We start from the raw sequence: 43,531 nt of genomic DNA on the forward strand, positions 1-43,531 counted from the left end.
CCCGCCCCCCCCCCCCCCCCCCCCCCCCCCCCCCCCCCCAAACCCCCCCCCCAAAACCCCCCCCCCCCCACCCCCCCCCCCCCCCCCCCCCCCCCCCCCGGCCCCCCCCGGGGGGGGCCCCCCCCCCGCGCGCCCCCCCACCCCCCGCTGCGCCGGGTCAGCGGATGGCCTGCTGGACCGCGACGTTGAGGGTCGTCACGTTCACCACGCGCACGCTCGTCACACCGCCCGAGGTGTTCTCGGCGATCAGGCGGTTGACCTCGTCCACCGGCAGACCGGTGACGCGCGCTACCCGCGCGGCCTGCAACGCCGCGTAGGCCGGGCTGATGTTCGGGTCGACGCCGCTGGCCGAGGCGGTGACCGCGTCGGTCGGCACCTGCTCCGGGGCCACGCCCTCGCGGGCCGCGATCGCGGTGCGGCGCTCCTGCACCGCCGCGAGCAGGTCCTCGTTGGCGCCGCCGTAGTTGGAACCGCCACTGGTGGCCGGGTCACCCGGCCCCAGGTTGCCCTCGGCGGAGGCCGACGGGCGGGTGTGGAAGTACGGGTCGTGCGCCGGATCGGTCGGCACCGGGTCGATGCCGATCAGCGACGAGCCGACCACCCGGCCGTCCACCACGATCTGCGATCCCTCGGCGTTGGCCTGCAGACCGGGAATCCGGCTGATGCCCCAGATCGCCAACGGGTAGGCCACGCCGAGCACGACTGTCGCCACCAGCAACAGCCGCAACCCCGCCAGGGTCTGGCGCAGCAGTGTCTTCTTCATCGGTACCTCTCTTGTGTGGACCGCAGTCGGGTCGTGAGTGGCAATGGCTGCTTGAGCGACCACTGCCACTCACGACCGCCTCAGCCGACTCCCGGGATGAAGCGGATCAACAGGTCGATCAGCCAGATGCCGACGAACGGCGTGACGATGCCGCCCAGGCCGTAGATCAGCAGGTTGCGCCGCAGCAGCGCGCTGGCCGTGCTCGGCCGGTAGCGAACCCCGCGCAGGGCCAGCGGGATCAGCGCCACGATGATCAGCGCGTTGAAGATCACCGCGGACAGGATCGCCGACGTCGGGGTGGCCAGCCGCATGATGTTCAGCGCGTCCAACTGCGGGTAGATCGCCACGAACATCGCTGGCAGGATCGCGAAGTACTTGGCCAGGTCGTTGGCGATGCTGAAGGTCGTCAACGCGCCGCGGGTGATCAGCAACTGCTTGCCGATCTCCACGATCTCGATCAGCTTGGTCGGGTCGGAGTCGAGGTCGACCATGTTCCCGGCCTCTTTGGCCGCCGCGGTGCCGGTGTTCATCGCGACACCGACATCGGCCTGCGCGAGCGCGGGCGCGTCGTTGGTGCCGTCACCGGTCATCGCGACCAGCCGACCACCTTCCTGCTCGGCCTTGATCAACGCCATCTTGTCCTCGGGCTTGGCCTCGGAGAGGTAGTCGTCGACGCCAGCCTCCGCGGCGATGGCCTTGGCGGTGAGCTCGTTGTCACCGGTGATCATCACAGTGCGGATGCCCATCGCGCGCAGCTCGGCGAACCGCTCCTTCATGCCGGGCTTGACCACGTCGGACAGCCGGATCACACCGACCACGCGGGTCACCCCGCCGCTGCGCTCGGCGACCACCAGGGGGGTGCCGCCCTGCGCCGCGATGTTGTCGGTCAGCTCCACGACCTCGGGCGAAATGCCTCCGGCCCAGGTGCGCACCGCGCTGGTGGCGCCCTTGCGGATCTCGCGGCCGTCGATGTCGATGCCGCTCATCCGGGTCTGCGCGGTGAAGGGCACCTCCTCGGCGTTGAGCTCGGCCGCCTGCGGCTGCGTCGGCAGGCCGAACTGCTCGCCGCAGAACGCCACGATGCTGGTGCCCTCGGGGGTCTTGTCGGCGAGGCTGGACAGCCGCGCGACCTGCGCCAATTCGCCGAGGGTCGCACCGCCGACCGGCAGCAGCTCGGTGCACCGCCGGTTGCCGAAGGTGATCGTGCCGGTCTTGTCCAGCAGCAGCGTGTCCACGTCCCCGGCGGCCTCCACGGCACGGCCGGATTTGGCGAGCACGTTGCGCTGCACCAACCGGTCCATGCCCGCGATGCCGATCGCGGACAGCAGCGCCCCGATCGTGGTCGGGATCAGGCACACCAGCAGCGCCGTCAGCGTGATCACCGATAGCAGCGAACCGGAGTAACCGGCCATCGGCTGCAGGGCGACCACCGCGAGCAGGAAGATGATCGTCAGCGTGGAGAGCAGGATCGTCAGCGCGATCTCGTTCGGCGTCTTCTGCCGCTGCGCGCCTTCCACCAGCGCGATCATCCGGTCGACGAAGGTCTCACCGGGTTTGGTGGTGATCTCCACGACGATCCGGTCGGACAGCACCGTGGTGCCCGCCGTGACCGCGGAGCGGTCGCCGCCGGACTCCCGGATCACCGGCGCGGATTCACCGGTGATCGCCGATTCGTCGACGGTGGCGATGCCTTCCACCACGTCCCCGTCACCGGGGATGACCTCACCGGCCTCGACCACGACCCGGTCGCCGATGCGCAGCGCGGTGCCCGGCACCCGCTCCTCGACGCCGTCGACCAGCCGCCGCGCGACCGCCTCGGTCTTGGTGCGCCGCAACGATTCCGCCTGCGCCCGGCCGCGACCTTCGGCGACCGCTTCGGCGAGGTTGGCGAACAGCACGGTGAACCACAGCCAGGCGGCCACCGAGATGCTGAAGACGTCCGGATCCGTCACCGCGAGCACGGTGGTCAGCACCGAACCGACCCAGACCACGAACATGACCGGGTTGGCCAGCTGGTGCTTCGGGTTCAGCTTCCGCAGGGCCTCGGGTAACGAGGTCCACAGCTGGCGCGGGCTGAACGCGCCCGCGGACAGCTTCCGCGGGCCGGTTTCCTCCCGCGTCTGCTTGGGTTTCTCCAAAGTCGTGGTCATGCGAGGGCCTCCGCGATCGGGCCGAGGGCGAGCGCTGGCAAGAAGGTCAGCGCCGCGACGAGGATGACGGTGCCGCCGAGCAGCCCGGCGAACAGCGGGCCGGTGGTGGGCAACGTGCCCGCGGTGGCCGGAACCCGCTGCTGCTGGGCGACCGCACCGGCCAGCATCAGCACCGCGAGGATCGGTATGAACCGCCCGAAGAGCATCGCGAGCCCCAGCGTGGCCTGGAAGAAGTCACTGGTCACAGTGATCCCCGCGAAGGCGCTGCCGTTGTTGTTGCCCGCCGAGGCGAAGGCGTACAGCACCTCCGAAAGGCCGTGCGCACCGGTGTTGTTCAGTGCGTCCCCTGTGGACGGTAAGGCGATGGCGACACCGGCTCCCAGCAGAACCATGGTGGGCATCGCCAGGATCGAGACGGCCGCCGCGGTGACTTCCCGCCGACCCAGCTTCTTGCCGAGGTATTCCGGCGTGCGCCCGACCATCAGACCGGCCAGGAACACCGCGATGATCGCGAGCATGAGGATGCCGTACAGCCCGGCACCGACACCGCCGGGTGCGACCTCGCCGAGCAGCATGTTCAGCAGTGGAACCGCACCGCCGAGTCCGGTGAAGCTGTCGTGCATCGAGTTGACCGCGCCGGTGGAGGTCCCGGTGGTGGCCACCGCGAACAGGCCGGACAGGTACAGGCCGAAGCGGGCTTCCTTGCCTTCGAGGGCACCACCGGCGGCCAGCGCCGCGGGGCCGTTCGGGTGGCTTTCGGCCCACCAGACCACCGCGGTCATCAGCGCCATGATGGTGACCATCACCGACAGCAGCACCCGGCCCTGGCGACGGTCGCCGACCATGGTGCCGAAGGTGCGGGTCAGCGCCAGCGGGATCACCAGGATCAGGAAGATCTCCAGCAGGTTGCTGATGCCGCCGGGGTTGGAGAACGGGTGCGCCGAGTTGGCGTTGAGCACCCCGCCGCCGTTGGTGCCGAGTTCCTTGATGGCCTCCTGGCTGGCGATCGGCGCGGTGGCGATGGTGTGCGCCTGCCCGTCCAGGCCGACGACGTCGATCCCAGGGGCCAGGCTCATCGTCACGCCGAGCGCGACCAGCAGGACGGCCGAGATCGCCGCGATCGGCAGCAGGATGCGGGTGCAACCGCGGGTGATGTCCACCCAGACGTTGCCGAGGCGGCCGGTACCGGCGGCGGTGAACCCGCGCACCAGTGCGATCGCAACTCCCATGCCGACCGCTGCCGACACGAAGTTCTGCACGGCCAGCCCGGCCATCTGAACGGTGTGCCCGAGGACTTCCTCCGGGATGTAGGACTGCCAGTTCGTGTTGGTCACGAAGCTGACCGCGGTGTTGAACGCCATCGCGGGCTCGACGGAGCCGCGCCCGAAGTTCAACGGCAGCAACGGCTGCAACCGCTGCAACAGGTACAACAGCACGATCGAGACGAACGAGAAGCCGAGCACACCGGTGGCGTAGGTGGTCCAACGCTGCTGGGCGTCACCGTTGATGCGCACCAGGCGGTACACCGCCTTCTCGACGCGCCAGTGCTTTTCGCTGGTGTACACGTGGGCCATGTAGTCACCGAGAGGCCGGTAGACCACTCCGATGGCCAGGATTAGGAGGCCGACCTGGACCAGGCCGACCAAGAGGGGACTCATCAGAACTTCTCCGGCCGGATTAGCGCGACGAACAGGTAACCGATCAACAGCAGCGCCAACACGCCACCGGCGACGTTGGCAAGCACAGTGCTCACAAGCGCTCCAAACCGCGGAGGGTCAAAGCGAGTACGAGGAACCCGCCGATCAGCAACACGGCGTAGGCGAGATCAGCCACCGCTGCGCACTCCTCACTAGAACCCGGTCACCGGACCTCGGTGACCGCCTCCGTAAAGCGAAAGGCCCGCCGCCAGGTCCAGTCGAGACCCATGACGGCTCCTTGACGGCCGCAAGCAGCGCTTTGACGAGTTCTTGATGCTCCTGAACGAGTGAACGAACGCCCGGTTTCGGGCGGTTTCGTTGATCCACACGGTTCGTGAGTGGGTGATTTCACTCCGTTAAGTGTTTCGCAGGTGAAACGATCTCATTAACATTGCTAAGGAATGGCGTGTTTTTGCACACCCGCCCCGAATAGGTCGAAACAGGACCAAAACGGCAGGGCACTCCATCCGCACATAACCGACTAGCAGTAAGGAGACCCAAATGTGCGGCATCTCCGGCTGGATCGATTTCCAGCGCGACCTGACCCGCGAACAGCCCGTCATCGACGAGATGTGCGCGACGATGTCCTGCCGAGGTCCGGACGCGAGTGGCACCTGGGTGCGTACGCACGCCGCCCTGGGCCACCGCCGACTGGCCATCATCGACCTGCCCGGCGGAACGCAGCCGATGGTTGCCGAGACGCCCGACGGCGAGGTCACGATCGTTTACAGCGGCGAGGCGTACAACTTCACCGAGCTGCGCGACGAACTGCGCCGCCGGGGCCACCGCTTCGACACCGACAGCGACACCGAGGTCGTGCTGCACGGCTACCTGGAATGGGGCGCGCAGGTCGCCGAGCACCTCAACGGCATGTTCGCCTTCGCCGTCTGGGACACCCGCACCGACCAGCTGCTGCTGATCCGCGACCGGATGGGCATCAAGCCGCTGTACTACTACCCGACCGAGCACGGCGTGCTGTTCGGCTCCGAGCCCAAGGCAATCCTGGCGAACCCGCTGACCGAGAAGGTCGTCGACTTGAACGGGCTGCGGGAGCTGTTCGCGATGGTCAAGACGCCTCGGGAGGCGATCTGGGCGGGCATGCGCGAAGTCGAGCCGGGCACCATCGTCACCGTGGACCGCAAGGGCCTGCGCGAGCACACCTACTGGCAGTTGCAGGCCGTCGCGCACACCGACGACCAGCAGACCTCCGTCGGGCACGTCCGCGAACTGCTGGACGACATCGTCGCGCGCCAGCTGATCTCCGACGTGCCGCGTTGCGTGCTGCTCTCCGGCGGCCTGGACTCCAGCGCGATCACCGCGCTCTCGGGGCTCGAACTCGGCCGCCACGGCGAGAAGGTGCGCAGCTTCGCGGTCGATTTCGTCGGCCAGACCGAGCACTTCGTGCCGGACGAGATGCGCGGCACGCCGGACACGCCGTACGTGCACGACGTCGCCGAGCACGTCGGGTCGCAGCACCAGGACATCGTGCTGGATCCGGACACGCTGGCCGACCCGGAGGTGCGGCGCGCGACCGTGCAGGCGCGGGACTTCCCGATGGGTCTGGGCGACATGGACCAGTCGCTGTACCTGCTGTTCAAGGCGATCCGCGGGCACTCCACCGTCGCGCTCTCGGGCGAGTCGGCGGACGAGGTCTTCGGCGGTTACAAGTGGTTCCACGACCCGCAGGTGCAGCAGGCCCCGACATTCCCGTGGCTGGCTACCGCGGTCCGCGTACCCGCGGGCGGGCGGATGGACACCCTCAACCCGGACGTGGCATCGGCGCTGGACCTGGAGTCCTACGTGGCCAGCCGCTACCGCGAGGCCATCAGCTCGGTCCCGGTGCTCGACGGGGAGAGCGCCTTCAACCGCCGGATGCGGGAGATCTGCTACCTGCACCTGACCCGGTTCGTCCGGATCCTGCTGGACCGCAAGGACCGGATGAGCATGGCCGTCGGCTTGGAGGTGCGGGTGCCGTTCTGCGACCACCGGCTGGTGGATTACGTCTTCAACACCCCGTGGGAGCTGAAGACCTTCGACGGCCGGGAGAAGAGCCTGCTGCGGCACGCCACCGCCGACGTGCTGCCGAAGTCGGTGGTGGAGCGGGTGAAGAGCCCGTATCCGTCCACACAGGATCCGAAGTACGCGGCGGTGCTGCAACGGCAGGTCGCCGACCTGGTCAGCGCCGGTGACCCGGCGTTGTCGCTGCTCAACGAGAAGTGGCTGACCGAAGCCCTGGCACAGGACCCGGCCCACATCGACACGTTGGCCCGCTTCACCTTCGAACGGGTTCTCGACCTCTCGACCTGGTTCGACATCCACAACCCAACGATCAAACTCTGACAGGCGCACCGGCGCCGCCTCGCACACCACGCGCGGCGGCGCCGGTGCCGGCTTCGCGAGAACACCCGCGGGCCCGGTGGGGTTCCGAATTTCCCTGAATTCGGGCGCCAACACGCGTTCTGCGTGTCAGCCGGGTCAGGTCAACGGGATCAGGAGTCGGAAGGCGCTGCCTCCGTTGGGGTTGGCGTGCAGCTCCACTCGGCCGTTGTGGGCTTCCGCGATCGCCGCCGTGATCGCCAGGCCCAGTCCGGTGCCGCCAGCGGCTCGGTGGCGGCCGTCGTCCACCCGGTAGAAGCGGTCGAAGATCCGGCTGGCGTGCTCCGGCGGAATGCCCGGACCGCTGTCGGTCACCGAGACCATCGCCACCGCGGTGCCCGGCGGAAGCTCCGCGCCCGCTGCGGCTAGCGCATAGCCCCCGACCGAGCCGTGCGAGACCTCGACGGTGATCGGCGATCGCGGCGGTGTGTGCACCAATGCGTTGTTCACCAGGTTCGTCAACACCTGCCGCAGTCGGGCACCATCGCCGAGCACGCGCAGCGCGCGCTGCGGACTTCGCAAGGTGATCTCCCGCTCGGGATCACGCACCCGTCCGTCGTCCACGACGTCATGCACCAACGGCACCAGATCGAGGTCGACCAGATCGATGGTGCGTTCCCGATCCAGCCGGGCGAGCAGCAGCAGGTCCTCGACCAGCCCGCCCATCCGCACCGCCTCGGACTCGATGCGGTGCATCATCGTCCGCACGTCCTCCGGACGGTGCTGGTCACTGCGCCGGTACAGCTCCGCGAATCCCCGGATCGACGTCAGCGGCGTCCGCAGCTCGTGCGAGGCGTCCGCGATGAACCGCCGCAGGCGGTGTTCGGACTGCTCGCGCTGCTGCAACGCGTCGACCAACCGCCCGAGCATGGTGTTCAGGGCCTTGCCGAGCCGTCCGGTCTCGGTGCGCGGATCCTGATCCGGCACGCGCCGATCGAGTTGTCCGGCTGCGATGGCATCCGCGGTGTGCTCGATCCGGTTCAGCGGTCGCAGGCTCCACCGCACCGTCGCCGCAGCCCCCGCGGCCAACAAGACGAGCACGATGGCACCGACCACCAATTCGATGGTGACCAGTTGCCGCACGGTCGCTTCGACGTTCCCCAACGACAATGCGAGCACGACGTACCGCCCGTTGGGCAGCATGATCGTCCGCACCCGCCAGTCCGAGCCACCGGCGCGGTCGGGCACGGTCGTGATGTCCGGCCGGTGCGCCGCATCCCGCAGCGCGGGCCCGCCCTGATCGCCCTCGGACTGACCGAGCATCGCGCCGACCTGCCCGCCACCGGAATCGAAGATCACCACCCGGAAGTCGGTGGGCAGCTCGCCACGTCCGGGTCCGTCCTGGACATCCGGTCCCCGCAGCGGATCCGGCGGTGGATGGCGCCCTTCCTCCCACGGGCGGGACAGCTCGACCAACCGGTCGTCGGTGCGATCGACCAGCGAGCGGCTCAGCAGGGCGACACTGGTGAACCCCATCAGCACCAGACCGACCACCAGCGCCCCGACCAGCGCCAGCACCAGTTGGCCGCGCAGTGTCCGGAAGATCCTCATCGCTGCTCCGGCGGCAGGCGCAGCACGTAGCCGACCCCGCGGATGGTGTGGATCAGCGACGGCGACACCGAGTCGATCTTGCGCCGCAGGTAGCTGATGTAGGACTCGACGATGCGGCTGTCCCCGCCGAACTCGTAGTTCCACACCCGGTCCAGGATCTGCACCTTGCTGACCACCTTCTCGGCGTTGATCAGCAGGTAGCGCAGCAGCTTGAACTCGGTCGGCGAGAGGTTCACCAGCTGACCGGCCCGGCGGACCTCGTAGGTCTCCTCGTCGAGTTCCAGGTCGTGGTAACGCAGCCGGGCGTCATTGGTCTGCGCGGGCCGCACCCGGCGCAGGATCGCCCGCAGCCGCAGCACCACCTCGTCCAGGCTGAACGGTTTGGTGACGTAGTCGTCGCCACCGGCGGTGAGCCCGGCGATGCGGTCCTCGACGGCATCGCGCGCGGTCAGGAACAGCACCGGAACGGAGTTTCCGCCCGCGCGCAGCTCAGTGGCCACCGAGAACCCGTCCCGGTCCGGCAGCATCACGTCCAACACCACGATGTCCGGCCGGAACTCCTCGGCGGCGCGCAACGCCTCGGCGCCGGTTCCCGCGCCGCGCACCTCGAAACCGCTCAACCGCAGCGCCGCAGTAAGCAGCTCCAGGATGTTGGGCTCGTCGTCAACGACCAGCACCCGTGCGTTGTTGGTATCCGCCACGCCCCCAAGCATCGACCACCTCCCTGGGAAAACGCTGGACAGAACCTGGGAACCGCCCCTGACCTCCAAGAACCCGACCGAACGCGCACCAGATCCACGCCCCGAGCACAGCCGCGGGTGTCGCGACTGCCCACGACACCCGCGGCTCTCACCGGTGCTTCGGGGTGATCACTGGCACGCGTAGAGCTCCTGGGAGGTGTCGGCGGAACCGCCCCACGCCGCGGGATCGACCGGGGTGCAGTTCTGCTTCACCCACTCCTCGCGCTCGCTGCTGAGCTGCCCGCCCGGACCACCGGCGCCCCGCATTCCTTCCGGCGGCTGCATGCCCCCTGGCGACTCCACGCCGTTCGGCAGGCGCATGCCGTCCCGCTCGCGGGCTCCGCCGCCCATACCGCCGCCGAGCAGGACGAAGCCGAGTTGGCCGGACTGCTTCCACTCGGTCAGCTGGGCCACCGACGGGGCGTCGTCGCTGCCGGTGAAACCGCCCATCCCGACGACCGTGAGATCCGAGTTGATGATGTAGGCCGCCGCACCGTGCGCGCCGCCCTCCACCGCCAGCGGCACCTGGAGACCACCGGCGTTGGCCTGGACGTAGTCGAGCAACTTGCGCTGCTCGTCGCTCAGCGACTCGTCGCCCATGCCGCCGAAGATCATGACTTGCCCGGCTCCCGGCTCGTTCGAGCCATCGCCGGTGCCGGGCGGCCGCATGCCGTCGCCTCCCATGCCAGGCGGCCGCATACCGCCCGGTCCACGACCACCAGGACCGCCCATGCCCGTCGCCGGACCGGCCGTCGGGTTCGCCCCGCCCATGCCGCTCTGCCCGCTGACCGCACCGATCGCCGACCACGCGGTCGGCACCATGAGCGCCGCGACCAAGCTCAGCACCAGCCCGGTTTTCGCCAGCCCGGCCCGGCCGCGCCGACCGACCACCAAGACCACCACCGCCAGCGCACCGGCACCCACGGCCGCGTACCCGGCCCACGCGTGCCAGCTCAGGTCGCGCGCGACGACGACCATCGCCCACGCCACCGTGATCGCGAGGCCGACCGGTAGCAGCAGCCACGCCTTGCCCTGGGGTTCGCGGTACCAACGCCAGAACCGGACCACACCCGCGCCGACCACCGCACCGACCGCAGGCGCGAGCATCGTCGTGTAGTACGGGTGCATCGTGCCCTGCGCGAAGCTGAACATCAGGCCGATGACGACCAACCAGCCGCCCCAAAGCACCCAACCGGCCGCCCGTTCCCGCTCCAGCGGCCCGCCGCCGCGCCAGTGCCGAACGCCGACGACCAGCATCGCGATCAGCACCAGCGCGCACAGCGGCAGCAACCAGCTGATCTGCCCGGCGAGCTGCTCGTTGAACAACCGCAGGATCCCGGACTGACCGGAAAAACCGCCGCCTCCGCCGCTCGGACCGCCGGAACCGCCGCCCATGTTGCCGTCGCCGCCGAAGATCCGGCCGAAACCGTTGTAGCCGAACACCAGGTCCCAAGCGGAACCGTCCTCGCTACCGCCGATGTAGGGCTTCGGCGAGGGCCACAGAGTGGTCGCGACGACCCACCAGAACGAGCTGACCAGCAGCACCGCAGCAGCCACGCCGAGGTCCAGCACCCGCCGTCCCCACCCAGCCCGACTGCCGATCAGGTAAGCCGCGATGAACGCGGGCAGCACCATCCACGCCTGCAACATCTTGGTCAGGAAGCCGCAGCCGACCAAGAACGCCGCCAGCGCCAGCCATCCCGTGGCGTTGCGCGAACCGAACGTCCGCGTCATCGCGTACGCGGCCGCGACGACGAGCAGCACCAGCAGCGTGTCCGGGTTGTTGTCCCGGTTGATCACGACCGTGATCGGGGTCAGCGCCAGCACCAATGCCGCCAGCAGCGCGGCGTGCTCGCCCGCCCAGCGCCGAACCGTCCGGTGCAGCAGGAAGACCGCCGCGACCCCGGCCAACGCCTGCGGGAACAGCACGGCGAACTGGTTGAACCCGAACACCTGCACCGACAACACCTGCAACCACAGGGCCATCGGCGGCTTGTCCACGGTCACCACGCCAGCGGCGTCGAAGGAGCCGAAGAAGAAGGTCTCGAAGCTCTGCGACATCGACTTCACGGCGGCGGAGTAGTACGAGTTCGCCCACGAGCCGCCGATTCCCCAGCAGTACAGCGCCGCGGACAGCGCGCAGGTCGCCGCCAACGCCCACCGCGGCCACCGCACGCCGGAACGGTTCGGCACGCGGGTGGCGGCCGGTTGGATCTCGACCGTCGTCATCACGATTCCTTTTCGGTAGACGAGGCCGCAGGCCGGAACACCCACGACCGGAGCAGCACGAACCGCAGGGCGGTGCCGAACACCGAGGACACCACCAGCACCAGGACCTCAAGCCACCGCGAGGGATCCGGCTGCCAGGCGTGCAACCCGAGCAGCGCACCCGAGGTCACCACGTAGTACAGGGCGAACACGACGAGCCCCTGCAGGTGGACGCGACCGGAGGAGCTCGACTGGTTGAGGAACGTGAACCTGCGGTTGGCCTCGGTGTTCCACAGCGTGGTGACGGTCAACGCCACCAGATTGGCGAGCAACAGCGGCCACCACGAACGCAAGATCGCGTAGAGCAGCGAGGTGAGCGCAGTGGACACCAAGCCGATGACGCCGAAGGAGACCAGCTGCCACAGCAGGCCGTTCTCCCGCTTCGCCAACACCGCCTGGGGATGCACCGCACGCGGCGCGGGCCGTTGCGGCAGGCCGGAGACCTTCGCCGCGCCGGTGACCTTCGCGCGGGCCACTCGGACCAGGCCCGCGATGTCGTCGGTGGCGGTCTTGACCACGTTGACCCGGGTGTCCACGTCCTCGACCCAGTCCACCGGAACCTCGTGCACCCGCAGGCCGTTGTGCTCGGCCAACAGCAGCAGTTCGGTGTCGAAGAACCAGGAATCGTCCTGCACCTGCTTCAACAGCGGCTTGACGACATCCGCGCGGGCCGCCTTGAAGCCGCACTGCGCATCGGTGAACCGGGCACCGTGCGTCCAGCGGACCACCTTGTTGTAGCAGCGGGAGATCAGCTCCCGCTTGCCCCCGCGCACCGTGCGGGCGCCAGTCGCCAGCCGCGAGCCGATGGCCAGGTCGGAATGCCCGTTGACCAGCGGCGCCACCAACGGCAGCAGCGCGTCCAACCCGGTCGAGAGGTCGACGTCCATGTACACCACGACATCGGCGTCGCTGTAGCCCCAAGCGGTGCGCAGTGCCAACCCGCGGCCCTTGCGGTCCAGGTGCAGCACCCGCACGTTGTCCATCAGCCCGGCCAGTTCCCTGGCGACACCCAGCGTGCCGTCCGTGCTGGCGTTGTCGACCACCGTGATGGTCCAGGCGAACGGGAAGCCCTCGGCGAGGTACTTGCGCAGCACCTCCAGGCATCCGGGCAACGAGCGTTCCTCGTTGTGCACCGGGATCACCACATCGACCGTCGCGGTCCGGCGCGGCACGCGGCGCACGGTGTCGACACCGACCTGCGGCACGGCACTCATCTCCCACCACCTCTCTGCTGGCCTGTTCGGTAGCCATCAAGCCGGATCGAGGTGCGAACGCGGTGGGCGTCAGCTGGGAATTCCCTGGGAGCCGCCGGTTCCGCTGACGTCGACGCACCGACTTCCGCCTGGAGTCGCGGGTTCTCGCAGCGAACTCACACGGACTTCCCAGCTCGGCAGGCCAAGGTCAGGCGCGTATCCGGACGCGTGGAGGGATCGAGATGACCACCGAACGTCGGCGCCTGTTGCTCGGGCCAGCGGATGATCCGAGGTGGGCCCGGCCCGCGCTGTGGCTGGTGCTGGCCCTGGCGGCGTTCTTGTGCACCTGGTCGCTGTCGATCAACGGGTGGGCCAACACCTACTACTCGGCCGCGGTGCTGGGGATGACGCAGAGCTGGCAAGCGTTCTTCTTCGGTGCGCTGGACGCGGGTTCGTTCATCACCGTCGACAAGCCACCGCTTGCGTTGTGGATCCAGGCGCTTTCGGCGCGCGCATTCGGCTTCAACACCTGGAGCCTGCTGCTACCGCAAGCACTCGCCGCCGTGTTGACGGTCTGGATCGTGCATCACGTGGTGCGCCGCAGCTTCGGGCATGTCGGCGCGACGGTCGCCGCACTCGCGCTGGCCCTGACACCGATCGCGGTGGTGCTGGCCAGGCACAACAACCCGGACATGCTGCTGGCGTTCTTGCTGGCCGTGGCGCTGTGGGCGGCGTCCAACGCGATCCGATCCGGCAAGCTGCCGCCGCTGCTCTGGAGCGCGGTGGCGGTCGGTCTGGCGTTCAACACCAAGATGTTGCAGGCATACTTCGTGCTGCCGGTGATCGCGGTGGTGTACCTGCTGGCGGCACCGCCGCGCTGGCCGCGCAAACTGCTCAACCTCGGTGCGGCCACGGTGGTGCTCGGCGTGGTGAGCCTGTTCTGGGTGACCATTGTGGACCTGGTTCCGGCGTCGTCGCGGCCGTACGTGGGCGGCAGCACCAACAACACGGTTCGGGATTTGCTGCTGGGCTACAACGGGTTGGGCCGCGTCGGAGGCCAGGACCGGATCATGTCGCCCGGCATGATGGGTGGCGGTGGCACGCCTGGCGGTGGCGGGATGCGCCTGTTCGGTGGGATGCCCGCCGGGGGCATGCCGCCTGGCGGCGCGCGCATGGTCGGCGGCATGGACGACGCCAGTTGGACGCGACTGCTCAGCGGCGAGATCGCAACCCAGATCGGTTGGCTGTACCCGCTGGCGCTGTTCGGGGCCGTCGCCGTGATCGTCCACCTGTGGCGCCGTCCGCGACGCGACGCCCAGCGAGCGGATTTCCTGCTCTGGGCCGGAACTCTCGTCATCACGGCAGCGGTGTTCACCGCCGCTTCCGGGATCTGGCACACCTACTACACCGTCGCGCTCGCCGCCCCGCTCGCGGTGGTGGTCGGCATGGGCGTGGCCAGCATGGCGCGACTGGCCAGGGGCACCGAGTGGTGGGGTTTGCTGCTACCCGTCGCAATCGCGTCCACCGGGTGCTGGGCTGCTCACTTGCTGGGCGGCAGCGCCGATTTCGTCCCGTGGCTGGCACCGGTCATCATCGCGGTGACCGTTCTGGCGACGACTGGGATGGCAGTCCCGCTGTTGCTCCCACGCGTCCGGCGACGCCGACACCGGCGGCTGATCGCCGCGGCGACGCTGGTGGGCTTGATCGCCGCCTTGGCCGGGCCGACCGCATACGCGTTGACACCGCTGTCCACCCCGGTGGCCGCAACGTTCCCCGCAGCGGGTCCAAGCGGCGGATCGCGCGGCGGCCCAGGCGGTATGCGGATGCCGGGCCGGACGGGCGGTCCGCAGCCCGCCGGGCCGGATGGCCAAGCACCACCCGGATTCGCTGGTCAGCGCGGGCCGCAGGAAATGCGCGGAGGACGCGACGAGCAGGTCAGCGACCAGCTCATCCGCTACCTCACCGAGCACCACCAGGGCGAGACCTGGCTGGTCGGCGTAGTCGGTTCGATGGTCGCGGCGCCGATCATCCTGGCCACCGGCCAACCGGTGATGGCCATCGGCGGATACAACGGCAACGACCCGACCCCGACGGTCGACCAGCTGAAGCAGCACATCGGAGCCGGTGAGCTGCGCTACGTGTGGACCAGCGGGAGCTCCGGCGTTCAGAGCATGGGCGGCGAGGTGGACACGGAGGTGGTCGACGCATCGATGGCCTGGGTGGCGAGCCACTGCCAGCTCGTGGCGCCCGAGGAATACGGCGGCGACGCCAAAGCCACCACCCACCTCTACGACTGCCAGAACCCAACCTGAGCACCAACGGCGCGGATGCCTACCAGCCCACTGTGGTCACTGGGCGGACGCGGTCAGAGGTGGGCGTTGCGGGGTTTGGGTTGGCACACCGGGCAGGTGTACGACGAGCGGTTCATGAACGCATCGCGCCGGATCGACGCGCCGCACCGCGGGCACGGGTGCCCAGCCTGCCCGTACACCGCCAACGACCGGTCGAAGTACCCGGATTCACCGTTGACGTTGACGTACAAGGCATCGAACGAGGTGCCACCCGCGTGCAACGCCTCCTGCATGACCGCGGTGACGGCCTCGAAGAGTTCGCGGATCTTGGGGCGCGTCAGGGTCTCCGTGGGCCGCGCCCAGTGCAGCTTCGCCCGCCACAGCGCCTCGTCGGCGTAGATGTTGCCGACCCCGGACACCAGGCTCTGATCCAGCAACGCGCGCTTGATGCCGCTGCGCCGGGCCCGCAGCCGCGCCGCCACCGCGTCCACGTCGAACACGGCCTCGAGCGGATCGGGCGCGATGTGCGCGACCGGCTTCGGCAGCGCGATCCCATCCACCTCGACCAACTCGGCAAGGTGCAGCCCGCCGAACGTGCGCTGGTCGACGAAGCGCAGCTCCGGACCCCCGTCGGCGAACCGCAACCGCACCCGCAGGTGCTTCTCATCCGGCGCGTCGGCGGGCTGCACGAGCAGCTGACCGCTCATCCCCAGGTGCACCACCAGCGCTTCACCACCGGACAGCGCCGCCGACCGGGGCTCGTCGCCGAGTTCGAACCACAGGTACTTGCCGCGCCGCCGAGCCGCGCTCAGGCATCGCCCCGCGAGCCGACCGGCGAGGTCGTCCGGACCGGGCACGTGCCGACGGACCGCGCGCGGGTGCAGAACCTCAACGCTGGACAACTTCCGGCCAACCGCATGCTCGGCGACCCCGCGCCGAACGATCTCGACCTCTGGCAACTCAGGCACGAAAACATCTTCGACCACGTGTGTCCGACCACAACGCGCGGCCCCAGCGCTCAGGCGGAGGACGACTCCGCGTCGTCCGCGGGCTGCTCGGACAGCTGCCGCCAAGCCGCCTCGGCCGCCTTCTGCTCGGCTTCCTTCTTGGTGCGGCCGTCGCCGCGACCGAAGGTCCGCCCACCGACCGACACGAAGGCGCTGAACTCCTTGCGGTGGTCCGGGCCCTGCTCCTCGACGCGGTACTCCGGCACGCCGAGCCCGGTGGACGCGGTCAACTCCTGCAGGCTCGTCTTCCAGTCCAGCCCGGCCCCGCGCTGCGGCGCCTCGGCCAGCAGCGGTTCGAACAGCCGGTGGACCACATCGCGGGCGACGTCGATGCCCTTCGCCAGGTACACCGCGCCGAGCACGGCTTCCAGCCCGTCCGCGAGGATGCTCGCCTTGTCCCGGCCCCCCGTGAGCTCCTCACCCCTACCCAGCAGCAGGTATTCACCCAGGCCGCCCTCACCGAGCCCGCGAGCCACCCCGGCCAGCGCGTGCATGTTGACCACGCTGGCGCGCAGCTTCGCCAACTGCCCCTCGGGCAGGTCCGGGTGCTCGGTGTACAGGCGATCGGTGATCACCAGCCCGAGCACTGCGTCCCCCAGGAACTCCAACCGCTCGTTCGGCGGTAAGCCGCCGTTCTCGTAGGCGTACGAGCGGTGGGTCAGAGCAAGCGTGAGTAGCTCGGCGTCGAGCTCGACGCCGAGCGCTCCCAACAGCAGAGCCCGGTCGACGTTCCTGGCCCGCGACTGCTTTCCCCCCACTACGCGACCGCCGATCAGGCAGGTTCGACGACTTGGCGGCCGTCGTACTGGCCGCAGGCCGGGCAGACCACGTGCGGCAACTTCGGCTCGCGGCAGGCGCGGTTGGAGCACTGCACCAGCGTCGGAGCCGCGGCCTTCCACTGCGACCTGCGGTGACGGGTGTTGGCCCGGGACATCTTGCGCTTCGGGACGGCCACGACTACTTCTCCTCCTCGGTCCCGCGGAACCGCTCTTGCAGTGCGGCCCAGCGAGGATCAATGGTCTCATGGGTGTGATCCGGGGCGAGTTCGGCCCACTTCACGCCGCACCCGGTGCACAGCCCCGGGCAGTCCGGCGAGCACAACGGCGCCGAGGGAAGCGACAGCAACATCGCGTCCCGCACCACCGGTTCGAGATCGATCAGGTCGTCCACGACCCGCTCCACCTCGTCGTCATCGGTGCTGACATCAGTGGCGCTGTCCGGGTAGGCGAACAGCTCCCGGACCTCCACCTCGACCTCGTCGGAGATCGGGTCCAGGCACCGGACGCACTCGCCGGCCAACGTGGCCACCGCGGTACCCGACACCAGCACGCCCTCCACCACCGACTCGGCCAGCAGGTCGAGCTCCACCGGTTCGCCCTCCGGCACGTTGATCATGTCCAGCCCGAACCCGGCAGGCGCCGGAGCACGGCGGGTGTAGGCACGGCTGCTGCCCGCCCGGTGGCCGATCTCCCGGGTGTCGATCACCCAAGGGCCGACGTGCGCGGTGCGCGCTTCACGGTTCTGAGACATCACAAGTTTCGGTGGTCAATTCAAATCCGGCAGGTGGTGCGGCATCGGCGGACGACACAGCATGGACAGCGCGTCGTCCGAAGCCAGCTTTTCCAGGGTACGTGACACCTGTCCGGCTACGACACCAGGCCCTCGACGCCGCGGCGGCGGCCAACCGATCGTGCGCTCCGCGAAACCCCGGCGGCATCTCGCCGACCAGCCACGGGAGGGATCAATTGGTCCCGGCGCCGTTGGCGTTCCACTCCTCGTAGTCGAACGGGCGAGCGAGGCCCCTGCCTGTGGCGGAACGAGACTCGTGGGACAGATGTGGGACACACCGCCTAAAAGTCGCGGTCCCCCGGTCCAGCTGGATCGGGGCCCGCGGCGCTAGGCCATCCTTCAGAGATCGAAGCGACCGGCCTTGAGCCGAGGAAGGAAGGCTTCCCGCGCGGAGCGGTCGAACACCAGGGTGCCGCGGTCGAGGTTCTTGGTGTCTCGGACACCGACAGCGTGGCCCGAGGATCATCCGGCTGGTCAAGCCCGCTGCTGCGGGAAGTCACGAACGTTGGCACATCGAACTTCCGCTGCGCCTCCGCCGCCGAGACTGCCCCGGCTTCGTGGCGGGCCTTTTCGTGGCGCACGATGGCACCGAACTCCCAGAAACTGCACTCCACCCCGGTCCCCTGCGAGATTCCGCATCGGGCATTCGGGCCGATCGGCCGCACGGCAGCATATCGACACGAGCCGTACAAGACTCCGGAACGGCCTGGGTGAAAGGAGTCTCACTCGGATGGTGCAGTGAATGCCAAACCGAGCGGAAAGAGCGCGTTTGGTGACGCCGGGTGCACCTGATCCGTGGGTCGAACCTGTCCGAATCGCCACCTGGTTGCAGGCAGCACAGTTACCATGCGGCGGAAATGATCAAGCTAGCAGCAGGCAGTTGACCGAGCTGTCGACGGGCGTCGGGGGGGATGATGTGTCGAAGGACAGCAACGCACCGCCTCCGCGCAACGACGGCGATGGAGACGAGGAAGCACACAGCCAGGACGATGGACTGATCCCATTCGACCGGTTCGAGAAGGCCAAGCCCACAGGGCGTTACACCCAGCACCGGGACAAGACCCGTGCACAACGGAGACGACTGCTGCCCGGCTTCCTCAGCCGCAGCTACCTCCGCAACACCCCGGGGTGGCCAGTTCTCATCGCGCTCGCGATTTTCCTGTTCCTGGCGTTGGTCGTTTTTCTATTGCGGCGGCTTGCATACCTCTACCTGAACATTTTTTCGTGACCGCAAGCCTGACGTGCTCGACCGCGTGGAATCGTCGACTATCCGAGATTACCTCGACGGAACGATCACACCGCAGACGCTCGTCGAGCAGATGTCGACGAACGATCACATGGCCGACCTGTTCTCCGCCGTATCGTCGTTCATCAGCACCGACTCCACCGACGAAGAACCACCACAGACGAGCGACACCAAGCGCCCTACCAACCCAACGTGGGCAGATGACGACGGAGACTTCTCCGACGAAACCTGGCTCGAAGACGGGGTGACGTATGACTGACCAGCCGAGCATGCCCGAGGCAACCCGGCAATCTTCCTCGGAGGACGAACGCTGACCACCTGGCAGAGCGTTGTGACGATCGTGTCTCCATCAACATTCCCAAGCTAAAACGAAGGCGCCCCGCGCAACCCTCATCGGGTGCACGGAGCAAAGGGAGGTCGGTGTGATCGACCCGACGGGAGTTACTTGCTGCCGATCTCCTTCCGGAGCGACGCGGTGAACGCACTCAGTGCTCGGATTGTCTCGGCCTCGTCCTTCGCACGCCAACACGACTTGACGAAGGCACCCGCGTGATCACGGGTCTCTTGAGTACACAGCAGATGGATGGCCGCGCGCCCACGTTGCAGCTGGGACTGCCATTCGCGCAGCTCGCTTGGTTCGAACGATTCGATCCAGTCCTTGCTGCCACTGCGGAACTCGTAGATGTTGGTGCCTGCGCTTACCATCTCGGCGGCGCTGGCGAGCTTCTGGTCACGCAGCCATCTGCGGTGCTCACCCTGGCTTTTGATCCAAGCCCCGAGCAGAGCGCCCGAGAACCCCAGCAATGCGCCAATGATTCCAGCCAACACGTTTGCCACACGAGGAGCGTAACGGTCCGATGCTCTGTGTTATCCCAGTTTCCGCTGCCTCCGGGCGTTCTCGGCCCCGGTCTTGCGGTTGTGGCACTCGGCGCACAGTGATTGCGCGTTGGCGTGGTCGAACATCGCCCGTCCACGGGTTTCTGCGTGATGTGGCGGCGTTGTCTGCCGCTGGGCTGGGATGCTGAGAACACGCCCGGCAGGTACAGATCTCGTTTGCCGTCGTAGGGCCCGTTGGAGCCCCACAAGATGAACTCCGCATTGGCCTTGAACCCTCCGCGGCGCGGACGCGCGAGCGGCTTGTGCCACACGATCGTTCCCTGCCACGTCCAACCGCCCACCTGCAGCGCATCGCTCGTTGCGGGCAGCTGGCGCCAATCGGTGAACACCAGGCAGTGAGAGCCGGGCCGGGAAACGCGCAGCGATTCGGCAAGCACCAGGGACATCCAGGTGATGCAGGAGCACTGGTCGCGGTTGTCCCCGGTGAAGTCGGCCAATCCGTGTTGGGCATCGCCGGAGACGTACTTGCTGCGCGCGGTTGGCTTGGTGCGGTCGCTGGTCGTGCGTCCACCGATCGGTGTGATCGTCGGGGGCCTCGAACCGGCGCCTCAACCTGCTTTGGGTAGGGAGTACCGACTCAAAGCGTCACACTACACCTGACCTGCGACAACGATCAAGCAGCCTTCGCCGTGCCGTGTCTGGTCTTTCGCCGGTCGAGGTACGCGACGATCTCGGAGGTCGATCTCGGCGGTTCGGATGCGATAGCGCTGGGGCGTGATCACGGCTCGGCTCCACTTCAGAATGGGGCTTTTTCGGGTGTGCGGTCGATGCAGGTGGCGCCAAGTTCGCGCCCAAACAGCACCAGGGCGTTGAACTCGATGTCGTCGACCGGCGGCGGTGCATCGGGGGTCGGGGTGTCCTTGGAAGCGCTCCGGCAAGACATCCTGATTGCTTCCCCTTGTGCTGGCATTCGTCTTCCGAAGATCCCGAAGAAGTCCAAGAAATTCATGACTGAGGACAACGCGGAGCGCCTGCGGAAGGAGCTTTCGGAGGAGGCCCGGGATGCAATCGATCTCGCTTTCGAAACCGGCCTCCGCCCGGGAGAGCTAGCCGGTCTTCATGTCCACCGTGTCGATCTCGATTCAGGATGGCTCGAAATCGCCGAAGTGTACGTGGCGGCCAAGAAAGCGATTCGCGCCTACCCGAAGGACGACGATTCGCGCTTCGTGCCACTGACCAAGAAGGCAATCGAGATCATCCGCAGGCGGCTCGAAGGCAGAGATCTGACCCGCGGCTGTGGGATTCCTCACCTGAACGGCGAGGAATGCGAAACTGAGTTGGTTCTGCGGACTCCAAACGGTCGGCCGATGACTCCGTCGAACCAGAAGGCGCACCTACAGCGGGCCGCCAAGAACGCGGCTAGCTCGCGGCGGTATCGACGCCTTCGAGCTAGCCGACCTCATGGGGCACTCTGCCCTAAACCAGACCCGTGGATACGTTCAGCGGAGCCCTCAAGTCCGGGAAAGGGCCATCGCGGCACTCGGCGAGAAGCCGGAGCTCGCAGTAGTCGACAAGCATGGGACTCGTGGGACAGCTCGTGGGACCAAGCGCGGCCACCAGGCCACCCCAGAAACCCCGAGCGAAGACGACCAAAGGTGGGCTGACCTGCCGAGACGGCCCAGAATTCCTTAGCGGCCCCCACCGCCCCCGTTTTGCGAAACGCCAGGTCCTGCCGGGTTCCACTCCTCGTAGTCGAAGGGCGCACCCATCGGGCTGCGCAGCTGCTGGCGGCCCTTGCCCACCGTGCGCAGCGTGCGGCTTAGCAAGTCTTCGAAGTCGGCAAGCCGGGCGTCCACGTAGGCGTCGCACTCGCTGCGCAGCCTTTCGGCGTCGTCGTTGGCCTCGTCGACGACGCGCTTGGCCTCGGCCTTCGCAGCCACCACCACCTCCGTGTCGGCGACCAGCCGTGCCTGTTCGGCCTTGCCCTCGTGCACCGACTGCTCGTAGGCGGCCCGACCGGCCTGCACCATGCGGTCGGCCTCGGACTGGGCGCTGCCGACGTAGTCCTCGTACTCGCGGCGGCCGTTGGTCACCGTCTGCTCGGCCTGCGCGCGCGCCTCGGCCAGCAGTTCGTCGGCCTGCTCGCGAGCCTCGGCGAGCAGCTGTTCAGCCTCGGCGCGAGCCGCGGCGATCGTGCGGTCGGCCTCGTTGCGGGCGTCGGTGACCGACTTGTCGGCGTGCGCCTCGGCCGTGGAGACCACGTCGTCGCGGTGGTCGAGCACGTCCTGGGCGTCGTCGAGTTCCTGCGGAAGCGCGTCCCGCACGTCGTCGAGCAGCTCCAGCACGTCGCCACGGGGCACCACGCACCCCGAGGTCATGGGTACACCACGCGCTTCCTCGACGATCGTGACCAGCTCGTCGAGCGCCTCGAACACCCGGTACACCTTGATCTCCCTGCCGTCGTAGCCGCCGCAGCAGCAAGAATGTCAGAACACCCGCAAACGGTGATCGTGGGTCGTTCCGCCACCAGTCTGCCCGCGCGGAGCAGCACGGCGCGGGAAATCCGGCATCCGCGTGTCAAGACGCCGATCGGCACCCGCGCTACCGCAGATGCCGATCAGGAACGCAGTCATTGCTTCATCCAGCAAGCACCCCAAGCGCAGCACGGGCGCTCCGAACGCGAGCCTCGTCAGGGATCCCAGGGTCGAGAAGGCTTCCGACTATCCGCACCGCCACGCAAGACGAGCCGGGCAGCTCAGGCACCAATATTGGTGAGGCTGAAGGTTTCGTAGTGGTCTTGGGTGTAGAAGTACTCGCCTCCGTCGCCCACGACGAAGCGGCGGGCGCCGCGGTCGTCGCTGCCGGGGGTCTCCACTGTGTACTCGTGGTAGTAGCCCTCCTCGCAGTCCGGCAGGATGCCTTCCCGGTTCTGGAAGACCTGGCCGTCCTGCGGGTACGGGTACGGGCCGCCCTGCTGGATCAGTTCCACCGTGTCGGTGGCCTCCGGCGGCAGCTCCGAGAGGTTCACCTGCTCGAAGCCCGAGGTGTCCCCGCACGGTGCCTGGGCGACCGCGGTCGCCGGTGCGACGGACCAGGCGCTCGCTTGGAAGCCGACCAGGCCCACTACCGCGAGCAGGCTGGCCAACAGGATCTGCACTGTTTTCGACGTGATCAGCTTCATGGTCGAGCACGCTAATGTGACGACGTGATCACGCACTGAAGCTGGCGTGAACCGGAAAGGTCACGCCCCACGATCGTGGGAGTCGGGCTACGCCGGATGGCGTAGCAGGTCAGTTCCGCTCGGCCAACCGCTCGCGGAGGCGCTGCTCGATCTTCGGTGGCAGCAGGTTCGACACGTCGCCGCCGTAGGTGGCGACCTCCTTGACCAACGAGCTTGCCAGGAAGCTGTACAGCGGGTTGGTGGACATGAACATCGTCTCCACCCCGGACAGCTGCTGGTTCATCTGCGCCATCTGCAACTCGTAGTCGAAGTCGCTGACCGCACGCAGGCCCTTGACGATCGCGCCGATGCCGTGTTCCTTGCAGTAGTCCACGAGCAGGCCGTGCCACGAGTCGATGCGCACGTTCGGCCAAGCCGCGGTGACCTCGCGCAGCATTTCCAGCCGCTCTTCAACGCTGAACAGGCTCTTCTTGTTCTTGTTGATCAGCACCGCGACGACGACCTCGTCGAACAGCTTCGACGCTCGCTCGATGATGTCCAGATGACCATTCGTCACGGGGTCGTAGGAGCCTGGACAAACGGCACGCCTCATGAGCAGGCACGTTAGCAGCAGCCACGGCGAAGCCCCACGACGACGTGGCGTGGCTCACCGATCGTGCACGGCCCAGTGCACAGCGGTGTCGCCGTACCGCTTGGTGCGCAGCGCTCGCAGCGGTGGCGGCCACTCCGGCTCGCCGCTGCGCACCGCGCGCTCGACGATCACCAGGCTGCCCGGCGCGATCCAGCCGTTCGGGGCCAGCGCGGCCAGCACGCGGTGCAGCTGTTCGGCCGCGAGGTCGTAGGGCGGGTCGGCCAGCACCACGTCGAAGGGCTGCGCCACCGGCGTGCTGAGCAGCGTCTCGGCCTTCGCCTGCTGCACCTGGACGTCGCGGAATCCCAGCGCAGCGGCATTGCGGCGCAGCAGTTGGGCCGCGCGCCGATCGGCCTCGACGAACGTCGCGTGCGCCGCACCCCGGGACAGCGCCTCGAGGCCGAGCGCCCCGGATCCGCCGTAGAGGTCCAACACCCGCGCCCCGGCGAGCTCGGTGGCCGATTCCAGCGCGCTGAACAGGGCTTCCCGCACTCGTTCCGAGGTGGGTCTGGTGCCTCGCGGGGGCACCTCGATGCGCCGCCCGCCCACACTTCCGGCCACGATCCGCGTCACCCGACCATCGTCGCGCACCGGCCGTCGGCGAGTGGTTCGCGGGTTGGGCGAACGCCGCCGATTTGCCGCAGTTTACCTGTGGGCACCCGGCTTCTTAGCTCGTGGGAGCGGCAACGAGGCATCGGCACGAGTCGTAGGCTGACTGGTCTGCCCACTGCGCCAGACGGGGAGAAAGACACAGGTGTCCGAAGCGTCCATCAAGCAGACCGAGATCGCGATCGAGCAGGAGCACGTCGATCGGGTGTACGCCCGGCTCGAAGAATTGCGCGCCGATGCCGAGGCGATGCGCGACAAGAGCTACGAGTACGGCCGGGAGGCCACGCCCGAAGCGCTGAACGAGCGCGACGTGATGCTCTACCACGCGAACCGGACGCTGCAGGCGCTGAACGCGGAATCCGAAGGACTGGTGTTCGGCCGCCTGGACTTCGCCAGCGGCGAGGCCGTGCACATCGGCCGGTTGGGCATCCGCGACCCGCAGTTCGACAACCTGCTGGTGGATTGGCGAGCCCCGCTGGCGGCGGCGTTCTACCAGGCCACCCCCGAGCAGCCGCTGGACGTGGTGCGGCGCCGGGTGATCCGCTCGTCCCGCGAGCAGGTCGTCGACGTCTCCGACGACCTGCTGGACCCGGATCGGGCGCCGCGGGACATGCGGGTGATCGGCGACGGCGCGTTGATGGCGGCGCTGACCCGCTCCCGCGGCGACTCGATGCGCAACATCGTTGCCACCATCCAGAAGGAGCAGGACGAGGCGATCCGGGCGCCCGAGGGCGGGGTCACCGAAATAACCGGGGGTCCTGGCACCGGCAAGACCGCGGTGGCGCTGCACCGCGCCGCCTACCTGCTGTACCGGGAGCAGCGGCGGCTCGGCGGTCCGGGGGTGCTGGTGGTGGGGCCGTCGCCGGTGTTCATGTCCTACATCTCCCGAGTGCTGCCGTCGATGGGTGAGCACAACGTCGAGTTGCGGGCGCTCGGCGAGGTGCTGGACGGCATCAGCACGGCCCGGATCGACGATCCGCGAACCGCCGAGGTCAAGGGCTCCTCGCGGATGGTCAAGGTGCTGCGGCGGGCGCTGCGGTTGCCGCCGCCGGACGCCCCGCAGCAGCTGCGGATGTTCTACCGCGGCACGGTGTTGAAGCTGGAAGCCGACGACCTGAAGCGGATCCGCCGCCTGCTGCACGGCAAGGGCGGCCAGCCGAACCGGTCCCGGATGCGTGCCGCCGACGCGTTGCTGGAGGCCCTGTGGCAGCAGGCGAATCAGGCCGCCGACGCGGACTTCCAGCCGAACCGCGAGCAGCTGATCACCGAGATCGGCGAGCGCATCGAGTTCCACCGGTTCCTGGTCGCCTGGTGGCCGCCGCTGTACCCGATGCAGGTGTTGCGCTGGCTGTCCGATCCGGCGCGGCTGTCCCGCGCGGCGCGCCGGTTGCTGTCGGCCGAGGAGGTCGACCTGCTGGCCAAGTCGTGGACCGAGGTGACCGAGTGGACGGTCGCCGACATCGCGCTGATCGACGAGCTGCGGGTGCTGGCCGGTGCCCCGCCGAAGCCCCGTCGGGTCGAGGCGGATGCCGACCAGCCGCGCCGGTCGGCCAACTACGACGAGTACGCGCACGTCGTGGTCGACGAGTCGCAGGACCTTTCGCCGATGCAGTGGCGCATGGTGGGGCGGCGCGGGCGGCACGCGAGCTGGACGATCGTGGGCGATCCGGTGCAGTCGTCGTGGCCCGACCCGGCGGAGGCCGCCGCGGCGCGGCAGGAGGCGTTGAGCTCGCAACGCACGCACCGCCGGTTCACGCTGCGCACCAACTACCGCAACTCGGCGGAGATCTTCGCCCTCGCGGCCGACGCGGTCCGGGACCTGGTCCCGGCTGACGACCTGCCGATCGCGGTGCGCGCCACCGGCATCAACCCGGCGGTCCGCGAGGTGTCCGCCGACGAGCTGCCGCAGGCGACCCGCTCGGCAGCGGCCGAACTCGTGGCGGCGGCCGAAGGCACGGTCGGCGTGATCACCACGATGGCCCGCCGCGAAGAGGTCCGGGAGTGGCTGTCGGCCGTGGACGCCGACCGGCTGCGCGTGGTCGGCAGCCTGGAGGCCAAGGGCATGGAGTACGACGCGGTGGCGGTGGTCGATCCCAAGGACCTGGCCACCGAGTCCAGCACCGGCCGCCGAGCCCTCTACGTCGCCCTCAGCCGAGCCACCCAACACCTCACCGTCCTCAAAACCGCCTGACGCGAACCCCACTTCACCCGATGAGGGCGAGGTGAAGGGCACCCTTTACCAAAGTTAGTTGGTAGAAGGTGCCCTTCACCTCTCACCCGAACCAGGAACGCGCGGCTCGCGCCGGGGTGGGGCGCGGTTCGGCGGCGGTCAGGGGAGTACCTGGACTTCGTCGCCGGATTGCAGCGTGTCGAAGAAGCGCTTCGCGGCGGTCGTGGACAGGTGGACGCAGCCGTGGGACTGGTCCTGCAGGCTGCCCTCGTGGAAGGCGACGCCGGTCTTGGTGAAGAACACCGAGTTCGGCATCGGGGCGTTGTTGAACTCCGCGCTGCGGTGGTCGGCGTCCTTCCACTGCACGTGGAACACCCCGGTCGGCGTTTCCCACCCCTGCTTGCCGCTGGTGATCGGCACCGGTCCGTAGGTGGTGCGGCCGTCTTCCTGCAGCCACGCCTGCTTGGTGGACAGGCTGACGCACGCCTTGGCCGCGGCCTCGCACGGGCTGGGGCTGCCACCGGTGGCCTGCGCGGTCACCGTCCCGACCAACGCGCCTCCGGCGGCCAGGGCAGCCACCGCCAGCGTGGATATCGTCCTGGAGCGCATCCATTACTCCTCGTGTGTCACACCCCCCGCGGCCCGAACGGTGTCACACGTACGAGTGTTCTATGTAGACGGGTCCCCAACGCACGGTCACCAAATCTTTTTGATAGCCCCTGATCAACACCCCTTGACCCCCGTAATTGAGGTCACCTAGTTTGGTGTATGAGATATCATGCGGCACACAACGAGGTGATTGCGTGCAAGAACCCTCGGCCGTCGCGCAGCCGACGTCCACAGCGGACAAGCGGCAGCGGCGGAGTCAAATTCGCTGGTTGATGGTCATCCTGGTAGCGCTGGCCACGGCCATCGCCTACATCGACCGCGCGAACCTCAGCGTCGCCAGCGACTTCATGCAGGAAGAGCTCCAGTTCTCCAACGAGCTCAAGGGCGTGATGTTGTCGTCGTTCTTCTGGACCTACGCGATCTGCCAACTGCCCGGCGGGTGGCTCGTGGACCGGTTCGGCCCGCGCGTGCTCTACGCGATCGCGGTGGTCTGGTGGTCGATCGGCACCGCCGCGACCGCGCTGGCGCGCGGTTTCACCGGAGTCATCGGCTGCCGACTGGCGCTGGGCATCGGCGAGGCGCCGGTGCAGTCGGCGAACGCCCGAGTTGTCTCGGAATGGTTCCCGCGCAAGGAACGTGCCTTCGCATCGTCCATCTTCGACACCGGTTCGGAGTTCGGCAGCGCGCTGTCGGTTCCGCTGGTGACCCTGCTGATCGCGCTGGCGGGCTGGCGCGGCTCGTTCGTGATCACCGGCGCCATCGGACTGGTCTGGGTCGCGGTGTGGCTGTTGGTCTACCGCTCGCCGCGCAAGCACAAGTGGGCCAACCAGGCCGAAGTGGACTACATCGAGCAGGGCGGTGGGCGCACCGAGGAGAAGGAGCTCGAAGACGGCGGCAAGCAGCCGATGAAGTGGCGGCACCTGTTCCGCTACTCCACCACGTGGGCGCTGGTCGCCGGGTACACCTGCCGGGGCGTGATCATCTACTTCTTCATCACCTGGTACCCGGACTTCCTGGTGAACCAGCAGGGCTTCTCGCTGCTGGAGCTCGGTCTCTACGGCGCGATCCCGGGGCTGGCCGCGATGGTGGCCAACTGGCTCGGCGGGCTGTTCTCCGACTGGTTGGTGCGACGCGGCACCCGGCTGGCGCTGGCCCGCAAGATCCCGCTGGTGATCGGGATGCTCGGGGCGTCCACGATCGCGTTAGCCGCGATCGCGCCCAACCCGGTGGCAGCGTTGGTGTTCCTCACCGTGTCGTACTGCAGCGCGGCGATCTCGACCGGGGCTCTGCTGTCGCTACCGGCCGACGTGGCGCCGACCCCGCGCAACGTCGCTTCGCTGACCGGAGTGCAGAACTTCGGTTCCCAGCTCGGCGGCATCATCGGTCCGATCGTGATCGGGTTCCTGCTCGGCACGGGCCAGTTCGCCTACGTCTGGCCGCTGGCGTTCGCCGGGGCGATGTGCGTGCTGGGCGCCGGGATCTACGCCTTCGCGGTGAAGGTCAAGCCGCTGGACGAACAACAACCGATGTTCGCCAAGCCCTGACATTCCGATTGGGTGGCGGACCTGGTGATTTCGCGCGAAATCGGCACTTCTCGTGAGCAGCGGTGCCGGTTTCGCGCGAATTCGCTGGCAAGCTCCCAGTCACCGCCACGACTGCCTCCGTCGCGTCAGGAGGACTGCGACTCCCGCTGCTCCGCGGTGGCCAGGTTGGTCAGGGATTGCTGGATGTGCGCTCGGACCAGGCGTTCGGCTTCTTCGGCGTTGCCGTCGTTGACGGCCGCGAGGATCTCGGCGTGCTCGACGAACTCCTCGCGCCAGGTCGGCCACCGGTTCCACAGCAGGTTGACCACGCCCAGCGCGGTGAGGTCCTGCAGCCCGTCGAGTTGCGCGACCACCAGGTCGTTGCCGCAGCCGGAGTACAGCGCCCGGTGGAACCGGCGGTTGGCCATGCTCAGCTCGTTGTTGTGGCCGGAGCTGAGCAGTCCGGCCGCATCGTTGAGCGCATCCTGGGCCTGCTTGAGCAGTTCGGGCGAACCCGAGCCGGTGGACGTCATCGCCGCCCAAGGCTCCAGCAGCAGCCGCACCTGGTACACCTTGCGGACGTCTTCGAGGGTGAGGCGGCGGACGGTGATCCCCTTGTTCGGCACCACCGTCACCAATCCGGTGTGCGCCATGCTGATCAGCGCCTCGCGCACCGGTGTCTTCGACACCCCGAGCAGCTCCGAGAGGCGGCGCTCGACCAGCGTCTCACCGGGCTTCAGCTCACCGGCCAGGATCGCGTTGCGGATCGAGTCCGCCACCAGATCGGTACGACTGGCGGGCCCGCTCAGGGGACGCAATCGGGATGAACTACCGGCCAGCTGCTGGGACACGCCCACGATGATATATCAGCCTCGTCGAACCCGGCTGGCCGCCTGCGACAACGACGCACGATTCGTCGATCGGTGTATCATATACCAACCAGCGTGAGGGAGTGAGGAACATGCAGCGCACCGTCGCCCAGGCCGTGACCCGCGTGCTCGCCGACGCCGGAGTTCGGCGCGGCTACACCGTGCCCGGCGAGTCATTCCTCGGGCTGCTCGACGCCTTCACCGCCGAACCGGAGTTGACCCTGGTGTCGACGCGGCACGAAGGCGGTGCCTCGTTCATGGCCGAAGCGGACGGCAAGCTGCACGGCGTGCCCGCGGTGGCGATGGGCAGCCGGGGTCCCGGTGCGACCAACCTGTCGATCGGGGTGCACACGGCGTACCAGGACGAGACGCCGATGTTGGTGCTGCTCGGCCAGGTGCCGTCGGGCAAGCTGGGCCGGGAGAGCTTCCAGGAAGTCGACCTCGCCGCGCTGTTCGCCCCGCTGGCCACCTGGTCGGCCCAGGCCCGCACGGCGACCGAAGTCCCCGCCCTGGTCGCGGAAGCCCTCGCGCGGGCGACCGGGCGACGCCCCGGCCCGGCCATCGTCTCGGTGCCCAGCGACTTCTGGGACGAGCCGTTCACCGACCCGCTCCCGGTACCCCGCCAGGAATCCGACGACGAACTCCCGGACATCGCCGAGCTCGCGGAGCGCGTCGGTGCGGCCGATGCGCCGGTGGCGATCTCCGGAGCCCGCGACGCCGAGTCGCGCAGCGAGCTGATCGCCGCGGCAGAAGCGTTGGGATTGGCCGTCTACAACGGGTTCCGCAGGCAGGACTCCTTCCCCGAAGACCACCCGCAGTACGCCGGGCACCTCGGCCTCGGCGTGCCCGGCGACCAGCTCAAGGCGTTGGAGCGCGCCGACCTGGTGCTGGTGCTCGGCATGCGGCTGGACGAAGTCACCAGCCAGGGGTTCCGGTTCCCGCTGCCCGGCCAGGAAATCGTGCAGGTCCGCAGCCAGGTGCCGCGGGTGCTGCGCGAACTGCGCGCGGGAGCCCCAGCGCGACGGCGCGACTGGTCGCTGGCCAACGCGGCGGTGCGTGAGTTCATGACCCCGCCGGAGACCGGGTCCGGGGCGGGGGTGCACCCGACCGACGTGGTGCGGGCGCTGCGGCAGCTCGCGCCCGCGGACGCCGTCGTCACCAACGATGCCGGGAACTTCTCGGGATTCGTGCACCGCTACTGGTGCTTCACCGAACCGCGCACGCAACTCGGGCCCTGCAACGGCGCGATGGGGTACGGGGTGCCGTCCGCCGTCGCAGCCAAGCTCTCCTCGCCCGAGCGGACCGTGATCGCGATGGTCGGCGATGGCGGCGCGCTGATGACCGGCCAGGAGGTCGAGACCGCCATCCGGCACCGGGCACCGGTGGTCGTGGTGGTCTTCCAGAACGGCCTGTACGGCACCATCGCCCTGCACCAGGCGAAAAGCCAGCGGCAGCTGGCGGCGGTGTCGATCGGCGCGGTGGACTTCGCGGGCTGGGCGCGAGGACTCGGCGCAGCCGGTTTCACCGTCGCCACCCGCGCGGAGCTGGAACCCGCGATCCGCGCGGCGTTGCGCGAGAACCGCCCGAGCGTCATCGACGTCCACACCGACCCGGACGTGCTAACCGCAGACACCCGCCTCGCCGACTTCCTAGAAACGTGAACGACCTGTGTCGAACTCGTTTTGCATTGCGGTGCGGGTGGCGGAACCTCAGAGGCTTTCTCGACTCCGGGATCCCCGACTTATGTATGTCAAATACGCGGCGTCGGGGCTGTCCTCGCGGGGAGAACCCCAGAGGGGTGGGCACCGTGAACCCGCGGCGGTGCGAGTTGCGAGGGTGGGCTAACTGCGGCGCTTCAAAACAAGAAGAGAGACAGGTACTGAGCGAAACGCGCGGCAACGACCGGAACCGAGTGTCGGGAGCGCGCTACGGCGCGAGCGCGAACTCGACTCCGGCTCGTTCGGCGACGCCGCGCAGCTGCGCCAGCAGGGTGTCCGGCATCGGGATTCCGTCGCGGCCGCGTTCCTCCCGCGCCTTCGCCTGCGGGTCTCCGGCTACCAGCACCGGTTGTGCCGGGTCGAGCGGCGGGGTTTCGTGCAGGACGTCGATGGCGTCGTCGAGGTCGTCCTCGAACGAACCCGCGGCGCGGAACGCCGCCGGATCCAGGGCCAGGAAGAAGTGCCCGATGTTGTGCGGGCCATCCGGGTCGTCCCGCTCCTGGATCGCCGGGAACGCGCCACCGCACAGCGTCGCCGCCAGGATGTGCGCCATCATGCTCAGCCCGTAGCCCTTGTGGTTGGCCATTTCCGGCGTGCCGCCCAGCGGGGTCAGCGCACCGACATCGCTCTCCCTGATCAGGTCGAGGGCTTTCGCCGCGTCCGCCACCGGCAGCCCGGCATCGTCGACGACCCAGCCGGTGGGCAGCGGTTTCCGGTGGTAGTCGTAGACCTTGACCTTGTTGACCGCGACGGTCGTGGTGGCCATGTCCAGCAGGAAGTTCGGATTCCGCCGGGCTGGCGCGGCGAACGCGATCGGGTTGGTGGCCAGCCGGGGCACCACCGAACCGGTCGGCGCCGCGCAGGACAGGTTCGCCGAGCTGGTGACCAGCCCGAGCATGCCCTGCTTCGCGGCCATTTCCGCGTAGTACCCGGCCGCCCCGAAGTGGTGCGAGTTGACCACCGACACCACGCCGACCGAACTCGCCCGCGCCTTGTCGATAGCCATCCGCATGGCGAACTGGCTGGCCGGGTGGCCGATCCCGCGATTGGCGTCGACGAGCGCGGATGCCGCGCCCTCCCGCACCACGACGGGCCGCGCCCGCAGGTCGATGCGGCCCTGCGCGCGGAAATTCTCGTAGGTCATCAGCATCGACACACCGTGCGAATCGATGCCAGCCAGGTCGGTGTCCACCATGACCTCGGCGGTGGTCTCGGCCAGATCGGCGTCCATGCCCCACGCGGTGAGGACGTCGACGATCAGCCGCCGCACACGCTCAGCCGGAACTCCCACAACATGCCTCCTGCACGATCTCGGATCACCTCGGTGCACCGGGTGGGCGGCGTCCGCGAGGAGTGCCCGCCCGGTGCCGGACTCATGATTCGCGGGATGCGACCCAGCGCTGGTACTCCGCGCGGGTCGCCTCATCGGGCGGGTAGGTGCCGCGCAACGGCGCACCGGAGTCCACTTTGGACAAGACGAACTCCTCCAGGCGCTCCTGCTCGGCGGCTGCCGCGGCTACATCGTCGACCAGGTGGCGCGGGATGCAGACCACCCCGTCCCGATCACCCACCATCACGTCACCCGGGTACACCGCGACCTCGCCGCAGGCGATCGGAAGTTGCATGTCGACCGCGTGGTGCTGGATCAGGTTGGTGTTCGCAGAGGGGCTCGCCGCGAAGGTGGGCAGGTCGAGCGTGCTGAACCCGGCGGAGTCGCGGACCGAACCATCGGTGACCACGCCGGTGCAGCCGCGGTGCAGCAGGCGGGTGCCCAGGATGTGGCCCAGCGACGCGGCGCGCTGCTTCCCACGCGCATCGATGACCAGAACCTGGCCCGGCTGCACGGATTCCACCGCACGCCGCTGGGGGTGGTCGTAGTCCTGGAACACCGACAGCACGTCGAGATCTTCGCGAGCGGGGATGTAGCGCAGCGTGAACGCCTCCCCGACCATGTTCTCCTGCAACGGATTCAGCGGCAGCACACCGTGCAGGAAGGTGTTGCGCAGGCCGCGCGCCAGCAACTGCGTGGTCAGGGTCGCGGTGCTGGCGCGGCGCAGCGCTCGCCGGGCTTCTTCGGACAGCGGGGAACTTTCGGCCATGAGTCGCCCTTCGTGTGGTGGCGCCGTGTCGCGCGGATATCCCTGGCCACGGCGTGAGATATCATATACCATACCGTCGATCGCTCCATTCCTCCGAAAGGACCCACCGACCATGTCCCGCACCCGGCTCACCGCCGAGCAGCTGCGCAGCCACCGCTGGTTCGGCGTGGACAACCTGCGTTCCTTCGGGCACAAGTCCCGCGCCAAGCAGATGGGTTTCGACGCCCAGGACTACGCGGGCAAGCCGGTCATCGGCATCGTCAACACGTGGAGCGACATCAACCCGTGCCACACCCACTTCCGGCAGCGCGCCGAGGACGTCAAGCGCGGCGTGTGGCAGGCCGGTGGGTTCCCGCTGGAACTGCCCGCCATGTCGCTGTCCGAGCCGTTCCAGAAGCCGACCACCATGCTCTACCGGAACATGCTCGCGATGGAGACCGAGGAGCTGCTGCGCTCCTACCCGATCGACGGCTGCGTGCTGATGGGCGGCTGCGACAAGACCACCCCCGGTCTGATCATGGGCGCGACCAGCGTCGATCTGCCATCGATCTTCCTGCCCGCCGGGCCGATGCTCAAGGGCCGCTGGAAGGGCACCACGCTGGGCAGCGGCTCGGACACCTGGAAGTACTGGGCGCAGCGGCGAGCCGGGACCATCGGAGACAAGGAGTGGGGCGAGATCGAGGACGGCATCGCCCGCTCCCCCGGCCACTGCATGACGATGGGCACCGCCTCCACCATGACCGCCGCGGCCGAAGCCCTCGGCCTCACCCTCTCCGGCGGATCGTCGATCCCGGCCGCCTTCTCCAACCACCCGCAGCTGGCGGTGGCCACCGGGCGGCACATCGTCGAGATGGTCTGGGACGACCTGCGGCCGAGCGAAGTGCTGACCCGCGAGGCGTTCGAGAACGCGATCGCGGTGGTGATGGCGATGGGCGGTTCCACGAACTCGGTGATCCACCTGGTGGCGATGGCTGGCCGGGCCGAAGTGGAGCTGCCGCTGGAGACCTTCGACGACGCCTCCCGGAAGGTGCCGGTGCTGGCCAACATCCGCCCGTCCGGCGAGTACCTGATGGAGGACTTCTACGACGCCGGTGGGCTGCGCGGGCTGATGGCCGAGCTCGGCGAGCTGCTGCACCGCGAAGCGCTGACCGTCAACGGCCGAACGCTCGGCGAGAACGTCGAAGGCGCGGAGATCCACGATCCCGACGTGATCCGCCGCCGGGACAACCCGCTCTCCGAGCAGGGCGGGCTCGCGGTGCTGCGAGGCAGCCTCGCCCCCGACGGCTGCGTGATCAAGACGACCGCGGCGAGTCCGCACCTGTTGCAGCACAAGGGGCGTGCGCTGGTCTTCGACGACTACGACGACATGGACGCGCGGATCGACGCTGAAGACCTCGACGTGGACGAGAACACCGTGCTGGTGCTGCGCGGCGCGGGTCCGCTGGGCGGTCCGGGCATGCCGGAGTGGGGCATGCTGCCGATCCCGAAACGCCTGCTGCAGAAGGGGGTCGCGGACATGGTGCGGATCTCCGACGCCCGGATGAGCGGGACCAGCTACGGCACCTGCGTGCTGCACGTCGCCCCGGAGTCGTTCGCCGGTGGTCCGCTGGCGCTGGTGCGCGACGGCGACCTGATCGAACTCGACGTGCCCGGCCGACGCCTGGACCTGCACGTCCCGGCCGACGAGCTGGAGCGCCGCCGCGCGGAGTGGAAGCAACCGGAGCCGGTGTTCACCCGCGGCTACGGAAAGTTGTTCGGCAAGCACATCACGCAGGCGGACAAGGGCTGCGATTTCGATTTCCTGTCCGGTTCGGGCGGTGCCCCGGAACCGGCGATCCACTGAGGTGGGTCCGGGGGTCGCGCAAGACCGCGGCTTCCGGCGGGGGCCTGCGCCGATTTCGCGCGAAATCGCCCTCTCCGCCAGCCGAACGGCCACGCGGAACAAGAACCAAGGACAGGTCCGTCATCGAGTGAATGGGGAGCAACGCGATGAACGACGAGGTTGTGCAGGCGCTGCGCGGCGTCACCGCGATCACCGTGACGCCGTTCGACGAAGCGGGCGCGCCCGACTGGGCCGGGTACGAAGCGCTGGTCGGCCGGATGGCTGAGGCTGGCGTTCCGGTGATCACGCCGAACGGCAACACCAGCGAGTTCTACGCGCTCTCGCGCGCCGAGTGGGAACGGGCCAACGAGGTCACCGCGAAAGCCGCCGGTGAATCGGTGGTCATGCCCGGCGTCGGCTACGACATCGCGACCGCCAAGGACATGGCGGCAGCCGTGCAACGGCTCGGCGCCCCGCTGACGATGCTGCACCAGCCGGTGCATCCGCACCAGTCCGTGGCGAGCTGGGTGGCGTACAACCGGGAGATCGCCAGGGCTGCGCCGTCGCTCGGATTCGTCTTGTACGTCAAGGATTCCCGAGTGGACGCGGCCGCCCTGACCGAACTGTTCGACGCCTGCCCGAACGTGGTGGGCATCAAGTACGCGGTGCCGGACCCGGTGCGGTTCGCGGAGACCTGCCTGACCGTCGGCGAGGACCGCGTGATCTGGGCCTGCGGCCTGGCCGAGCGTTGGGCCCCGTCGTTCTGGGCGGTCGGCGCGACGGGCTTCACCTCCGGCGTGGTCAACGTCGCGCCGAGCCTGTCGCTGGACTACCTCGCCGCCCTGCGCGCTGGCGACGCGGCCAAGGTACGGGAGCTCTGGTCCCTGATCGCCCCATTCGAAAAGCTCCGAGCGGTGGACGCCTCGGCCTACAACGTCGCGGTGGTCAAAGAAGCCCTGGCCCAAAAAGGAATCTGCCAACCAACGGTCCGCCCACCAGCCGGAACGCTAACCCCCCAACAACGCGAAGAGCTCAAAACGATCCTCACCACCTGGACCCAAGCCGGGTACTAGCGCGCAACGCGCAACCGGGCTGGACCGAACCGCACCCTGTTACACCGCAAGCACTCTGCGCCACCACAGCGTGACGGGAACTCCTCACCTGAATGGGGTCGTGAGTGCGCAACCGGGCTGGAGAACGGTTCCGCACTCACGACCGTTCGGTCACTGGCCGTCGATGCGGACGAACGCTTGGGCGGACTGCGCCCAGCGGTAGTACTCGGTCCAGTGCTGGCCGGTATCGAAGTCTTCGATGAACAGCGCGATGTCGCCGTGCCACACCGTGAACTCGGTCGGCACCTGCGTCCACACCGGCGGGCTGACCACCGTGCCCAGCGGCCGGATCGCGGCGCCGTCCGGGCTGGTCGTCATGGCGATCAGCGCCCGGGAGTACTCCGAATCGCGGGGCCCGCACTCCACCAGGATCAACGCGTCCTCGACGCCTTCGCCGGTGACGTCCGCGTAGCCGACCTCCCGATCGGGCGTGAATCGGTACACCGAGTTCCCGACCAGCGCAGCCCCATCGGTGAACGACACGGCCTGCTCCGGACAAGGCCCGACCGGCGGCACGGTGAACTGCGCGTTGCGCCAGTCCACGTCCCGAACACCCGTCCCGGACTGCGCCGACGCCGAACCGCCGGCCGCCACCAAGCCCGCAGCGAACACAACGGCCAACGCCGCCCGCACCAACGACTTCCGCATGCCAACCCCCGGCATCTCACGCGACGGGCAAGTCCCGCCAACACCCCGAACACGCCGACCCCACGCCCCCGGTTGCCCAAACCACCTGATGGTGTGCAAGCGTGACGAAGCCGCGGAAGTCGGGTGTTCCGCGTTGCAGCCTGTGGTCATGACCAAGCGCAACATCACCATTCAGTTGGACGAGAAAGTAATCCAGCAGATGTGCTGGCAGAAGAGGAAGGTATCTCGATCAGCGGCCTGATCACGGTCCAGCTCAAGAAGCTCACCGCGGCGAAGCTTCGCTATCGAGAAGCCAAGCAGGAGGCGCTAGAAGCAACGAGCGAAGCGGCGAGCCGCGGCGGCTCCACGCCGACGTGGACACGCGAGGAGCTCTACGACAGGTGAACAACGGCGTCGCCGCCCGCACAGCGCTGAGGCGGGCCGCCCGGTGGGACGGCCCGCTTCAGCAGCGGGTCAGGCGAGTTCCAGGAGGAGGTCGCCGCCTTCGACCTGTTGGACTCCGCCGATGGCCACCCGCTTGACCTGGCCGCTCTGCGGCGCGGTGATCGCGGCTTCCATCTTCATCGCCTCGATGGTGGCGATGGTTTGGCCGACCTCCACCACGTCGCCCTCGCTGACCGACAGCGTCACCACACCGGCGAACGGCGCGGGCACGTGCCCCGGGTTCGACCGGTCGGCCTTCTCCGCGACCGGCAGGTTGGTGGCCACCGACCGGTCGCGCACCTGGATCGGCCGCAGCTGCCCGTTCAGCACCGCCATCACGGTGCGGATGCCGCGCTCGTCCGGCTCGCTGATCGCCTCCAGGCCGATGAGCAGCCGCACGCCCGGCTCCAGGTCCACCGAGTACTCCTCGCCCGGTCGCAGCCCGTAGAAGAAGTCCTTGCTGCGCAACAGCGAAGTGTCGCCGAACGCCTCGCGGTGCTCGGTGAACTCCTTGGTCGGCTTGGCGAACATCAACCGGTTCAGGGTGCCCCGGCGGTCCGCCGCCAGTCCGGCACGGTCCTCTTCGGACAGTTCCGCGACCGTGCGCACCGTGGTGCGCCCCTCCAGCGCGCGGGTCCGGAACGGCTCCGGCCAGCCCGCTGGCGGTTCACCGAGCTCGCCCTGCAGGAACCCGATCACCGAGTCCGGGATGTCGAACTTGCGCGGGTCGGCCTCGAAGTCGGCCGGGTCCACCCCGGAGCCCACCAGGTGCAACGCCAGGTCACCGACCACCTTCGACGACGGCGTCACCTTGACCAGCCGACCGAGGATCCGGTCGGCCGCCGCGTACATCGCCTCGATCTCCTCGAACTTGTCCCCCAACCCGAGCGCCACCGCCTGGGTGCGCAGGTTCGACAACTGGCCGCCGGGGATCTCGTGCTTGTAGACCCGCCCGGTCGGCGCGGCCAGCCCCGCCTCGAACGGCTGGTAGACCTTGCGCACCGACCCCCAGTACGGCTCCAGATCGCACACCGCTTGCAGGTCGAGACCGGTGGTCCGCTCGGTGTAGTCGGTGGCGGCCACCACCGACGACAGCGCGGGCTGCGAGGTGGTACCGGCCATCGACGCCGTCGCGGCATCCACCGCGTCCACACCGGACTGGATGGCCGCCAGGTAGGTGGCCAGCTGACCGCCCGGCGTGTCGTGGGTGTGCAGGTGCACCGGCAGGTCGAATTCCTCGCGCAGTGCGGAAACCAGCTTCGCCGCGGCCGGTGGGCGCAGCAGCCCGGCCATGTCCTTGACGGCCAGCACGTGCGCACCGGCGTCCACGATCTGCTCGGCCAGTCGCAGGTAGTAGTCCAGTGTGTACACCTGCTCAGCCGGGTTGGACAGGTCAGCCGTGTAGCACAGCGACACCTCGGCGATCGATCTTCCGGTGCTGCGCACCGCTTCGATGGCCGGGCGCATCTGCTCGACGTCGTTGAGCGCGTCGAAGATGCGGAAGATGTCGATGCCCGTGTCGGTGGCCTCCTGCACGAAGTGCTCGGTCACCTCGGTCGGATAAGGCGTGTAGCCGACGGTGTTGCGACCGCGCAGCAGCATCTGCAGGCAGATGTTGGGGATCGCGTCGCGCAGCTTCTCCAACCGCTCCCAGGGATCCTCGGCCAGGAAGCGCAGTGCCACGTCGTAGGTCGCGCCGCCCCAGCACTCCACGGACAGCAGTTCCGGCATCATCCGCGCCACGTGGGGCGCGACCGCGAGCAGGTCCCGGCTGCGCACTCGGGTCGCCAGCAGCGACTGGTGCGCGTCCCGGAACGTGGTGTCGGTGACCCCGACGGTGTTGGATTCCCGCAGCCAGCGGGCGAAACCCTCCGGGCCGAGCTCGGTGAGCCGCTGCTTGGAGCCCGCGGCGGGCGGCGTGGACAGGTCGAGTTCGGGCAGCTTGTGCACCGGGTCCGGCGTGGTCGGGCGCTCGCCGTTGGGCCGGTTGACCGTCACGTCGGCGAGGTAGTTCAGCAGGCGGGTGCCGCGGTCGGCGGAGTGCCGGGCGGTGAGCAGGTGCGGTCGCTCGTCGATGAACGAGGTGGTCACCTTGCCCGCGGCGAAGTCCGCGTCGTCCAGCACTGCCTGCAGGAACGGGATGTTCGTGGACACACCGCGGATCCGGAACTCGGCTACCGCGCGGCGCGCCCGCGCGACCGCGGTGGCGAAGTCGCGGCCCCGGCAGGACAGCTTCACCAGCATCGAGTCGAAGTGCGCGCTGACGCTGGTACCGGCGAACGCGGTACCGCCGTCCAGCCGGATGCCCGCGCCGCCCGGCGAGCGGTAGGCGCTGATCATGCCGGTGTCCGGGCGGAACCCGTTGGCCGGGTCCTCGGTGGTGATCCGGCATTGCAGGGCCGCGCCGCGCAACCGGATCGCGTCCTGCGTCATGCCGAGGTCTTCCAGCGTCTCACCGGCCGCGATGCGCAGCTGCGACTGCACGAGGTCGGCGTCGGTGACCTCCTCGGTGACCGTGTGCTCGACCTGGATGCGCGGGTTCATCTCGATGAACACGTGGCGGCCCTGCTCGTCGACCAGGAACTCCACGGTGCCCGCGTTGACGTAGCCGATCTTGCGGGCGAAGGCGACCGCGTCGGCGCAGATCCGCTCGCGCAGCTGCGGGTCCAGGTTGGGCGCCGGGGCGATCTCGATGACCTTCTGGTGGCGGCGCTGCACAGAGCAGTCCCGCTCGTAGAGGTGGATCACGTTGCCCGCGGCGTCGGCGAGGATCTGCACCTCGATGTGCCGCGGGTTGACCACCGCCCGTTCCAGGAAGACCGTCGGGTCACCGAAGGCCGATTCGGCCTCGCGCATCGCCGCTTCCAGCGCCTCCCGCAGCGCTGGCGGCGCGTCCACCCGGCGCATGCCGCGCCCGCCACCACCGGCGACGGCCTTGACGAACACCGGGAACGTCATGTTCTCGGCGGCGGCCAGCAGTTCATCGATATCGCGGGACGGCGCCGAGGAGTCCAGCACCGGCACCCCGGCCTGGCGGGCGGCGGCGACCGCGGTCGCCTTGTTGCCGGTCATCTGCAGGATGTCGTGGTTGGGGCCGACGAAGGTGATCCCGGCTTCCTGGCAGGCCCGTGCCAGTTCGGGGTTCTCCGAGAGGAACCCGTAGCCGGGGTAGACCGCGTCGGCGCCAGCCTGGCGGGCGGCCTTGATGATCTCCTCGACGGACAGGTACGCGCGGACCGGGTGACCAGGTTCGCCGATCTCGTACGACTCGTCGGCTTTCAGGCGGTGCAACGAGTTGCGGTCTTCGTGCGGGAACACTGCGACCGTGCCCGCGCCCAGCTCGTAGGCGGCGCGGAACGCGCGAATCGCAATCTCGCCGCGATTGGCGACAAGGACTTTGCGGAACATACCGGCTCCTCCTGGTCAGGTGTCGGTCAGTGCGAGCACAGTACCGCGAAAATTCCCTCTTCCGGGAGAACCTCCCGAGTGATGGTCATCGCCAAACCGCAGATGACCTGCCCAAACGTGAAACCTACACAAGAACCGATCGAGAGAAAATTCGCTGATTTTCTCCTCATTGTGAATTAAGACGAGGTATTTCGCCGTGGGTGCAGAACCGGCCAACTGTCGGCAATGTCCTGAAAGTCGATCTGCGTGAGGGTCCTGGGCGCGTCATGGAACGCCGTTCCTAGGGCCGCGCGATCAGCCCGAACCCGGCCCGATCCACCGCGCGATCCACGGCAGGGAGCTGGCGAAGGCCGCGCGCCAGACGTCGAAGGTGTGCCCGCCACCGGGAACGACCACCACGTCGGTGTCGATCCCGGCTCTGCGCGACAGCCCCGCGAGCTGCTGCACGGCGGCTCGCGGTTCGGGGTCGTCGTCTCCCACCGCGAAGAACCCGTGGAGATCGCGAAATTTGCCGTGCGTCAGCAGCCAGGCCGGTTCGTGGGCGTCGAAGTTCTGCTGCGAGCCGCCGAACAACGCAGTCGCCGTGCCGGTCGCGTCGTTGCTGTCGCCGTCGCGCGGGCCGAGCAGGCCGCCGAAGTCGGCGAAGGTCCCGAACACATCGGGGTGGCGCAGCGCGAGCATGATCGCGCAGCTGCCGCCCTCGCTGAGACCGGCCACCGCCCAGTCCTGCCCGGCTCCGCGGGTGAGGAACCTGGCGCGCACGAACTGGGGAACGTCGGCGGTCAGGTAGGTCTCCGCATTGCCGCGGGCGCTGTCGACGCATTCGGTGTCACCGAAGGTGTCGCCGTTGACATCGGGCATGACCACGATCGGCGCCACCCCACCGTGCTCGGCTGCCCATTGGTCGGCGGTCTGCTGCGCCTGGCCACCGTCGAGCCAGTCGGCTGGACTGCCGGGGGTGCCGTGCAGCAGGACGATCACGGGTAGCCTCGGTCGAGGGTGGGCGAACCACGCAGGCGGCAGGTACACGTCGGCCGGGCGTGCCTGAAATCCCGAGGTGCGGCCGGGTATCTCGACGTCGACCACGACGCCGGAAGCTGGCCGCGTGGTACGCGCGTTGAGCATCGCCAGCGAGCCCCGGTCCTCACCGTCCATCCCGAGTGCCTGGCTGATCGTCAGGTAGTAGCCGAAGTACGCGTTCACCCCGACCAGCGCGTTCACAGTGAGCAGGACCACGACGAGCGGGATCAGCACGAGCCGCAGCGCGCGGTCGCGGAACCGCCACACCAGCACTACCGCCGCCAACACGGCGGCCGCCAGCAGGAGCGCCCGCACCGGCCACCAGTCGACGAGTGAGAGGTCCGCGCAGAACGCGGCGATCCACCGCATTTCCGGCAACCTCCCAGAAATCCGACACCGACCGAAGTGGACACCCGCAAGCGTACCGGGATTCTCCAGGCACGAAACCGAAAACCACGCGATACGACCGAAGTAGCCAGGTGCGCCGGAGAATCCGCCGGATGGGCAATAATCACTTGCGTGCGCGTGGCGTTAACGACTGGCATAGGTTCGGGTCCGCAGCTGCCGACTTCGGTCACCGAGCAGGCGGGCGGGCGCAGCCCGCTGGAGTCGGTGGTACTGGCGGCGGTGCTCGCAATACTGACCATCGGCGCGATCCTGGCCATCAGGCGGTGGCGACCACGTCGGATCGCATTCGTCGTCCCAGTCCTGCTGGCGGTGCTGACCTGCGCCGCCGGGGTCAACAGCTTCGTCGGCTACGTGCGCTCGCTCGACGACCTCGGCCGGTTGCTGCTGCTGACCAGCGGCGGCAACGGCGACGCCGAACCGGCCCAGGCAGTGCCGAGCCCGGTACCCGGCGGGGTGCGGGTGGTCGACGTGTCGCTGCCCGATCCGCGACTGGGCGTGCCGACCGGCCGCACCCGCGTGCTGCTGCCGCCCGGCTACGACGATCCGGCGCACGCGGCCGAGCGGTATCCGGTGGTTTACCTGGTGCACGGCTACCCGAGCGGCGGCCCGGACGACTGGCTCGGTCCCGGCGGCGCGGCGCAGACCCTCCAAGCGCTGGCGGACGCGCACGCCGCGCCGCCGATGATCGTCGTCGCCGTGGACGCCACCGCGGGCACCGGAACCGACTGGGAATGTCTGAACGTGCCCGGCGGCCCGCAGCTGGAGTCGTACCTGACCACGACCGTGCCGCGGGAGATCGACGCCAGGTTCCGCACGCTCCCCGACCGGGGTGACCGGTCGATCGGCGGGATGAGCGGCGGCGCGTTCTGCGCGCTGAACCTGGGGCTGCGCAACCAGAACAGCTACTCGGTGATCCTGGCCAGCGAGCCCTACGACGATCCCGGCACCGACCTGCTCGCCGGACACCCGGACCTGCTGCGGGCCAACACGCCGCGCGAGTACCTGCCGACGCTGCCGCTGGTCCAGCCGCTGGCAGTGATGCTGCACGCCGGGGTCATCGCGCACTCCGACGTCGACCTCGCCTACCGGCTCGCCGACCAGCTGGCCGCGCACGGCGCGAACGTCGCGGTCCGCATCGAGCCGGGCGAATGGCACACCTGGCGGACCGCGCGCGTCGGCCTGCCGTACCTGCTGGCCTTCGCCGCCGAGAACTTCGCCGCCGACCACCCACCACCGGGCCAGCACTGACCGCCGGGCCATCATTTCCGCAGGTAAACACCTGCGATCGGGGGAAGCAGCGCCGAACTTCCGGTGCCGCCGCCGGGCGTCAGTTGTCGACCTGCGCGGCTACGATCGCCTGCTCGCGCAACCACCGGAGGGCCGATGACCGATCTCGCCGCATCGACTGTGGCTGGATCTCGACCGTGGCCGAGCTGATCGAGCTGGCCTGGCGGCACAAGGCTGGCGAAACGACTCATCGACGACCGGAAAGATCCGGCCTGACCAGCGGGAAGGCCAGCGACTCCCGGATCGAGCCGCCGGTCAGCAGCATGATCAGGCGGTCCACGCCGAGGCCCAGCCCGCCGGTGGGCG

The 43,531-nt window shown here is 68.7% G+C and carries 39 protein-coding genes; 12 read left to right on the forward strand and 27 right to left on the reverse strand.

The features are described 5' to 3' along the window. Window positions 1–157 precede the first annotated feature (157 nt). From MOQ72_RS35950 to kdpF, 4 genes are all read right to left on the reverse strand, one after another. Window positions 158–763, reverse strand: a complete 606-nt coding sequence (locus MOQ72_RS35950; RefSeq protein WP_242190301.1) for a potassium-transporting ATPase subunit C — start codon at window positions 761–763, stop codon at window positions 158–160. Window positions 764–843: 80 nt separating this feature from the next. Next, window positions 844–2,913, reverse strand: coding sequence for a potassium-transporting ATPase subunit KdpB (gene kdpB / locus MOQ72_RS35955; RefSeq protein ID WP_242190302.1), 2,070 nt, complete (start codon window positions 2,911–2,913; stop codon window positions 844–846). Then, window positions 2,910–4,571 carry a potassium-transporting ATPase subunit KdpA gene (kdpA, locus tag MOQ72_RS35960; RefSeq protein ID WP_242190303.1) on the reverse strand — a complete coding sequence of 554 codons (1,662 nt, stop codon included), beginning with the start codon at window positions 4,569–4,571 and terminating at the stop codon, window positions 2,910–2,912. Before kdpA ends, kdpB begins: the two co-directional genes overlap by 4 nt. After that, on the reverse strand, window positions 4,571–4,666 hold the full coding sequence (gene kdpF, locus MOQ72_RS35965) for a K(+)-transporting ATPase subunit F (protein WP_010305839.1): 96 nt from the start codon (window positions 4,664–4,666) through the stop codon (window positions 4,571–4,573). Before kdpF ends, kdpA begins: the two co-directional genes overlap by 1 nt. A gap of 445 nt (window positions 4,667–5,111) precedes the next feature. On the opposite strand from kdpF, the gene asnB reads away from it, so the two are divergent. After that, window positions 5,112–6,950 (forward strand): asparagine synthase (glutamine-hydrolyzing), encoded by a 1,839-nt coding sequence (gene asnB / locus MOQ72_RS35970; RefSeq protein ID WP_242190304.1) that lies wholly within the window; start codon window positions 5,112–5,114, stop codon window positions 6,948–6,950. A 135-nt stretch (window positions 6,951–7,085) separates the two neighbouring features. Here the strand turns inward: asnB and MOQ72_RS35975 are convergent, their stop codons facing one another. The 4 genes from MOQ72_RS35975 to MOQ72_RS35990 all read right to left on the reverse strand — a co-directional run bounded on the left by MOQ72_RS35975 (window position 7,086) and on the right by MOQ72_RS35990 (window position 12,759). Continuing rightward, window positions 7,086–8,537 (reverse strand): sensor histidine kinase, encoded by a 1,452-nt coding sequence (locus MOQ72_RS35975; protein ID WP_242190305.1) that lies wholly within the window; start codon window positions 8,535–8,537, stop codon window positions 7,086–7,088. Then, window positions 8,534–9,250, reverse strand: coding sequence for a response regulator transcription factor (locus MOQ72_RS35980; RefSeq protein WP_242190306.1), 717 nt, complete (start codon window positions 9,248–9,250; stop codon window positions 8,534–8,536). The genes MOQ72_RS35975 and MOQ72_RS35980 overlap by 4 nt, the downstream gene beginning before the upstream one ends. A 156-nt stretch (window positions 9,251–9,406) precedes the next feature. After that, entirely contained in the window at window positions 9,407–11,506 is a 2,100-nt protein-coding gene (locus tag MOQ72_RS35985) for an ArnT family glycosyltransferase (protein ID WP_242190307.1), read from the reverse strand. Further along, window positions 11,506–12,759 (reverse strand): bifunctional glycosyltransferase family 2/GtrA family protein, encoded by a 1,254-nt coding sequence (locus MOQ72_RS35990; protein ID WP_242190308.1) that lies wholly within the window; start codon window positions 12,757–12,759, stop codon window positions 11,506–11,508. Before MOQ72_RS35990 ends, MOQ72_RS35985 begins: the two co-directional genes overlap by 1 nt. A gap of 221 nt (window positions 12,760–12,980) precedes the next feature. Between MOQ72_RS35990 and MOQ72_RS44830 the strand changes: the two genes are divergently transcribed. Continuing rightward, complete coding sequence (locus tag MOQ72_RS44830) at window positions 12,981–15,050, forward strand: glycosyltransferase family 39 protein (RefSeq protein WP_277955209.1); 2,070 nt, start codon at window positions 12,981–12,983, stop codon at window positions 15,048–15,050. A 53-nt stretch (window positions 15,051–15,103) separates the two neighbouring features. Here MOQ72_RS44830 and mutM read toward each other — a convergent pair whose 3' ends face one another. From mutM to MOQ72_RS36020, 5 genes are all read right to left on the reverse strand, one after another. Next, window positions 15,104–15,997 (reverse strand): bifunctional DNA-formamidopyrimidine glycosylase/DNA-(apurinic or apyrimidinic site) lyase, encoded by an 894-nt coding sequence (gene mutM / locus MOQ72_RS36000; RefSeq protein WP_242190309.1) that lies wholly within the window; start codon window positions 15,995–15,997, stop codon window positions 15,104–15,106. Window positions 15,998–16,047: 50 nt separating this feature from the next. Further along, window positions 16,048–16,794 (reverse strand): ribonuclease III, encoded by a 747-nt coding sequence (rnc, locus tag MOQ72_RS36005; protein WP_242190310.1) that lies wholly within the window; start codon window positions 16,792–16,794, stop codon window positions 16,048–16,050. Between the two features lie 14 nt (window positions 16,795–16,808). Continuing rightward, entirely contained in the window at window positions 16,809–16,991 is a 183-nt protein-coding gene (gene rpmF, locus MOQ72_RS36010; RefSeq protein ID WP_242190311.1) for a 50S ribosomal protein L32, read from the reverse strand. 2 nt (window positions 16,992–16,993) lie between these two features. Next, window positions 16,994–17,566: a YceD family protein gene (locus tag MOQ72_RS36015; protein ID WP_242190312.1), complete on the reverse strand. Its 573-nt coding sequence runs from the start codon at window positions 17,564–17,566 to the stop codon at window positions 16,994–16,996. Between the two features lie 378 nt (window positions 17,567–17,944). After that, on the reverse strand, window positions 17,945–18,013 hold the full coding sequence (locus tag MOQ72_RS36020; protein WP_242190334.1) for a hypothetical protein: 69 nt from the start codon (window positions 18,011–18,013) through the stop codon (window positions 17,945–17,947). Window positions 18,014–18,485: 472 nt separating this feature from the next. On the opposite strand from MOQ72_RS36020, the gene MOQ72_RS36025 reads away from it, so the two are divergent. Both MOQ72_RS36025 and MOQ72_RS36030 read left to right on the forward strand, forming a co-directional pair. After that, a complete protein-coding gene (locus MOQ72_RS36025; RefSeq protein ID WP_242190313.1) occupies window positions 18,486–18,833 on the forward strand; it encodes a hypothetical protein in 348 nt (115 codons plus the stop codon). Window positions 18,834–18,846: 13 nt separating this feature from the next. Then, on the forward strand, window positions 18,847–19,110 hold the full coding sequence (locus MOQ72_RS36030; RefSeq protein WP_242190314.1) for a hypothetical protein: 264 nt from the start codon (window positions 18,847–18,849) through the stop codon (window positions 19,108–19,110). Window positions 19,111–19,292: 182 nt separating this feature from the next. Here MOQ72_RS36030 and MOQ72_RS36035 read toward each other — a convergent pair whose 3' ends face one another. Continuing rightward, window positions 19,293–19,688 carry a hypothetical protein gene (locus MOQ72_RS36035; RefSeq protein ID WP_242190315.1) on the reverse strand — a complete coding sequence of 132 codons (396 nt, stop codon included), beginning with the start codon at window positions 19,686–19,688 and terminating at the stop codon, window positions 19,293–19,295. A gap of 796 nt (window positions 19,689–20,484) precedes the next feature. Next, the gene (locus MOQ72_RS36040) at window positions 20,485–20,697 is read right to left on the reverse strand and encodes a hypothetical protein (RefSeq protein ID WP_242190316.1); all 213 of its coding nucleotides are present in this window, start codon (window positions 20,695–20,697) and stop codon (window positions 20,485–20,487) included. Between MOQ72_RS36040 and MOQ72_RS45825 the strand changes: the two genes are divergently transcribed. Next, on the forward strand, window positions 20,696–21,352 hold the full coding sequence (locus MOQ72_RS45825) for a tyrosine-type recombinase/integrase (protein ID WP_372495618.1): 657 nt from the start codon (window positions 20,696–20,698) through the stop codon (window positions 21,350–21,352). The two genes, MOQ72_RS36040 and MOQ72_RS45825, sit on opposite strands and share 2 nt — an antisense overlap. 24 nt (window positions 21,353–21,376) lie before the next feature. On the opposite strand, the gene MOQ72_RS36045 is transcribed toward MOQ72_RS45825, so the two are convergent. From MOQ72_RS36045 to rsmD, 4 genes are all read right to left on the reverse strand, one after another. Continuing rightward, entirely contained in the window at window positions 21,377–22,132 is a 756-nt protein-coding gene (locus tag MOQ72_RS36045) for a DivIVA domain-containing protein (protein WP_242190317.1), read from the reverse strand. Between the two features lie 311 nt (window positions 22,133–22,443). Next, a complete protein-coding gene (locus MOQ72_RS36050) occupies window positions 22,444–22,869 on the reverse strand; it encodes a guanyl-specific ribonuclease (RefSeq protein ID WP_242190318.1) in 426 nt (141 codons plus the stop codon). Between the two features lie 109 nt (window positions 22,870–22,978). After that, entirely contained in the window at window positions 22,979–23,461 is a 483-nt protein-coding gene (coaD, locus tag MOQ72_RS36055) for a pantetheine-phosphate adenylyltransferase (RefSeq protein ID WP_242190319.1), read from the reverse strand. Window positions 23,462–23,515: 54 nt separating this feature from the next. Continuing rightward, a complete protein-coding gene (gene rsmD, locus MOQ72_RS36060) occupies window positions 23,516–24,073 on the reverse strand; it encodes a 16S rRNA (guanine(966)-N(2))-methyltransferase RsmD (RefSeq protein WP_242190320.1) in 558 nt (185 codons plus the stop codon). A gap of 181 nt (window positions 24,074–24,254) precedes the next feature. Between rsmD and MOQ72_RS36065 the strand changes: the two genes are divergently transcribed. Beyond that, the gene (locus MOQ72_RS36065; RefSeq protein WP_242190321.1) at window positions 24,255–26,300 is read left to right on the forward strand and encodes a HelD family protein; all 2,046 of its coding nucleotides are present in this window, start codon (window positions 24,255–24,257) and stop codon (window positions 26,298–26,300) included. 138 nt (window positions 26,301–26,438) lie between these two features. Here the strand turns inward: MOQ72_RS36065 and MOQ72_RS36070 are convergent, their stop codons facing one another. Next, the gene (locus MOQ72_RS36070; protein ID WP_242190322.1) at window positions 26,439–26,888 is read right to left on the reverse strand and encodes a L,D-transpeptidase; all 450 of its coding nucleotides are present in this window, start codon (window positions 26,886–26,888) and stop codon (window positions 26,439–26,441) included. A gap of 194 nt (window positions 26,889–27,082) precedes the next feature. Here MOQ72_RS36070 and MOQ72_RS36075 point away from each other — a divergent pair, with 194 nt between their 5' ends. Continuing rightward, window positions 27,083–28,432, forward strand: a complete 1,350-nt coding sequence (locus MOQ72_RS36075) for an MFS transporter (RefSeq protein WP_242190323.1) — start codon at window positions 27,083–27,085, stop codon at window positions 28,430–28,432. Window positions 28,433–28,557: 125 nt separating this feature from the next. Here MOQ72_RS36075 and MOQ72_RS44835 read toward each other — a convergent pair whose 3' ends face one another. Beyond that, the gene (locus MOQ72_RS44835) at window positions 28,558–29,262 is read right to left on the reverse strand and encodes a GntR family transcriptional regulator (protein WP_308198042.1); all 705 of its coding nucleotides are present in this window, start codon (window positions 29,260–29,262) and stop codon (window positions 28,558–28,560) included. Between the two features lie 110 nt (window positions 29,263–29,372). On the opposite strand from MOQ72_RS44835, the gene MOQ72_RS36090 reads away from it, so the two are divergent. Further along, complete coding sequence (locus MOQ72_RS36090; RefSeq protein ID WP_242190324.1) at window positions 29,373–30,941, forward strand: thiamine pyrophosphate-dependent enzyme; 1,569 nt, start codon at window positions 29,373–29,375, stop codon at window positions 30,939–30,941. Window positions 30,942–31,206: 265 nt separating this feature from the next. Here the strand turns inward: MOQ72_RS36090 and MOQ72_RS36095 are convergent, their stop codons facing one another. Then, window positions 31,207–32,289, reverse strand: a complete 1,083-nt coding sequence (locus MOQ72_RS36095) for an Ldh family oxidoreductase (RefSeq protein WP_242190325.1) — start codon at window positions 32,287–32,289, stop codon at window positions 31,207–31,209. A gap of 82 nt (window positions 32,290–32,371) precedes the next feature. Continuing rightward, complete coding sequence (locus MOQ72_RS36100) at window positions 32,372–33,097, reverse strand: ribonuclease activity regulator RraA (RefSeq protein ID WP_242190326.1); 726 nt, start codon at window positions 33,095–33,097, stop codon at window positions 32,372–32,374. 112 nt (window positions 33,098–33,209) lie between these two features. On the opposite strand from MOQ72_RS36100, the gene araD reads away from it, so the two are divergent. Together araD and MOQ72_RS36110 are read left to right on the forward strand one after the other, a co-directional pair. Next, a complete protein-coding gene (gene araD, locus MOQ72_RS36105) occupies window positions 33,210–34,940 on the forward strand; it encodes an L-arabinonate dehydratase (protein WP_242190327.1) in 1,731 nt (576 codons plus the stop codon). 146 nt (window positions 34,941–35,086) lie between these two features. Continuing rightward, window positions 35,087–35,992 (forward strand): dihydrodipicolinate synthase family protein, encoded by a 906-nt coding sequence (locus MOQ72_RS36110; RefSeq protein WP_242190328.1) that lies wholly within the window; start codon window positions 35,087–35,089, stop codon window positions 35,990–35,992. Between the two features lie 150 nt (window positions 35,993–36,142). Here MOQ72_RS36110 and MOQ72_RS36115 read toward each other — a convergent pair whose 3' ends face one another. Next, a complete protein-coding gene (locus tag MOQ72_RS36115; protein ID WP_242190329.1) occupies window positions 36,143–36,679 on the reverse strand; it encodes a hypothetical protein in 537 nt (178 codons plus the stop codon). 123 nt (window positions 36,680–36,802) lie between these two features. Here MOQ72_RS36115 and MOQ72_RS36120 point away from each other — a divergent pair, with 123 nt between their 5' ends. Further along, the gene (locus tag MOQ72_RS36120; protein WP_242190330.1) at window positions 36,803–37,063 is read left to right on the forward strand and encodes a hypothetical protein; all 261 of its coding nucleotides are present in this window, start codon (window positions 36,803–36,805) and stop codon (window positions 37,061–37,063) included. Between the two features lie 69 nt (window positions 37,064–37,132). On the opposite strand, the gene MOQ72_RS36125 is transcribed toward MOQ72_RS36120, so the two are convergent. Beyond that, window positions 37,133–40,510 (reverse strand): pyruvate carboxylase, encoded by a 3,378-nt coding sequence (locus MOQ72_RS36125; protein WP_242190331.1) that lies wholly within the window; start codon window positions 40,508–40,510, stop codon window positions 37,133–37,135. 294 nt (window positions 40,511–40,804) lie between these two features. Further along, window positions 40,805–41,899 (reverse strand): alpha/beta hydrolase, encoded by a 1,095-nt coding sequence (locus MOQ72_RS36130; RefSeq protein ID WP_242190332.1) that lies wholly within the window; start codon window positions 41,897–41,899, stop codon window positions 40,805–40,807. A gap of 150 nt (window positions 41,900–42,049) precedes the next feature. On the opposite strand from MOQ72_RS36130, the gene MOQ72_RS36135 reads away from it, so the two are divergent. Next, window positions 42,050–43,186 (forward strand): alpha/beta hydrolase, encoded by a 1,137-nt coding sequence (locus tag MOQ72_RS36135; RefSeq protein ID WP_242190333.1) that lies wholly within the window; start codon window positions 42,050–42,052, stop codon window positions 43,184–43,186. Window positions 43,187–43,412: 226 nt separating this feature from the next. Here the strand turns inward: MOQ72_RS36135 and MOQ72_RS45830 are convergent. Further along, window positions 43,413–43,531 (reverse strand): amino acid--tRNA ligase-related protein (locus MOQ72_RS45830; protein ID WP_372495619.1); only part of this gene is annotated, 119 nt, incomplete at its 5' end.

The sequence above is a fragment of the Saccharopolyspora soli genome (assembly GCF_022678645.1).
In the GTDB taxonomy this organism is placed as follows: Bacteria; Actinomycetota; Actinomycetes; order Mycobacteriales; family Pseudonocardiaceae; genus Saccharopolyspora; species Saccharopolyspora soli.

Coding starts and splice junctions, on each gene's coding strand:
- MOQ72_RS35950 (WP_242190301.1), bottom strand. CDS start 763: ATGAAGAAGACACTGCTGCGCCAGACCCTGGCGGGGTTGCGGCTGTTG.
- kdpB (WP_242190302.1), bottom strand. CDS start 2,913: ATGACCACGACTTTGGAGAAACCCAAGCAGACGCGGGAGGAAACCGGC.
- kdpA (WP_242190303.1), bottom strand. CDS start 4,571: ATGAGTCCCCTCTTGGTCGGCCTGGTCCAGGTCGGCCTCCTAATCCTG.
- asnB (WP_242190304.1), top strand. CDS start 5,112: ATGTGCGGCATCTCCGGCTGGATCGATTTCCAGCGCGACCTGACCCGC.
- MOQ72_RS35975 (WP_242190305.1), bottom strand. CDS start 8,537: ATGAGGATCTTCCGGACACTGCGCGGCCAACTGGTGCTGGCGCTGGTC.
- MOQ72_RS35980 (WP_242190306.1), bottom strand. CDS start 9,250: ATGCTTGGGGGCGTGGCGGATACCAACAACGCACGGGTGCTGGTCGTT.
- MOQ72_RS35985 (WP_242190307.1), bottom strand. CDS start 11,506: ATGACGACGGTCGAGATCCAACCGGCCGCCACCCGCGTGCCGAACCGT.
- MOQ72_RS35990 (WP_242190308.1), bottom strand. CDS start 12,759: ATGAGTGCCGTGCCGCAGGTCGGTGTCGACACCGTGCGCCGCGTGCCG.
- MOQ72_RS44830 (WP_277955209.1), top strand. CDS start 12,981: ATGACCACCGAACGTCGGCGCCTGTTGCTCGGGCCAGCGGATGATCCG.
- MOQ72_RS36015 (WP_242190312.1), bottom strand. CDS start 17,566: ATGTCTCAGAACCGTGAAGCGCGCACCGCGCACGTCGGCCCTTGGGTG.
- MOQ72_RS45825 (WP_372495618.1), top strand. CDS start 20,696: ATGACTGAGGACAACGCGGAGCGCCTGCGGAAGGAGCTTTCGGAGGAG.
- MOQ72_RS36040 (WP_242190316.1), bottom strand. CDS start 20,697: ATGAATTTCTTGGACTTCTTCGGGATCTTCGGAAGACGAATGCCAGCA.
- MOQ72_RS36050 (WP_242190318.1), bottom strand. CDS start 22,869: ATGAAGCTGATCACGTCGAAAACAGTGCAGATCCTGTTGGCCAGCCTG.
- coaD (WP_242190319.1), bottom strand. CDS start 23,461: ATGAGGCGTGCCGTTTGTCCAGGCTCCTACGACCCCGTGACGAATGGT.
- MOQ72_RS36070 (WP_242190322.1), bottom strand. CDS start 26,888: ATGCGCTCCAGGACGATATCCACGCTGGCGGTGGCTGCCCTGGCCGCC.
- MOQ72_RS36090 (WP_242190324.1), top strand. CDS start 29,373: ATGCAGCGCACCGTCGCCCAGGCCGTGACCCGCGTGCTCGCCGACGCC.
- MOQ72_RS36100 (WP_242190326.1), bottom strand. CDS start 33,097: ATGGCCGAAAGTTCCCCGCTGTCCGAAGAAGCCCGGCGAGCGCTGCGC.
- araD (WP_242190327.1), top strand. CDS start 33,210: ATGTCCCGCACCCGGCTCACCGCCGAGCAGCTGCGCAGCCACCGCTGG.
- MOQ72_RS36110 (WP_242190328.1), top strand. CDS start 35,087: ATGAACGACGAGGTTGTGCAGGCGCTGCGCGGCGTCACCGCGATCACC.
- MOQ72_RS36115 (WP_242190329.1), bottom strand. CDS start 36,679: ATGCGGAAGTCGTTGGTGCGGGCGGCGTTGGCCGTTGTGTTCGCTGCG.
- MOQ72_RS36125 (WP_242190331.1), bottom strand. CDS start 40,510: ATGTTCCGCAAAGTCCTTGTCGCCAATCGCGGCGAGATTGCGATTCGC.
- MOQ72_RS36130 (WP_242190332.1), bottom strand. CDS start 41,899: ATGCGGTGGATCGCCGCGTTCTGCGCGGACCTCTCACTCGTCGACTGG.